Origin of the sequence: Streptococcus sp. HMSC066F10 (assembly GCF_001813805.1) — a bacterium.
Taxonomy (GTDB): Bacteria; Bacillota; Bacilli; order Lactobacillales; family Streptococcaceae; genus Streptococcus; species Streptococcus vaginalis.
This window is the reverse complement of the sequence record NZ_KV813991.1, coordinates 70,138-127,808: the sequence shown is the minus strand read 5'-3', so window position 1 is coordinate 127,808 and position 57,671 is coordinate 70,138. Positions and strand designations below refer to the sequence as shown.

The 57,671-nt window shown below is 38.9% G+C and carries 56 protein-coding genes, 3 pseudogenes and 1 other annotated feature (1 of these 60 running past the window's edge); of the genes and pseudogenes, 17 read left to right on the top strand and 42 right to left on the bottom strand.

The genetic code is table 11. The features are described 5' to 3' along the window. The 4 genes from HMPREF2933_RS07780 to HMPREF2933_RS07765 form a co-directional block, all read right to left on the bottom strand. On the bottom strand, positions 1-336 hold part of the coding region annotated (locus tag HMPREF2933_RS07780; protein ID WP_070672750.1) for a Cna B-type domain-containing protein (this coding region is incomplete at its 3' end). 1,991 nt of the annotated region lie to the left of the window's left edge; 336 of 2,327 annotated nt are visible. Positions 337-479: 143 nt separating this feature from the next. Further along, positions 480-686, bottom strand: coding sequence for a type 2 periplasmic-binding domain-containing protein (locus HMPREF2933_RS10415; RefSeq protein ID WP_024053117.1), 207 nt, complete (start codon positions 684-686; stop codon positions 480-482). After that, complete coding sequence (locus HMPREF2933_RS10410; RefSeq protein ID WP_003042193.1) at positions 680-802, bottom strand: helix-turn-helix domain-containing protein; 123 nt, start codon at positions 800-802, stop codon at positions 680-682. The genes HMPREF2933_RS10415 and HMPREF2933_RS10410 overlap by 7 nt, the downstream gene beginning before the upstream one ends. A 186-nt stretch (positions 803-988) precedes the next feature. Further along, positions 989-2,227: an MFS transporter gene (locus tag HMPREF2933_RS07765; RefSeq protein ID WP_070241702.1), complete on the bottom strand. Its 1,239-nt coding sequence runs from the start codon at positions 2,225-2,227 to the stop codon at positions 989-991. Between the two features lie 422 nt (positions 2,228-2,649). On the opposite strand from HMPREF2933_RS07765, the gene HMPREF2933_RS09795 reads away from it, so the two are divergent. Beyond that, the gene (locus HMPREF2933_RS09795) at positions 2,650-3,441 is read left to right on the top strand and encodes a LysR family transcriptional regulator (protein ID WP_024053115.1); all 792 of its coding nucleotides are present in this window, start codon (positions 2,650-2,652) and stop codon (positions 3,439-3,441) included. Between the two features lie 509 nt (positions 3,442-3,950). Here HMPREF2933_RS09795 and HMPREF2933_RS07750 read toward each other — a convergent pair. From HMPREF2933_RS07750 to HMPREF2933_RS07730, 5 genes and pseudogenes are all read right to left on the bottom strand, one after another. Further along, positions 3,951-4,739, bottom strand: a complete 789-nt coding sequence (locus HMPREF2933_RS07750) for an aldo/keto reductase (protein WP_224784576.1) — start codon at positions 4,737-4,739, stop codon at positions 3,951-3,953. Between the two features lie 263 nt (positions 4,740-5,002). Next, positions 5,003-5,845, bottom strand: a complete 843-nt coding sequence (locus tag HMPREF2933_RS07745; protein WP_024053112.1) for an alpha/beta hydrolase — start codon at positions 5,843-5,845, stop codon at positions 5,003-5,005. Continuing rightward, positions 5,838-7,107 (bottom strand): annotated as a pseudogene (locus tag HMPREF2933_RS07740) (PTS sugar transporter subunit IIC). The gene HMPREF2933_RS07745 and the pseudogene HMPREF2933_RS07740 overlap by 8 nt, the downstream one beginning before the upstream one ends. A gap of 316 nt (positions 7,108-7,423) precedes the next feature. Beyond that, positions 7,424-8,290, bottom strand: coding sequence for a homoserine kinase (gene thrB, locus HMPREF2933_RS07735; RefSeq protein ID WP_024053109.1), 867 nt, complete (start codon positions 8,288-8,290; stop codon positions 7,424-7,426). Between the two features lies 1 nt (position 8,291). Continuing rightward, positions 8,292-9,578 carry a homoserine dehydrogenase gene (locus tag HMPREF2933_RS07730; protein ID WP_024053108.1) on the bottom strand — a complete coding sequence of 429 codons (1,287 nt, stop codon included), beginning with the start codon at positions 9,576-9,578 and terminating at the stop codon, positions 8,292-8,294. A 178-nt stretch (positions 9,579-9,756) separates the two neighbouring features. Between HMPREF2933_RS07730 and HMPREF2933_RS07725 the strand changes: the two genes are divergently transcribed. Then, the gene (locus HMPREF2933_RS07725) at positions 9,757-10,707 is read left to right on the top strand and encodes a polysaccharide deacetylase family protein (protein WP_024053107.1); all 951 of its coding nucleotides are present in this window, start codon (positions 9,757-9,759) and stop codon (positions 10,705-10,707) included. Between the two features lie 32 nt (positions 10,708-10,739). Here HMPREF2933_RS07725 and HMPREF2933_RS10010 read toward each other — a convergent pair whose 3' ends face one another. The 10 genes and pseudogenes from HMPREF2933_RS10010 to HMPREF2933_RS07680 form a co-directional block, all read right to left on the bottom strand. Then, on the bottom strand, positions 10,740-10,901 hold the full coding sequence (locus tag HMPREF2933_RS10010) for a hypothetical protein (protein WP_003033070.1): 162 nt from the start codon (positions 10,899-10,901) through the stop codon (positions 10,740-10,742). A gap of 14 nt (positions 10,902-10,915) precedes the next feature. Further along, positions 10,916-12,226 (bottom strand): GTPase ObgE, encoded by a 1,311-nt coding sequence (gene obgE / locus HMPREF2933_RS07720; protein WP_024053106.1) that lies wholly within the window; start codon positions 12,224-12,226, stop codon positions 10,916-10,918. Between the two features lie 57 nt (positions 12,227-12,283). Beyond that, positions 12,284-12,418 carry a DUF4044 domain-containing protein gene (locus HMPREF2933_RS07715; protein WP_003024272.1) on the bottom strand — a complete coding sequence of 45 codons (135 nt, stop codon included), beginning with the start codon at positions 12,416-12,418 and terminating at the stop codon, positions 12,284-12,286. A 230-nt stretch (positions 12,419-12,648) separates the two neighbouring features. Next, complete coding sequence (gene galT, locus HMPREF2933_RS07710; RefSeq protein ID WP_024053105.1) at positions 12,649-14,130, bottom strand: UDP-glucose--hexose-1-phosphate uridylyltransferase; 1,482 nt, start codon at positions 14,128-14,130, stop codon at positions 12,649-12,651. 72 nt (positions 14,131-14,202) lie between these two features. Further along, a complete protein-coding gene (locus HMPREF2933_RS07705; protein ID WP_024053104.1) occupies positions 14,203-15,381 on the bottom strand; it encodes a galactokinase in 1,179 nt (392 codons plus the stop codon). A gap of 273 nt (positions 15,382-15,654) precedes the next feature. Beyond that, the gene (gene gtfA / locus HMPREF2933_RS07700; RefSeq protein ID WP_024053103.1) at positions 15,655-17,100 is read right to left on the bottom strand and encodes a sucrose phosphorylase; all 1,446 of its coding nucleotides are present in this window, start codon (positions 17,098-17,100) and stop codon (positions 15,655-15,657) included. Positions 17,101-17,311: 211 nt separating this feature from the next. Further along, complete coding sequence (locus HMPREF2933_RS07695; RefSeq protein ID WP_024053102.1) at positions 17,312-18,145, bottom strand: carbohydrate ABC transporter permease; 834 nt, start codon at positions 18,143-18,145, stop codon at positions 17,312-17,314. Positions 18,146-18,158: 13 nt separating this feature from the next. Next, positions 18,159-19,025 (bottom strand): carbohydrate ABC transporter permease, encoded by an 867-nt coding sequence (locus HMPREF2933_RS07690; RefSeq protein WP_004224901.1) that lies wholly within the window; start codon positions 19,023-19,025, stop codon positions 18,159-18,161. Positions 19,026-19,038: 13 nt separating this feature from the next. Then, a pseudogene (locus HMPREF2933_RS07685) lies at positions 19,039-20,297 on the bottom strand (extracellular solute-binding protein). 12 nt (positions 20,298-20,309) lie between these two features. Next, positions 20,310-22,475, bottom strand: coding sequence for an alpha-galactosidase (locus HMPREF2933_RS07680; protein ID WP_070672744.1), 2,166 nt, complete (start codon positions 22,473-22,475; stop codon positions 20,310-20,312). A 139-nt stretch (positions 22,476-22,614) separates the two neighbouring features. Here HMPREF2933_RS07680 and HMPREF2933_RS07675 point away from each other — a divergent pair, with 139 nt between their 5' ends. The 3 genes from HMPREF2933_RS07675 (at position 22,615) to birA (ending at position 25,470) form a co-directional block, all read left to right on the top strand. Beyond that, positions 22,615-23,448 carry an AraC family transcriptional regulator gene (locus HMPREF2933_RS07675; RefSeq protein ID WP_003031194.1) on the top strand — a complete coding sequence of 278 codons (834 nt, stop codon included), beginning with the start codon at positions 22,615-22,617 and terminating at the stop codon, positions 23,446-23,448. Positions 23,449-23,530: 82 nt separating this feature from the next. Next, positions 23,531-24,532: a LacI family DNA-binding transcriptional regulator gene (locus HMPREF2933_RS07670; RefSeq protein ID WP_003031199.1), complete on the top strand. Its 1,002-nt coding sequence runs from the start codon at positions 23,531-23,533 to the stop codon at positions 24,530-24,532. Between the two features lie 2 nt (positions 24,533-24,534). Then, positions 24,535-25,470, top strand: a complete 936-nt coding sequence (birA, locus tag HMPREF2933_RS07665; protein WP_024053100.1) for a bifunctional biotin--[acetyl-CoA-carboxylase] ligase/biotin operon repressor BirA — start codon at positions 24,535-24,537, stop codon at positions 25,468-25,470. 61 nt (positions 25,471-25,531) lie between these two features. On the opposite strand, the gene HMPREF2933_RS07660 is transcribed toward birA, so the two are convergent. The 14 genes from HMPREF2933_RS07660 to HMPREF2933_RS07595 form a co-directional block, all read right to left on the bottom strand. Then, the gene (locus tag HMPREF2933_RS07660; protein WP_024053099.1) at positions 25,532-25,948 is read right to left on the bottom strand and encodes a YjdF family protein; all 417 of its coding nucleotides are present in this window, start codon (positions 25,946-25,948) and stop codon (positions 25,532-25,534) included. Positions 25,949-26,179: 231 nt separating this feature from the next. Continuing rightward, positions 26,180-26,374, bottom strand: coding sequence for a DUF3272 family protein (locus HMPREF2933_RS07655; RefSeq protein ID WP_003024260.1), 195 nt, complete (start codon positions 26,372-26,374; stop codon positions 26,180-26,182). Positions 26,375-26,412: 38 nt separating this feature from the next. After that, on the bottom strand, positions 26,413-28,077 hold the full coding sequence (gene dnaX / locus HMPREF2933_RS07650; RefSeq protein WP_024053098.1) for a DNA polymerase III subunit gamma/tau: 1,665 nt from the start codon (positions 28,075-28,077) through the stop codon (positions 26,413-26,415). Then, positions 28,077-28,574, bottom strand: coding sequence for a GAF domain-containing protein (locus tag HMPREF2933_RS07645; protein WP_042754202.1), 498 nt, complete (start codon positions 28,572-28,574; stop codon positions 28,077-28,079). Before HMPREF2933_RS07645 ends, dnaX begins: the two co-directional genes overlap by 1 nt. 65 nt (positions 28,575-28,639) lie before the next feature. Further along, the gene (locus HMPREF2933_RS07640; RefSeq protein WP_024053096.1) at positions 28,640-29,263 is read right to left on the bottom strand and encodes an SAP domain-containing protein; all 624 of its coding nucleotides are present in this window, start codon (positions 29,261-29,263) and stop codon (positions 28,640-28,642) included. Between the two features lie 430 nt (positions 29,264-29,693). Continuing rightward, complete coding sequence (locus tag HMPREF2933_RS07635) at positions 29,694-32,255, bottom strand: pneumococcal-type histidine triad protein (RefSeq protein WP_024053095.1); 2,562 nt, start codon at positions 32,253-32,255, stop codon at positions 29,694-29,696. Between the two features lie 8 nt (positions 32,256-32,263). Beyond that, positions 32,264-33,187: a metal ABC transporter solute-binding protein, Zn/Mn family gene (locus HMPREF2933_RS07630; protein ID WP_024053094.1), complete on the bottom strand. Its 924-nt coding sequence runs from the start codon at positions 33,185-33,187 to the stop codon at positions 32,264-32,266. A 131-nt stretch (positions 33,188-33,318) separates the two neighbouring features. Next, on the bottom strand, positions 33,319-34,053 hold the full coding sequence (trmD, locus tag HMPREF2933_RS07625; protein ID WP_024053093.1) for a tRNA (guanosine(37)-N1)-methyltransferase TrmD: 735 nt from the start codon (positions 34,051-34,053) through the stop codon (positions 33,319-33,321). Then, positions 34,043-34,561 carry a ribosome maturation factor RimM gene (rimM, locus tag HMPREF2933_RS07620; RefSeq protein WP_024053092.1) on the bottom strand — a complete coding sequence of 173 codons (519 nt, stop codon included), beginning with the start codon at positions 34,559-34,561 and terminating at the stop codon, positions 34,043-34,045. Before rimM ends, trmD begins: the two co-directional genes overlap by 11 nt. A gap of 195 nt (positions 34,562-34,756) precedes the next feature. Then, positions 34,757-35,125: a 50S ribosomal protein L7/L12 gene (rplL, locus tag HMPREF2933_RS07615; protein ID WP_003024225.1), complete on the bottom strand. Its 369-nt coding sequence runs from the start codon at positions 35,123-35,125 to the stop codon at positions 34,757-34,759. A gap of 70 nt (positions 35,126-35,195) precedes the next feature. Beyond that, positions 35,196-35,696: a 50S ribosomal protein L10 gene (gene rplJ, locus HMPREF2933_RS07610; protein ID WP_003029380.1), complete on the bottom strand. Its 501-nt coding sequence runs from the start codon at positions 35,694-35,696 to the stop codon at positions 35,196-35,198. 38 nt (positions 35,697-35,734) lie between these two features. Continuing rightward, positions 35,735-35,869: a sequence feature (ribosomal protein L10 leader region), on the bottom strand. Positions 35,870-36,095: 226 nt separating this feature from the next. After that, on the bottom strand, positions 36,096-36,545 hold the full coding sequence (locus tag HMPREF2933_RS07605) for a hypothetical protein (RefSeq protein ID WP_024053090.1): 450 nt from the start codon (positions 36,543-36,545) through the stop codon (positions 36,096-36,098). Positions 36,546-36,747: 202 nt separating this feature from the next. Then, the gene (dapA, locus tag HMPREF2933_RS07600) at positions 36,748-37,629 is read right to left on the bottom strand and encodes a 4-hydroxy-tetrahydrodipicolinate synthase (protein WP_024053089.1); all 882 of its coding nucleotides are present in this window, start codon (positions 37,627-37,629) and stop codon (positions 36,748-36,750) included. Positions 37,630-37,683: 54 nt separating this feature from the next. Further along, positions 37,684-38,760, bottom strand: coding sequence for an aspartate-semialdehyde dehydrogenase (locus HMPREF2933_RS07595; protein WP_024053088.1), 1,077 nt, complete (start codon positions 38,758-38,760; stop codon positions 37,684-37,686). Positions 38,761-39,106: 346 nt separating this feature from the next. Between HMPREF2933_RS07595 and HMPREF2933_RS07590 the strand changes: the two genes are divergently transcribed. After that, entirely contained in the window at positions 39,107-39,799 is a 693-nt protein-coding gene (locus tag HMPREF2933_RS07590) for a YoaK family protein (protein ID WP_070672741.1), read from the top strand. Between the two features lie 163 nt (positions 39,800-39,962). Here HMPREF2933_RS07590 and HMPREF2933_RS07585 read toward each other — a convergent pair whose 3' ends face one another. From HMPREF2933_RS07585 to HMPREF2933_RS07575, 3 genes and pseudogenes are all read right to left on the bottom strand, one after another. After that, positions 39,963-40,616 carry a DNA alkylation repair protein gene (locus tag HMPREF2933_RS07585; RefSeq protein ID WP_042754200.1) on the bottom strand — a complete coding sequence of 218 codons (654 nt, stop codon included), beginning with the start codon at positions 40,614-40,616 and terminating at the stop codon, positions 39,963-39,965. A gap of 1 nt (position 40,617) precedes the next feature. Further along, positions 40,618-41,161: pseudogene (locus tag HMPREF2933_RS07580) on the bottom strand (GNAT family N-acetyltransferase). Between the two features lie 103 nt (positions 41,162-41,264). After that, complete coding sequence (locus tag HMPREF2933_RS07575) at positions 41,265-42,935, bottom strand: formate--tetrahydrofolate ligase (protein WP_024053084.1); 1,671 nt, start codon at positions 42,933-42,935, stop codon at positions 41,265-41,267. 137 nt (positions 42,936-43,072) lie between these two features. On the opposite strand from HMPREF2933_RS07575, the gene HMPREF2933_RS07570 reads away from it, so the two are divergent. The 5 genes from HMPREF2933_RS07570 (at position 43,073) to HMPREF2933_RS07550 (ending at position 47,498) form a co-directional block, all read left to right on the top strand. Further along, the gene (locus HMPREF2933_RS07570) at positions 43,073-43,765 is read left to right on the top strand and encodes a phosphopantothenate--cysteine ligase (protein ID WP_024053083.1); all 693 of its coding nucleotides are present in this window, start codon (positions 43,073-43,075) and stop codon (positions 43,763-43,765) included. Beyond that, on the top strand, positions 43,762-44,313 hold the full coding sequence (coaC, locus tag HMPREF2933_RS07565) for a phosphopantothenoylcysteine decarboxylase (protein ID WP_024053082.1): 552 nt from the start codon (positions 43,762-43,764) through the stop codon (positions 44,311-44,313). The genes HMPREF2933_RS07570 and coaC overlap by 4 nt, the downstream gene beginning before the upstream one ends. Beyond that, the gene (locus HMPREF2933_RS07560) at positions 44,297-44,860 is read left to right on the top strand and encodes an ECF transporter S component (RefSeq protein ID WP_024053081.1); all 564 of its coding nucleotides are present in this window, start codon (positions 44,297-44,299) and stop codon (positions 44,858-44,860) included. Before coaC ends, HMPREF2933_RS07560 begins: the two co-directional genes overlap by 17 nt. A 178-nt stretch (positions 44,861-45,038) precedes the next feature. Beyond that, positions 45,039-46,757: a phospho-sugar mutase gene (locus tag HMPREF2933_RS07555; protein WP_024053080.1), complete on the top strand. Its 1,719-nt coding sequence runs from the start codon at positions 45,039-45,041 to the stop codon at positions 46,755-46,757. A gap of 393 nt (positions 46,758-47,150) precedes the next feature. Beyond that, the gene (locus HMPREF2933_RS07550; RefSeq protein ID WP_070672730.1) at positions 47,151-47,498 is read left to right on the top strand and encodes a DUF6568 family protein; all 348 of its coding nucleotides are present in this window, start codon (positions 47,151-47,153) and stop codon (positions 47,496-47,498) included. 113 nt (positions 47,499-47,611) lie between these two features. Here the strand turns inward: HMPREF2933_RS07550 and mutY are convergent, their stop codons facing one another. The 5 genes from mutY to HMPREF2933_RS07525 all read right to left on the bottom strand — a co-directional run bounded on the left by mutY (position 47,612) and on the right by HMPREF2933_RS07525 (position 52,196). Further along, positions 47,612-48,781, bottom strand: a complete 1,170-nt coding sequence (mutY, locus tag HMPREF2933_RS07545) for an A/G-specific adenine glycosylase (RefSeq protein WP_024053078.1) — start codon at positions 48,779-48,781, stop codon at positions 47,612-47,614. A 66-nt stretch (positions 48,782-48,847) separates the two neighbouring features. Continuing rightward, entirely contained in the window at positions 48,848-49,825 is a 978-nt protein-coding gene (gene pta / locus HMPREF2933_RS07540; protein ID WP_024053077.1) for a phosphate acetyltransferase, read from the bottom strand. A gap of 10 nt (positions 49,826-49,835) precedes the next feature. Then, on the bottom strand, positions 49,836-50,726 hold the full coding sequence (locus tag HMPREF2933_RS07535; RefSeq protein ID WP_024053076.1) for an RluA family pseudouridine synthase: 891 nt from the start codon (positions 50,724-50,726) through the stop codon (positions 49,836-49,838). Then, positions 50,723-51,541, bottom strand: coding sequence for an NAD kinase (locus HMPREF2933_RS07530; protein WP_070672726.1), 819 nt, complete (start codon positions 51,539-51,541; stop codon positions 50,723-50,725). The genes HMPREF2933_RS07535 and HMPREF2933_RS07530 overlap by 4 nt, the downstream gene beginning before the upstream one ends. Beyond that, positions 51,525-52,196 carry a GTP diphosphokinase gene (locus tag HMPREF2933_RS07525; protein WP_024053074.1) on the bottom strand — a complete coding sequence of 224 codons (672 nt, stop codon included), beginning with the start codon at positions 52,194-52,196 and terminating at the stop codon, positions 51,525-51,527. The genes HMPREF2933_RS07530 and HMPREF2933_RS07525 overlap by 17 nt, the downstream gene beginning before the upstream one ends. Before the next feature lie 95 nt (positions 52,197-52,291). Here HMPREF2933_RS07525 and HMPREF2933_RS07520 point away from each other — a divergent pair, with 95 nt between their 5' ends. From HMPREF2933_RS07520 to HMPREF2933_RS07495, 6 genes are all read left to right on the top strand, one after another. Next, positions 52,292-52,852, top strand: coding sequence for a CYTH domain-containing protein (locus HMPREF2933_RS07520; RefSeq protein WP_070672722.1), 561 nt, complete (start codon positions 52,292-52,294; stop codon positions 52,850-52,852). A gap of 83 nt (positions 52,853-52,935) precedes the next feature. After that, the gene (locus tag HMPREF2933_RS07515) at positions 52,936-53,895 is read left to right on the top strand and encodes a ribose-phosphate diphosphokinase (RefSeq protein ID WP_101749702.1); all 960 of its coding nucleotides are present in this window, start codon (positions 52,936-52,938) and stop codon (positions 53,893-53,895) included. Between the two features lie 9 nt (positions 53,896-53,904). Next, entirely contained in the window at positions 53,905-55,020 is a 1,116-nt protein-coding gene (locus HMPREF2933_RS07510) for a cysteine desulfurase family protein (RefSeq protein WP_024053071.1), read from the top strand. 4 nt (positions 55,021-55,024) lie between these two features. Next, positions 55,025-55,372: a DUF1831 domain-containing protein gene (locus HMPREF2933_RS07505; RefSeq protein ID WP_003024175.1), complete on the top strand. Its 348-nt coding sequence runs from the start codon at positions 55,025-55,027 to the stop codon at positions 55,370-55,372. Positions 55,373-55,535: 163 nt separating this feature from the next. Then, positions 55,536-56,180 carry a redox-sensing transcriptional repressor Rex gene (locus tag HMPREF2933_RS07500; protein ID WP_024053069.1) on the top strand — a complete coding sequence of 215 codons (645 nt, stop codon included), beginning with the start codon at positions 55,536-55,538 and terminating at the stop codon, positions 56,178-56,180. A gap of 27 nt (positions 56,181-56,207) precedes the next feature. After that, positions 56,208-56,900 carry a gamma-glutamyl-gamma-aminobutyrate hydrolase family protein gene (locus HMPREF2933_RS07495; RefSeq protein ID WP_003042762.1) on the top strand — a complete coding sequence of 231 codons (693 nt, stop codon included), beginning with the start codon at positions 56,208-56,210 and terminating at the stop codon, positions 56,898-56,900. On the opposite strand, the gene radC is transcribed toward HMPREF2933_RS07495, so the two are convergent. Continuing rightward, entirely contained in the window at positions 56,897-57,577 is a 681-nt protein-coding gene (radC, locus tag HMPREF2933_RS07490; protein ID WP_003024167.1) for a RadC family protein, read from the bottom strand. The two genes, HMPREF2933_RS07495 and radC, sit on opposite strands and share 4 nt — an antisense overlap. Positions 57,578-57,671: the final 94 nt, after the last annotated feature.

Genomic DNA, 57,671 nt, shown 5'->3' with positions numbered 1-57,671 from the left:
CGTATATGTCATATTTTTTACAACTGTATTTGCTTCTCCCTCTATATGAAGCTCATGCTCAACAAGAAAATCTTTTAATGCCCATTCATCTCGGTCAAAAACCTTTTGTTCAGGGTCATTCAACCAATAATTTGTGTATGTTGCAAATATGCTATCAAAATCGGAAAAATCAGGACGAAACAATCTGAGATTAAGACTGTATTCATTATCCTCAGAATTGTTTTCGCCTTGATTATCCGCAAATGTTGTATATCCTGAAACCAGATGCCCTAAAAATAGCAGTGACACCAACATGATAGATAAAAGGAATTCCATTTTTCTGTTTCTTTTAACCATAATTGCCTCTTTTCCATTACATATCAACTTATTTAATGTAATTATACGAATATATTATATGACATAAATCACTTTATTACAAGCCCCATATGTCATTAATACAATACAAACTTTTTAATATTTCGCAAAATAATCTAATAGACTTAAACATCCATCTCCGTGCCAATCTCTTCATGACTTCCTACCATGATCTCCAACTGAACACTTGGAAAACGCTCTTTGAATTCAGCTAAAATCTGGGGCAGTACGCTTTCTGTCATTCCCCACAATAGACCTATCCGCATGGAAACTGGCTGTGTTCCTGTCAAAACTTGTGTATCAGCTACCAAGCCATTATAATCTTCTAGCAACCGTTGACTTTTTTGATAAAAAATTTCTCAGCTCTCGTTAAATGAAATCCGCGATTTTTGCGTTCAAAAAGGATCACCCCAAGCTCCTCTTCCAGCGACTTCATCTGTTGGGACATGACCGATTGCGAAATAAAATTTTCTTCTGCTGCTTCTGTAAAACTCCTGTACGAACAATATCCTGAAAATACGACAGCTGTTTAAAATTCATCCCATTTCCTCCTATACTTGCCTGATTTCATTATATCATGAAATGCAAAAAGCCTGTCATTCAAATGAACAGACTTTCATTAAAACTTGGTATATTACGCTTCTTTTACGACTAATTCTTCTCCTAATTGTGTGTAACGTTCTGCTTTTAAGTTCCTAATCGTCCACAAGGCAGCAAAGCTAATCAAATAAAGACTTGCTAGGAAAATCATAACCATTGAGACACTTGAAACATCTAAAATTTTCCCAATAATCACAGATGAAAAGCCTCCAATTGCTCGTCCGACATTTAAGATGACATTATTAGCCGTGGAGCGAATATGAGCTGGATACAATCTCGTAATCATCGCGCCATAGCCCGCAAACATTCCATTTACAAAGAAACCGACAATCGCACCGCCGATAATCATGGCCGGCATTGAATTGGCAAATTGGAAGAGGTAAACACACATAGAAGAAGCTAAAAGAAAGATTGAATAAACAAATCTTGGTCCCCATTTATCAAGGATTTGACCGAAAGTGAGCATTCCCAGACACATTCCCAAAATCGTTGAGACCATCCAAAGTGAGGAATCTTTTACAGAAATATGCAGGCTTGTTTGGATAATGGTCGGAAGCCAGTTCATCATCCCAAAATACCCAGCAATTTGTACCGTCGTCATGACCATCAGTGCTACCGTCTGAGCTGTTAGAGCTGGTGTTTTAAACAATTCACTCATTTTAACAGACTGGCGGCCTTCTGCTTTTAATTTCACATTCCCATTATCTCGGATATGATCATCGTCAATCGCTAGCATCATCCACAAAACCAAAGCAATAGGCGCAAGTCCAAAGAGGAAAAGGCCTTTCCAGCCAAGTGCCGGCGCTAACCAACCTGCTAAAAGTGCTGAAGTGATAGAACCAATCTGACCTGCAATTCCATTCAGAGATGAAATGCGTCCCATTTTTCCAACAGGAACAATTCCTGCCATGATCGCAATGGCAACTCCATACTCTCCGCCAACACCTATCCCAGCAATGAAACGCATGAGATAGAGATAATAAATATTTTGTGTAAAGTAAATCAGTCCTGTCGCCAATGAAAAAATAACAATCGTCCATTTAAAGACTTTGAACTTGTGATAACGGTCAGCCAGTATGCCAAAGAGCAAACCACCAACCAACATTCCTAGATTGGTAATCGTTGCAATCCAGCCCCCTTGGGCTCCTGTAACGCCCAATTCTGAAATGATAGACGACATCGAAAAAGCTAAGAACATGACATTTAAGTCGTCTGTTCCTGATGCAACAATTGCAGCAACTAATGCTCGCTTATTATTTTTGTCTAAAGACATGCACATTCTCCTTAATCGTAGCTCACAGACTACATTTATTAATTGAATACAGCCTTAAAAATCAAAAAGCTCAGGAAATCCTGAGCCAAAAGTTTACAGCAAAATAGTAGATTAGCGCACTAATCCATTTTAACGATTACTTTTATGCCTCACAGGACATGATTAAAGTTGTATTTAATTGTATTAAGTATAAGATAGATAAATAGATTTGTCAAGAGCTTTTAAAAAATAGTTTTGAACGACTTGTACTGCTCTCTACTCTCATTTTACAAGATAAATAAAAAATTGTACAATAACGATAGATGATACTAGTATTCATTTTACCTATAGTCAAAGCTGTCCAACTCATTGTTCAAAAAGGAGACATCATGCTGAATTTACAACACTTGGAGCAACTCATTGTTTTATCATAGGAGGGAACCTTGTCTAAAGCAGCCGACGTCCTACTCATCTCTCAGCCATCCTTAACTCGAAATATGCAAATGCTTGAAGATGAATTGGGAGTTATTCTTTTTGAGCGAAGAAAAAATAAATTAAGTTTCACGGAAACCGGTCATCAAACAGTTAAACTAACCCAAAAATTCCTGAAACAAAAACAAAAATTTCTCGATGATGTACAACATTTTGCATTAAAAGAAAGTATTATTTTTGGTGGTGTTAATGCACCGGGAGCCATCTTTGAACTGGAAAGTCGTATAAAAGAAAAGAGCTTGGAGCAACACATTCAAATTGAGCAAAAGACGAATGACGAATTGGAGAAAGCTCTGGACGATGAAAACGTTCACTTCATTGTAACAGACTATCCTATCAAAAAAGAGCATATTCTTTCCATGGATCTTTTCATGGAGCAACTTTACTTATCCGTTCCCTTGACTCACCCGTATGCCACACGAAAAGAGATAAAGCTTGCAGAATTGGCTAATTTGACTATGCTGCTGCGCTCGGATCTAGGCATTTGGCAGCCATTAGTCAATCAACTGACGCAAACAAAGTTTATTGTTCAAAAAGATCGGGCAGCCTTTGTTGATTTAGTAAATGCTTCTGCATTACCAACTTTTTCTACCAATATTACTCAACAAAACACTGAAGAATCCACTGTAAATAGCCAACGTATCCAGATTCCTATCTCGGACAAAGAAGCTACCAAGACTTTCTACATTTCCGTTTTGAAGAAGAACAAAGCTATTTTACAGGAGTTGGTGAAAACTAAATAGTCCATGCTCATGAAAAAAACAAGATATATTCACTATAAAATAAGATTATTAATCAACTCAATATCGTTCTAATATTAAAACTGAATAAGATGAAAAAGCCCAACTCAATCAAAATAAAAAGTTAGGCTTTTTCTTGGTACTATTGTTACTATTGTATTGTAAAATAAGATGATTAGTTAAAATACTTGCCCTTTATATACAGACCTATCACCAAAATATTTTCTAATAGAAATATCACAAATACGATTAATTTAACATATTTGTTTGGAAATAACAATGCAATAATTGGTAAGATAAAATAGCTAGCAAGAACAAATAGAATAAATTTTGGAGTTAACATTAGATAACCTTTCAAAAATTATAATAAAGCATTCTTTACATCCGATTACTTACATATATAATAATCTTTTTCAAACGAAAATCAAGTAATTATACCCAATTGTTATTAAAATATTATCTGAATAAAAAGTAACATAGTTATTTTCTGAAATCAAACGAAAATCCTGTTCTCATTTTCTCCCCAGAAATCCTAAAAAGAGATCTACTGTGCTGGCTTCTTGATGATTAAAGAAAAGGCTGGTTTGGGTGTCCATACTTGCAATCTTTGTCATATCTTCTGCACTGAGTTCAAAATCAAAAACATCAATATTTTCCTTCATTCGCTCAAAACGTGAAGACTTAGTCAAGCAAACAATTCCCCGTTGAACTTGCCAGCGAACCATGATGACTTGTGCAGTGGATTTACCATGTTTATCAGCAATACTTTTGAGAATTGGATTGTTGAAAATGTCACCACGACCTTCTGAAAAAGTAGCCCAAGATTCAATTTGCACCTTATTTTTTATCATATTTTCTTGTGCGAATATCTGTTGATTTAGTGGGTGAGTTTCCACTTGATTGACTTGTGGTGTAATCTCATTGAAAGCTACAATGTCGCTGAGACAATCTGGATAAAAGTTAGACACACCAATCGCTCGAAGTTTTCCTTCTTTGTAAAGTTTTTCCAAAGCACGGTAGGCACCATAATAGTCACCAAAAGGTTGGTGGAGCAACATAAGATCCAGATAATCTAACTCCATTCTGTCAAGAGATTCTAAAACCGAGGCATAAGCCTTGTCGCAGCTATAGTTGGATAGCCAGACTTTACTAGTGATGAAAAACTCTTTGCGGTCAATCCCAGACTCTCGAATCGCCTCGCCTACTTCCTTTTCATTGGCATAGGCTTGAGCAATATCAAAATGACGATAACCTGCCTTGATAGCATTTAGCACAGCACTCTTGGTATCTTTGGGAGCAATTTAGTACACTCCAAAACCTAAAATTGGAATTTCTACACCGTTGTTTAAGGTTATATTTTGCATGTAATTTCCTCTTTTCACAATTTTTATTATAAGTATAACGCTCTTTTCAGAAAAAGTACAATAGCAAAATTGCAGAGCAGTATGCAAAAAATGAATAGCAAATCATCACTTAATTCAAAATTTATAACAATACAAAAAAGGAGACTAAGATAGACGAACAAGATTGTGTCAACACCCCTAGTCGTCTGTCCTACTCCTTCTCAATTTCTTTGATTTCGCTGGTTTTGTCTATCTACAAGGCGCTCTTGGACTAAGGAGACAACCTCATCATTTGTTGGCAAGTCAGAGTGTTGTGCATCTTCTCCTGTGACAGTAGTTTCTGTATAGTGAGCTGCTTGTCCTTGATAAATATATTTCCCTGCACTCACGCTCGTATCTGGTACCAATTCGTCTGAATCATAAGTAATGGTTCCTGCAACAGAATACATAGCTAAAGTGGTCGGAATATTTTCACGATTTTTAATGAAATCAGCTAACATCTCAGTTTTATTGTTGATATTGGTTTCAGTAAAGTTATAAGGCGTTCCGATTGTCATCAACTTCTTCAATTCCACATCATAGCTGTCGAGGTAATTTTCAATAAAAGCTGTGTAAATTAAACCACCATTCGAGTGACCCAAGCCCTTAAAATTATTGAAATTGTATTTTCCTTGGAGATTTTCAAAGGCAACGTCAACCATTTTGGCTTGTTTTTTGATGTTACTATAGCCATCTTTATTATTTTCAAAACCAATTACAATAATTGGCTCGTTATCATTCGCTGCGATAGATCCGCTATATGTAATTCGTCCGTCATTCCAGACCTTAACTTTGAGCAAGCTATGCTTCACGCCGCGACGTCTTTGATTGAGCTTTTGGACCAAGCCGTCAAAGCGGTTCTCCGTAGCAGAACTACCTGGTATCATAATGATTGGCGACATCCGAGCATTATAAAATTTAGCAATTTGATCAATGTTTTTTCTCGTCCAACTATAAGAGGGAACTGCTAGTCCTATCAAAAAAATTAGAACAATTAGTAACACTATTTTTACCTTTTTAGTCATGTTCGCCTCCTTTCTGATCCATTTGTCTGAGTTCCTCATGAATCCGGTCATTAAATCTCACAAAAGGGATATAAGTGAGAATATCGATAATAAAAATGAAAATTCCTACTGCTAATGCTCGCAAACTTCCACCTGTTCCAATAAAAGCATAAAGTACACTTGGCGCTCCGCTAGGAACTGGATAGACAGCCGGAGGCATTATTCTAAAGTATAGAAAAATACTAGCTGCAAAGACATTCAGCATTGGTACGAGGATAAAAGGGATTAAAAATAGAAAGTTGAAAAATATAGGAATCCCAACCATAAAGGCTACACCATGGTTAAAAAGGGAAGGGAAAATACTTTTCAAACTCACATCTCGGTCTTTGTCGCTCCGAGATTTCCAGAGAATAGCTACGAGAAGGGCTAAAACTCCGCCCAGTCCCGCAAATGTTCCATAGGCATCATACAGATTGGTCGTTGAAAAGAGATAAGGTACCCCTGTTGTAGTATGATGTTTCAAAGCATAATTAAGATTATCCAAGGCAAAGGAGTCATTGATAAATGGCAGGTCATTAAATGGATTACTATTTCCAATCCAAGCGCTAAAAGTCCGTAAGGCGGTATTCATTTCAATGACAAAGATATTATTTCGATTGACAATTAAGCCTGACAAAAAAGTTATAATTGTTGAAAAAACATTGTATCGATTGCCTAGATTAATGAGAAAACTAACCAAGACAGCCAGAGCAAACGAGCAAAAGATAGGACACAACGTTTTAGGGTAATAAATAAAATGCTCATCTACAATGTGATCATCATTCGGACTTGAAAATTGAAAAATTTGTCCCACCACATAACCAATCAATATCGCAACAATTAGATTGATATTGACAGGAAGATTGATTTTCGTCAAAGCGCCGTCATTTAAAACCACCGAAAATAATTCGCGCGAATTAACTAATAAGCTAAAAATAAAGGCTGTAATCCCAGCTGTCCCCGTACTACGACCATAATAACCAGCTGTGTATTTTGCGCTAAAATAAGTCGCTAAAGGGCCTGCCAATCCCCTATCAGATAGGTGTAATTTTTCGTAACTAAGCTAATAGTTGAAAAATGAGGAAACCAATGCCGAATCGCAAAAAGATTGTTGATATAGCCATTTATACCAAAAATGGATTCAGAAAAAACCATCGTTATCGTCGTCAGCAAAAAAACGGAAAGAGCGATACCAATGTTTCTTGTGTAATTTTAATGAAACTCATTTGCCGAAAGGCAATCATTTTTTTATTAAGTATTGATCTATACGACTTTTTCTGGTTAATTTATTGAACATCATATAGCATACATTTGAATAAATAGACAAGAGGGAATTTTTCGTAAGAATATTAAAAGAGGTTAGGACAAAAATTCCCAACCTAAAAGCATACTATGTAATAAATCAACAACGCAGCGACTGATTGTTCAAAGTACTGCCTTGAGGTGGCAGATAGAGCTTTCCAAGCAATTAACACCTTTCAAGCTCGGAAGAGCCACAAGGTAGGATTACGAACTAAATTTTCGTTTCATTAGTTCTGTTCCACCCTCTTCACTCTCTTCTCATTTTTCTACTCGAACGCCTCGGCAATCAACCTGAAGGTCAAAAACTTGTCCTTTAAATTGTTGCTCTTCTATTTTCTCTTTTATCATATTCGACTGGTCTTTTGGTGCTAGAACCATCACAGTAGGTCCTGCTCCTGATAGATAAGTCGCATACGCACCGTTTTTCTTTGCCAACATCTTGATTTTTGGAAATTCCTTAATCAAACCTTGGCGAAAATGCTCATGAAAACGGTCGGACTCAATAGCACGCCCCGCTGTTACCATATCGCCCTTCATTAAAGCGGCAATAGCCACATTCGCTACAGAGCTTGCAGTGACAGCTTCACAATAAGATAAACCTTTTGGAAGAACCCCACGGCTGTCTTTAGTACGCAATTCATAATTTGGAACATAGGCAATAAAGCTTACTTCTGGAAACTCCGTCACCACAGTTGAAACTTTCTCGTTTAAATAACTAGAAATCGTCAAATTACCATAAATAGCAGGTGCCACATTATCTGGATGTCCCTCAATTTTCGTCGCAAAATTCAATTTTTCAGCATTTGACAACTGCAAATTTGCCAATTGATTTGCAAGTTCAATTCCTGCAACAATAACGGAACTAGAAGAACCCAGACCACGCGCTAAAGGAATATCACTTGTCATTTTTAAATGATGAGGTTGAATAGCTGGAGCAATTCTGCGCGCCACTTTAATCAATAAATTCCGTTCATTTGAAGGAATACGCCGCTCCAAATCATGCTCAATTAGCCAACGGTCGCTTTCTCCCAAAACTTCAATGGTTAGATATTTACTGACAGCTACACCAACCGAGTCAAATCCCGGACCAATATTTGCGCTCGTTGCAGGTACAATAATTTTCATGTTAGTCTCCTAATACTTTGAAGGTGTTCAATAATTTAAAATCAGAAGTTGCCTGCAATTTTCGAGTGACATTTTCTAGCTGCGTTTTGTTGACAGCATGGGTAATAATCACAACACGTGCAGTATTTCCGTCTGTTCCTTGTTGCAGAATTTGCTTAAAGGAGACATTTTCAGCATTAAAAATTTCTGCTAAGCGTAAAACTTGTTCTTTCGCATCAGGTGCTAATATCGAAAAGTAATACGGGCTCTTACGATCTTCTGGTTTAGCCAGAACTAATTCACGCTGAAACTCATTAAAGGCTTTTCCAACAGTTCCTTCATTAATCCGTCGAACAATCCGAATAATATCTGCAACAACACTTGTTGCAGTGGGTTTTTGTCCCGCACCTGGACCGTAATACATCGACTCACCAATACCGATAGAGTCTACAAAGATTGCATTCATCACGCCATTTACACTAGCAATAGGATGAGATTTTGGTAAAAAGGTCGGTGTGACTTCTGCAGCGAGGCCCGATTCCGTTTCTTCAATGAAACCAACTAATTTGACAACATAGCCTAATTGCTGCGCAACTGCTACATCTTCTGGTGTAATATTGCGAATGCCTTGGTGGGTGACATCTTCAAATTTAACCGTCATTCCAAAGGCAAATTGACTCAAAATAACCATTTTATATGCAGCATCAATCCCATCCACATCATTGGTTGGGTCACTTTCTGCAAATCCAAGTCGTTGTGCTTCAGCAAGTGCCGCCTCATAAGACCAGCCCTCTTCTACCATTTTGGTCATCATGAAGTTGGATGTCCCATTGACCACACCAAGAATACGTGTAATTTTATCAGAAGCTAGGGAATTAACAAGCGTGCGTAAAATCGGAATTCCTCCCGCTACTGCCGCTTCATAGTAAAGAGCTACCTTATGTTTTGCAGCAATCTCAAGCAACTCAGCGCCATGAACTGCCAGCAAGTCTTTATTTGCAGTGATAACATGCTTACCTGCTTCTAACGCTTGAGTGATGAAAGTTTTTGCAGGTTCAATACGCCCCATCAATTCAACGACAATCGTTACTTCATTATCATTTACAATTTCATCAATCGTCGTGACAAAATTAAAATGATTTCCTGCTGCTAACAAGCGTTCTTTTTCAGCATCATCTTTTACCAATACTTTCGCAATTTCAATTTCTGAATGAGCTGCTTGCACAATCTTTTCACTATTTTCTTTCAATAAAAATGGAACACCACTAGCAACTGTCCCAAAACCAAGTAAAGCAATTTTAATAGACATGACTACTCCTTGAGATTTTATGCTTTTTATTATAGCAAATAAACTTGTTTTTTTCTAGTAAGCAGACTTCAGGATTTTTATAAAAATAATAGAAATCTATTTTAAAAAATTGTGAACGGTTAGTCAGAAATATGGTAAAATATACATAGTGATTTAAAAGTAAAAGGAGTTCCACATAATGGGAAAACATTCTGGTAATCGTTCTGTACGAAATCGTATTCGTAAGAGGAGACAACGGCGTGCTATTATAAGCTTCATCTTATTGGTTGTTCTGGTTATTGCAGGAACATTTATGTGGAAATGCTCTGGAACAAATCTGGCTAATAACCATACCAGAACTGCCACTTCAAAAGTGAGCAAATCTTCTACTTCTCAAGCAACTACTGAAGAAACATCTGGATCTAGTGAAAAAGTAAGCAAAGTGAAATGGATAAAGCAAGATCAGCCTGTTAAATTCCCTATTTTGATGTACCATGCGATTCACAATATGGATCCTTCTGAAGCAGCAAATGCTGGTTTGATTGTCTCTCCTGAAACGTTTGAAAGTCATTTGAAAGCTCTAAAAGACGCTGGCTATTATACTCTCACGCCAAAGGAAGCCTATAAAGTTTTGACTGAAAATGTCCTTCCGAAAAATAAAAAAGTCGTTTGGTTGACCTTTGATGATAGTTTGAGAGATTTTTACACCAATGCTTTCCCACTTCTTCAAAAATACCAAATGCGGGCAACCAATAATGTCATTACTGGTTTTGTCGAAAATGGGCGCGAGGATATGCTGACGCTTGAGCAAATCAAGGAAATGAAGCAAAAGGGAATGTCTTTTGAAGATCATACCGTTAATCATCCGGATTTATCCCTTTCAAGTGCAGAAACACAAACGACAGAATTGCAAGCTTCTAAGCAATATCTAGACAGCAACCTGTCACAAAACACAACGACGGTTGCTTATCCTTCTGGACGTTATAGTGAAACAACGACACAGATTGCTGAAAGCCTCGGCTATAAAATGGGGTTAACAACCAACAATGGACTAGCTTTTCTTAATGACGGACTTCTAACCCTCAACCGTGTCCGTGTCAATCCAACAACGACTGCACAAGACTTATTAAATGAAATTGCTACAAATTAAAGAATAGGACTTGGCTCAAAAATGAGCAAGTCCTATTCTTTTTTCTTTTGTGCTAATTTCTCACGTTCCAAGCGAAATTTTCGGTTCGGATTGAGTTTGTTAAAAAGTTTTTCGAGTTTTTCTTCATTCCAAACGTCAGCTGCAGAAACGAAATTGCCATTTTTATCACGAAAGGATATTGGTTTATCACCCATAAAATCGCTCCTTTTTAGTCTACAAATTCAAATTCAAATTTGCCGATACGAACCAAGTCACCATCTTTAGCACCACGCGACCGTAATGCTTCGTCTACCCCCATACCACGTAGTTGCCGTGCAAATTTCATGACAGCCTCCTCACGGTCAAAGTTCGTCATGGTAAAGAGTTTTTCCAACTTATCACCAGATAAAACCCAGACAGCGTCATCATCGCGTGAGATTTCAAATGCTGGAGTATCTTCATCAAAGCCATAGTAGGCTTCTTCTTCCATTTCGGACTCATCATAAAGCAGAAATTCAGGTGTTTTATCAAGCAATTCTGCAGTTGCATCCAAAAGCGTTGACAAGCCTTGTTTCGTCAAACTTGAAATTGGAAAAATCTGTGGCAGTTCATCAAATTCATCATAATTTGCTACTAATTTTTCTTTAAAGACTTTTAGATTCTCTGTACTCTCAGACATGTCCATTTTATTAGCAACAATAATCTGTGGACGTTCCATTAAGCGAAGATTGTAGGATTCCAATTCCTTATTGATAGCAAGATAATCTTCGTAAGGATCACGTCCTTCACTAGCTGACATATCAATGACATGCAAGATGACACGAGTTCGCTCAATATGGCGAAGGAATTGTGTTCCAAGTCCTACACCTTGGCTGGCTCCTTCAATCAAGCCAGGCAGGTCTGCCACAGCAAAGGATTCACCGGACTGCGTCCGAACCATTCCAAGATTAGGTACAATAGTTGTGAAATGATAAGCGCCAATTTTCGGCTTAGCAGAAGTAATCACACTCAAAAGAGTTGATTTCCCAACAGACGGAAATCCGACTAAACCGACATCTGCCAAAATTTTCAATTCCAACTGGAGTTCACGTTCTTGACCTGGTTCACCGTTTTCAGAAATTTCTGGTGCTGGATTTTTAGGCGTCGCAAAGCGAATATTGCCACGACCGCCACGACCGCCACGAGCTACGACGAACTTTTGCTCATTTTCAATCAAGTCTGTCAGGATTTTCCCTGTTTCAGCATCACGAACGGTTGTCCCTTGTGGTACATGAACAATCAAATCTTCTGCACCACGACCGTGCATTCCCTTGGTCATTCCCTTTTCACCAGACTGAGCCTTAAAATGACGATTGTAGCGAAAATCCATCAAAGTGCGAAGCCCTTCATCTACGACAAAAACAACATTGCCGCCACGACCACCGTCACCGCCCCAAGGTCCACCATTTGGGACATACTTTTCACGGCGGAAAGCTACCATGCCATCACCGCCATTGCCAGCCTTGACTTTTATCTTAGCTGTATCCAAAAACATACTCATATTTTTCTCTTCTCTCGTTTTTCACTCTAAAAAAACGCTCTTTCAAGCGTTTGAGGATTAGAAATTGCTCAAAGCACCAAGTGCACTTGCAAAGATTGCTCCAACCGTTACCAATAACATGATAACAACTACAATCAAAGTCAATTTTTCAAATCCTGTTTTTTTCCGTTGTCCATTATCACCAAAAGCCACGATATTACCTCTATGTATTTAATTTACTCTTCTAATTGTAACATGAAGAAGATAGTTTTTCAAATGATAGCTGAAATAAAAAGATTACAACTGAAAATCCCTACAAAGTAAAAATCCAACAAGCTTCCTGCTGGATTTCAATGTCAATCAGCGTAACCGTTTGGATGTGTCGAATGCCATTTCCAAGCTGTCTCGATAGTCATCTCCGAAAATAGCAATTTTTTAATAGGTTATTTCACTAGACCAATCGATTCAATAAAACGCATAAAGGCGATTTGACCTTCTTTTGTGTACTTGTAAACACCTGCATCTTCCAAGACACGTTTGAAAATCTGACCGACCGAAGCACGCACAATTGATTGAGCTGATTCTGCCGTTATATTTGAATGGCTAGCTTTTAACTGTTCAGCCCACACTTGATGATAAGGAGCCACTTCTTTTATTTGCCCCAAAAGAAATTCTTCAACTTCTTTTAACTCATTTTTCAAACGAGATGGGAGAATTGCCAAGCCCATGACCTCAATCAAGCCGATATTTTCTTTCTTGATGTGTTGAACATCTTTATGCGGATGATAAATACCATCTGGATATTCTTTTGACGTTTGATTGTCCCGAAGAACCAAATCTAACTCAAACTTACCATTTTTTTGACGTGCTATTGGAGTAATCGTATGATGTAGTTCACCATTTGACTCAGCTAAAATCTGAACAGTCGGATCGGAGTAACTGCGCCATTTCTGTAAAATTTTATCCGCCAAATCTACCAATGCGGATTTATCAGTTGATTGCAACCTTAAAACCGACATGGGCCAGTTGACAATACCAGCTTCTACATTTTCAAAACCTGCAAAGATGAAAGTTTTGTCCAGCTCTGCCTTTTCCATAGGAAAAGTATGTCGTCCACCTTGATAATGGTCGTGAGTGAGAATGGAGCCTCCTACGATAGGAAGATCCGCATTGGAGCCTGCAAAATAACCTGGAAAAGTCTCTACAATGTCCAAAAGACGCGCAAAAGTACCACGGCTGATAGCCATAGGAGTATGTTTGCTATCTAAAAAGATACAATGCTCATTAAAATAAGCATAGGGAGAATACTGAAAGCCCCATTCTCGTCCGGCTAAGTCAAAGCGGATAATTCGATGATTCGCTCGCGCTGGATGATCTAGTCGCCCTTGATACCCTTCATTTTCAAAACAAAGCTGGCAAGCTGGATAGTGGCTCGTCTTGGCTTTCTTAGCTGCTGCAATTTCCTTGGGATCTTTTTCTGGTTTAGAAAGGTTGATCGTAATCTCCAAATCACTATATTCAGTCGGTGTTTGATAGGCAATATTCTTAGCAATGGCTTTGACCTTGATATAATCATTGCGCTTACTAAGCTCATAAAAATCAGCAATAGCTCGTTCAGGATCTTGTTCATAAGTTTGCCAAAATTGCTGATTGAGCTGACTAGGTGCTGGCGTGACTAAATTCATCAACTCTGCCCCAAGAATATCCTGTTCTGCAAGAGTTGAGCCGATTTTTCCAACTGCTAAAGCAACTTCTAGTAAATCATCTTTGAGATCAATTAAGCTGGTTGCTGCTGTCTCTTGCTTTGCAGCTTCTTCTCCAACCAGACTCATGACGCGATTTGTCAAATAAATTCGGTCGATTTCTGTAAAAGAGCTATTTGCTATGACCTCTGTTACAAAGGCATTCAGTAAATTTCGTGCCATTGATTTTCCTTTCTTTTATAGAAAGGGCTGAAATCCTCGTCAGCCCTTATTACTATTATGTAAAACGCTCGCTTAATCCAACACACGGCTGCCACCAGCGATTTCAGCAATATAGAAGCTCGGTGCATAACCTACGACTTCTTCATATTTTTGCCCAACATTTTTTTGAAAAGCTTCCACTGCATCTTTGCGAACCAAAGCAATGGCACAACCGCCAAATCCTGCTCCTGTCATGCGAGCGCCCAGCACTCCTTCTTGCTCCCATGCAGTATGAGCCAAGGTATCTAACTCTAATCCTGTGACTTCATAATCATGTTCAAGTGAGACATGAGACGCATTCATTAAGCGACCGAATTTTTCCAGATTGCCAGCTTGCAAAGCAGCTTGAGCTTGAAGTGTCCGTTGATTTTCCAATACAGCGTGACGAGCACGTTTGAGTCGATTTTCATCTTGAATTAAGTAGCTGTATTCATCAAAATCCAACTCATTTAATTCACCCAAGGTTGCAATAGAGAGTTTTTGCTTTAATTCCTCGACTGCTTTTTCACACTCTGCACGGCGTTCATTGTACTTGGAGTCTGCTAGTTCACGACGCTTGTTTGTATTCATGATGACAACCACAGTGTCTTTGAGATCAAGCGGTACCAACTCGTATTCGAGCGTGTTAGTATCTAAGTAAATTGCCCGTTGATATGCTCCCATGCCAATGGCAAACTGATCCATGATTCCAGAATTAACACCGATAAATTCATTTTCTGTTTGTTTACCAATTTTTACTAAATCTAAACGCTCTAATTTTAAATCAAATAGTCTCTCTGCAATTATTCCTGTTAGTAGCTCTAAAGAAGCCGATGAAGAGAGACCTGAACCATTTGGGATATTTCCAAAAACATAGACATCCATCCCTTTATCAATGACATGTCCTGCTTTTTGCAAGAAATGAAGCACCCCTTTCGGATAATTCGTCCAATTATGCTCTTTTTCAAAACGAAGATCTTCTAGCGGCACCTCAATAATCCCTTTGTCTTCAAAATTTGCTGAGTAAAAACGAAGTAAATTATCGTCACGCTTGCGCGCCACTCCGTAAGTTCCTAGCGAAATAGCTGCAGGAAAAACGTGACCACCATTGTAGTCTGTATGCTCACCAATTAGGTTAATGCGACCCGGTGAAAAGAATGTATGATCTGCTTCTGTTCCAAAAACTGTTGCAAAATCTGAACGTAATTGTTGAATAGAAAGACTCGTTGACATAAAAGTCTCCTTTTGTAATCGTTTTATTTACTTCTATTATATCCCTTTAAGGAATGAAAATCAATAACTTTACTAAAATTTTACTCACCATTTTACTTTTTGTAAAAAATATATCCGAGAGTCAAAATCTTGCCTCATTTCTCTATACTCATCATATAAAGCTTGTCCACATGATGCATCTGTCAAACTAAATCCAACTATATCAAAGAAAACCTTACAGCTGAATTAGTTTATAAGATACAGTTTTAGAAGTTCGAAAGTTTATTTTTATATCTATTCAAAGGTGACGGCCCGGCCGTTTTCTGTCGCACTGTAGGTCAGGTCCTTGAGATTGATGACCACTTGGGCTGTCACAGACTGGTCTGCATTGCTACGGACAATCCGGAGACTATTTTCATCCAGTAGATTCACTTCAATAGTGCCATCTAGGTCAAAGGCAGCAGACTGATTGCGGTAACTGAAAAGTTTGAGCAAGGCTTGCACAACTGGACGCTTGACTTCTTCAGCAATCTCCTCATTACTGTAATAATGACGGTTGATATTGCGGCCTTCCTTAGTGTTTTCTAGCAGCTCAAGGTCATTTTTCCCAGCTAAGAAACCAACATAATAGACCTGTGGAATTCCTGGAGCAAAAGCCTGAATCAGACGACTAATGAAGTACTTCTTGTCGTCATCGCCCAAGGCTGAGTAGTAAGTCGAGTTAATCTGGTAAATGTCCAGATTGTTGTACTCAGCTGAGGAATACTTACGCTTGACATTAGCCCCAACCTTATATAGTTCATTGGTTGCAAAGTCAATTTCTTTATCAGTCAGAATATCCTTAACATCAACAACCCCAATACCATCATGAGTATCCAGTGTTGTGAATTGCTTCATAGGACTCATCTCAAGCCACTTGACTAGACGCTCAGCTTTACCACTGTATAGAGAATAAAGAGTTACCATCGGCAGCGCAAAATCATAGACAAAGTAGCCATGCTCTGCAATCTTGAACTGGATAGAATAATGCTCATGAATTTCTGGTAAAATATCCGTCCCAAACTCAGCAGCTTGCTGCTGGACTTTTTCTAAGAGATCCCAGATTTCTGGCTCAACAAAGAAATCATTGGTATCTAACTTTTTGACTGCATAGGCAAATGCATCTAAACGAATCAGATCACAGCCATGCTCTGATAGTTGACGCAATGTTTTCTTGATGAAATCATTAGTTACCTGACTGCGAACATCTAGATCAATCTGCTCTTCACCAAAGGTGTTCCACAGATACTCGGTGCTTCCATCTGCAAAGACGATTTCCTGCTTAGGCGCCCGATCCTTACGTTTATAAATCAAATCAACATCAGCTTGCGTCGGACGATTTTCTGGCCAAAACTTATCCCAGCTGAGAAAGAGGTCACGATACTCACTCTGATCCTTCTTTTCCTGAAAATCCTTATAATACTTGGACTGGCGTGAAATGTGGTTAATCATAAAGTCAAACATGAGATAATATTTCTCGCCCAGCTTTTCTACATCCTCCCAGTCACCAAAGGCTGAATCAACCTCTTCATAGTCTACTGGGGCGAATCCCCGGTCACCAGTTGATGGGAAGAAAGGAAGCAAATGCACTCCTCCAACCGCATCCCCAAAATGCTTTTCTAAATTGTCATATAAATCTTTTAAATTCTCCCCCAAGCTGTCTGAGTAAGTAATCAGCATGGTCTTATTTTGAATAGCCATAGTCTTCTCCTCTAAAATCTTGTCTTATATACTCTTTCCCGTGCGCTGAATAGAACACGCCCTAAGCTCTGTGCGAAAGATGAATCTTCCAAGATGCTGAAGCTTCTTTTTCAGATTCCCTATTTTCCACAGCCGTTACTAATTCTGTAGTTTACGGATGTGGTTGCCTTTGTATACATTGTGAGCTTTTTACAGTCTTTGTATCTTGAACTTACTTCACTGCTCCGTTGCTCATTCCAGCAATAATGTTGCGCTGGAAGATGAGATAGACGATAGTTATGGTGATAATCCCAACAACATAAGAAGCAAAGCTTGGTCCATAATCATTAAAGTATTGACCTGTGTAGTTATATTGGAAGAGTGGCAGAGTCCACATCTTGGAGTCTTTATTGAGTACCAAGAGAGGAAGCATGAAGTCATTCCAGAACCAGAGGGCATTGATAATCATGGTTGTCGCATGCATGGGTTTCATCATAGGAAAAATAATCTTAAAATAAGTTGTAAACTTTCCAGCACCGTCAATTTCTGCTGCCTCATCCAGACTGTCCGGAATGGAAATCTTAATGTAACCTACATAGAGAAAGAGAGTCTGTGGAACAGCGTAAGCCAGATAGAGGATAATTAATCCCCAAGTGTTAGCTAGACCTAGCTTACTCATCATAACTGTAATAGGAATCATGATAACTTGAAAAGGAACGAAAATCCCTAAAATCAAGAGCGTATACATAATACCAAAAGCTTTTCTCTTAGACATATTACGTGCTATAGAGTAAGCAGCCATGGGAATAAAAATCATGACAACAGCCAAAGATACAACCGTGATTACAATTGAATTCCAATAGTAGCCTCCGATACCATCAGCCAAAAGGCGTTGAAAATTCTCTAAGGTCGGTTGAGTCGGAAATCCGAAAAAATTATTAACGATGTCTTTGGTAGACTTAAAGGAACTAAATATTGTTGCTAAGAGTGGAATTAAAATGATAATAGATCCCAGTGTTAGCAAGATATATTTACTGAAATTAGCTTTTCTTTCTGCATTTTTCATCAGGTTTCTCCTCTTAGATTTCAAATTTCTTAGATACTCTCAACTGGATAATAGAAATAACCGCAATCAAGAGGAACAAGATAACTGCAATGGCATTGGCATAACCAAATTGATTGCTCTTAAAGGCATAGTTGTATACCAGAAGTCCTAGAGAGGTGGTCGCATTATTCGGACCGCCGCCTGTCATGGCAAAGACCTGGTCAAATGCTGTCAAACCACCTTTTAGAGCCAAGATAAATACCATGGAAACGCTTGGTAGGAGATAAGGAAGTTCCACCTTCCAAAAGATTTGTTTGCTACTAGCTCCATCAATTCGAGCTGCTTCTGTTATTTCAGCAGGAATTGACTGTAGACCAGCTAGAAAGATGATAATAGGCATAGCTACCCCTTGCCAAAGCAAGACGAAGATTGCTGCAAAGATTGCGCCACCATTTGTTCCTAGTAGGCTGGTTTTAAGAAATTCAATTCCTAAGGCATTCCCTATAGCTGGCAACCCGTAGTTAAAAAGTTGCTTAAAGATAAGAGCCACAGTCAATCCAGATAGGACAGCGGGGAAGAAAAACCAAGCTCGGAAGAAAGTTTTTCCCTTTATCTTCGAGTTGAGAGCTCGCGCTATCCAGATTCCCAGCATAATCTCACCAACCACCATACAAATAGTAATGATCAATGTAAATCCTATCGCGTTCATAAACTTAGGATCGCTCATGAGGAGCATAAAGTTATTGAGTCCGACAAACTTATAATTATAGGTCAAACCAGTCCAGTTTGTCAGGCTGTAGAAGGCACCCTGAAACATGGGCACATAAAAGAATACAGCCTGTAGTACAAGGGGAACTATGACAAAGAGCCAGCCCCAATATTTCTCAATCAATTTTTTCATAGTAGATCTACTCCTACTCTACGTCTGCTTTCATCGGATTGAAGAAGGCATTTAGTGCTTTCGCCATATCCTCTTTGTTTCCAGTTGTAATATAGTTCCCGGTCAAGGTATAAAAATCACTTTCACTGGTCCAGTCTTGAGCTAGCCAAACGAGGTGTCGGTCTGTAAATGCTAATTCAGCAAGACCAGCTAGCGGTGCATCTGAACCTGCTTCCTTGACACCTTCAATAGCTGTTGGTGAGCCGTCCACATCATAATATTTCTGCATAACTTCTGGACGTGACATATATTCAACAAAAGCATTGGCTTCTTTCTTGTGCTTACTACTTGACGAGATAGACCAAGCTAGGTCTCCCGCTCCAATGGTCAAGCTTTGTCCTTTTTGCTTTCCAGGGAAAGGGAAAGTTCCAACATTAAACTTAGGATCTTGCGCATTGATTGCTGTGATAGCCCAAGAACCATTTGGAGTCATCAGGGCATCGCCTCTAGCAAAGGCACCGACAACATCAGTATAGCCTGCTCCCTGCCAGTTGGTCTGCATGGCCCCTTTTTTGCGGAATAAATCTAACAGCCTGAAATCATCTTTAAGCACTGAATCTGAAGACTTGATGGCATTTGGCTTGGAAAAACGTAGGTAATCATTCGCTTCCTTACCACCTCCTGTAGAAGTGGCAAGAGCTAACTGATGATAACCATTCAAGGTCCAAGTATCTGCTCCTGCAATGGCAAAAGGTGTTTCCCCTTTTGCTATAATCTTATCAACTAATTCCTCAAATTCCTCCCAAGTCTCTGGAACTTTCAATCCCAGTTCTTTAAATTTATCTTTGTTGTAATAGATACCGTATGCATTAGCAGTATAAGGAATATTGTAAATCTTTCCATCTATCGCATATTTATCTGCGTAATGATTCTTAACTCGCTTAATATAGTCTTTGTCAGATAAATCTTCAAAGTACCCAGCCTTAGCCCATTCTTGCAATTCGATAGACTGGGGATAGATATTGACAACATCTGGGATATCTCCAGCCAGAACGCGCGTTTTGAGTACTTCCCCAGCATTAGGGACGTTTACCACTTTCACATGCACATTCGGATTTTCTTTTTCAAAGTCTTTAGCAATCTCACGAAGGGTATCAACCATTTCACCCTTTTGATTGAAGTACTCAATCGTTACCTTACCATCTGTCGACTCCCCTTGGTTGCCGCAAGCTGATAGACCCAGAAGGGTTAGTCCTGCTGTTACTAAGAGACCAATTTTTTATACCATTTCATTATTCCTTCTCCTTATTGCTTTTTAACAAAAACATACTGTTTACTGAGGAAATCTCCTTGAGGGAGAACAACGGTCAAACCAGCATACATCAACTCTGCACCTGAATATAGTTGATTGGTACCTTCCAGTGAATAGAGCGCATCCTCTTCTAATCCTTTGAGTTTTAGTGTGGTTTCTATCTCTTCGACAGTTGCTAAAACCCTTACATAAGTTACAACCGAGTGTTCTTTGTAGTTGAACTGCACCGCTGATTCGTTGGAACCTTGACTCGGATTAATTAATCGAAATTGCTGACCGAATTGAATAATTCTGCGAATAGATTTATAATGAGCAACTTGAGCTGCGATTTCATTCAACTCTTCTTGAGGAAGACTGGTCAGATCCAATTCATAACCCAGATTTCCCATCATAGCAACGTTACCTCGTGTTTCAAGAGGTGTAATCCGTCCCACCTGATGATTAGGTACAGCTGACACATGGGCACCCATTGAAATAGTCGGATAAAGATAAGAAGACCTATATTGGATTGACAAGCGAGCTATGGCATCGGTATTGTCACTAGCCCAGACTTGAGGGAAATACCGCATCATACCAAGGTCATTTCGGCCACCGCCACCTGAGCAGGACTCAAAGAGAATATTCTCATATTTCTCTGTCAAATATTTTACAATTTCATAAAGCCCCAAGATATACTTATGCGACTGCATTTTGGTCGCCAGATAGTTAGTGCCATTCCCAAGATTGGTAATATTACGATTCATATCCCATTTTATGTAGTCAATATCGTGCTGACTCAACAGCTGATCCAGTGTTCCTTTGATATAGGCTACCACATCTGGATTAGCATAATCCAATACGAGTTGATTGCGAGAGTAGGTATGATCCCGATCAGGCACTTGAATAGCCCAGTCTGGATGTGCCCGATAAAGCTGACTGTCTACGGAAATCATTTCTGGCTCAACCCATAAACCAAATTGCAATCCTCTGCTATGAACTTCTGCTATGAGCTCCGTCAAACTGCCACCTATCTTATCTTCATTGACAAACCAGTCGCCCAAAGCCCGATTGTCATCAAAACGGTTGCCAAACCAGCCATCATCGAGAACAAAGAGCTCAATACCAACTTTCTGTGCCTCATCTGCTAACTCTAGCAACTTCTCTTTTTTGAAATCAAAGTAAGTTGCTTCCCAGTTATTGATTAGAATTAGCCGCTCTCGCTTCGCAAAAGCTTTAGGAATGATATGCTCTTGAACAAAAGCTTGGCTCTCATGACTAAGACCAGTCAAACCCTGAGCCGAATAATTCAACAGAGCAACAGGACTATAGAAAGTCTGCCCCGCTTCCAGTTTCCAAGCAAAGTTATCTTCATTGATACCGATACCTAGCCGAACTTCACTCAACTGATTTTGCTGAATCCAAGCTTCAAAGTTTCCGCTATAAAGGAGCTGAATTGCCCAAACTTGACCGGCCTCTTCCGTCGTTTCACTATCACAAAGGATAAGGCTTGGAGTCTGCGCGTGACCAGAAGCTCCTCGGTTGGAAGCTATTTTGAAAATCCCCTGTTCTAGCTTGTGACGACGAACTGTTTTTTCCCTAGCATAAGCTCCCTGTAAACTAATCACATCATAAGCACCTGCCGGCAAATCTGTCATTAAGCTCAAGTTCTTATGTATGACTACTGTCTCTCTACCGATATTTTCCAGCTTAGTAAAGGTTGCAATGGTATTGCTATCCTCAAAAGCTGTGTAATAGAGAGTGAGGCGTAAGTGAGCTACTGTATCCTCTAAAATAAAGGCCAGTGTTTCTGCATCTTCTGTACTGTGAGGGCTAGGCAGTCCTGGAACTTCCAAACCTCCCTTAATCAGCTGACTTTCAACAAACCGAAAATCTGTTACTTCATTATTAGCATGTTGGACTTGCAGAGAAGGTTGCCGGAAGTCTCCTAAACCATGCTGCCCCAAAACCTGCCGCTGGGTATCTAAGCTAAAACTCCGCTCATTCGACTTCGGATTACCAGAAAAAGCATGATCTCGCTCAAATACTGTATTGGAAAAATGATAGGATTCGATTTTTCTGCCTAAGTGTTTAAGCAAAAGGTAGCCATCCCTTTCCTCGATGATAAGACTGGAATCTTTTGTATTGATGTAGAATAGATGCTTGTCTATTTTGATAGCCATTTCTGAACCTCCATATTTACTAATATTTTACCTTTTGAAATCGCTTCCTAAAATAGAATTATGTTAGGGAAATATGGTAAAATGTTAGGTGACAATAAAAAATACAATACTATTTCTAATGTACGGAGATGTAAAAAGTATGCTTATATTTTCTGAATACCAGACGGGAACAATTGATTTATTATTAGACTTTTACGGCTATGAGGATTGCCAGCCGAACTATTCTTTCGGGCCTGCTATTCGTGACGGTTTCGTCCTTCATTTTATTACAAAAGGCAAAGGTGTCTTTCACTATAAAGGAGAACAAATTTTCCTGAAAGCTGGTGATTTATTTCTACTAAAACCAAACGAACTAACTTACTATAAAGCAGATTTTGAAGATCCTTGGTCCTATTATTGGCTCGGAATTAGTGGAACAAAGGTTTCGGATTATTTTAACTTATCAGAAATTGGCAAAACAGGATTTCTAAGAAATTCAAGTACTAGTCCTACTGATAGTTTGGGAAAGTTTATTATAGATATTATTCAAGAAGCTGAACATTCCCAATCTACTATGTTAAGTCATTTACAACTTCTCGCCATGCTCTATGAACTACTATTTAAACTAGGGAAACTCGCACCAAACCAACAGCTCCTGAAACAACAAAATTCCACTTATCAGTTGTATATAGATACCAAACGTATTCTAGAAACTCGCTATCCGCTTGAACAACTGAGCATTCAAGGTATTGCTAATGAACTAAATGTCAATCGCAGCTATTTGACAACCATTTTTAAAGAATACAATGGACTCTCTCCCAAAGAGTATCTGCATTATATACGCATGCATCGAGCTAAACAACTCCTCGAAAGCACCCGTGAGCCTATCCAATTTATCGCCTATTCTGTCGGTTTCTCAGATCCCCTTTACTTTTCAAAGGCTTTTAAAAAATATTTTGGCTTTTCACCCAGCTCATTTCGAGAACAAAGTTAAGTTTTACTAAACTTAACTTTGATATTTACTATTTTTTGAGTTATAATTTATGTAGACAGTAAATTAAAAAGGACCAAATCAAATGGCTACGATTAAGGATATTGCTCAGGCTGCTGGTGTCTCTCCGGCTACGGTCTCTCGCGTACTCAACTACGACCCTGCCATGTCAGTCAGTGATCGCACCCGAAAAAAGATTTTTGATATTGCAGAAGAATTAGAATATAAAAAGACAAAGCGAAGAGACAAACGATATTCCCAAAACCGCAGAATTGCGATCGTAGAATGGTACACAGAAGAGGAGGAACTAGACGACCTCTACTACTATGCCATTCGTCTTGGGGTAGAGAAAAAAGCCCAAGAGTTGGATTATGATGTTATGCGCTTTTTCAATAATGAAACATTAAATCATCTTGAGCAAATTGACGGCATCATCGCGATTGGAAAATTCAGCCCTCAAAAGATAAAGGAGCTGGAACTCCACACAGAGCAGCTTGTTTTTATTGATAGCAATACACTTACCTATGGACATAGCTGCGTTACGACAGACTTTGAAAATTCCGTTACAACTGTTTTGAACCACTTCTTAGAAAAGGGACACCGACAAATTGGGCTGTTAGTGGGGCAAGAACAAACTTCTGACAAAACCACTACCTTATCTGATCCACGCTTGGTAACCTTTAAAAATTATCTAACCGAAAAACAACTTTATCAGGAAAAATACGTTAAAATAGGAAACTTTTCATCTGAATCAGGTTATTCTATGATGAAAGAATTGATTGAAAATTTAGGTGACCAATTTCCAACTGCATTTTTCATGGCAAGTGACGCCTTAGCTGTTGGCGCCCTTCGAGCACTTCAAGAAGCGGACATCCCTGTACCAGATCGTGTTAGTTTGATTGCTTTTAACGATACATCTATTGCAAAGTACGTCTATCCACCACTCAGCACGGTTACTGTCTTTACAGAAGAAATGGGCAGACAAGGCTTGCAACTGCTGCACGAGGAATTTCAACATCCTGGCTCGACCATTCCACGCATGGTAACACTTGCTACCACCCTAACCCTTAGAAAGAGCAGTTTATAGAAATGAAAACATACGAAATTTTATTTGACATTTTAAGTCGAGAATCTGACTATATCAGTGGTGAAAAATTAGCACAGGAGTTAGGAATTTCACGCACTTCTATCTGGAAAGCCATTCAACATTTGGAAAAAGAAGGCATTCATATTGAATCGATAAAAAATAAAGGCTATAAGCTCCTTTCAGGTGATTTATTGATTGCTGAGAAAATCGAAAAAACTGCTCCCATTCAAGTTTCCTTCAATCCAAACTGCAAATCCACTCAACTTGATGCCAAAGAAGGAATTGAAGCTGGTAAGCCTGCCAATACGCTCTATCTTGCTTCTTCTCAGACAGCTGGTCGTGGACGCTTTGGCAGAAGTTATTTTGCTCCAGAACAAGGAGGAATTTATATGACGCTTCACTTGAAGCCCAATCTGCCTTTCCCACAAATTCCCGCCTATACTATCCTGACTGCTGGGGCCATTTATAAGGCTATTAAAGATCTCACTTTAATGGAAATGGACATTAAATGGGTCAATGACATTTACTACAAGGACAAGAAAATAGCAGGCATTTTAACCGAAGCTATTACTTCTGTCGAGACGGGCTTAGTCACTGATGTGATTATTGGAGTGGGCATCAATTTCGCAATCTCTGATTTTCCGAAAGAGTTAAAAAATAGGGCTGCCTCTCTCTTCCACGAAAAGCAACCTATCACACGCAATGAACTCATTGCTGAAATTTGGAAAGATTTTTATGAATGTGATCCAGACGAGCTGGTTTACCTTTACAAACAACACTCCCTTGTCTTAGGTCGGACGGTCACTTTTTGCCAAAATGACAAAGACTACAAAGGAGTTGCCAAGGAAATATCAGATACCGGGCAGCTATTGATCCAATTAGATACCGGACAAGAAATGTGGCTAAACAGCGGTGAAGTTTCTTTAACAAGTTGGTAAATAAAAGAAGGAGATAAATTGAATAAACATCAACTTGTCTCCTTCTTTTTTCGGCACAAAATCAATGACCTTTGTGCTTTTCTTTGCGTTTTTGCTGTTTTAATTGGAATTTTCTATTTTGCATATATTCTTTTTGATCTTTCAATCTGGAACGTTTAGCTTGTTTATCTAACTCTTGTTGCAGTTTTAGTGCATCTTGTGATTTCGTTGAGCGTTTTTCACGCTTCATTTCTTTTTTTGCTAATCGCTGCAAGCGTTTGGGATTTGCACAATGTCTTTTTTTCTTTAGTGCAACAGCCGGGCTAAATTGTAGTTGTGAAAACTTCTGATTAACAAATTCCAAAACCTCGTTCATTTGGGGCTCAACTCCAAATGTCACCCGACAAACGGACAAACCTTGAGCATTTTCTTGCTCAAATAGGCCATAATAAAAGCCATTTTCAAAGTATATGGTCAATTCTAATGAAACATGTTCCATACAGCATCCTCCTTAAATACATTACAAAGAAGGGACAACCAAGGAGGAGGGTTACTGATAGTCGTGACCTACTTCAATTGTCATTAGAAAAACAAATCTAGCCTGTCACGAATATGTTCGGACTACCAACCGAAACTGTGTTTTTATCTTTGCACTTTTATTTTACAGCAAGCAGAATATTTTTTCAAATTGAAAAGAAAAGGTTGAGGATTTTCACCCCAACCTTTCTTGTTATTTTTTACGTTTGATATGTTTGTCAATTTCGTCCACTATTTTACCCATGACATAGCTCACCTGTAAATTGCGAATCACTAGAAGCGCCCAGAAAACGGCAAATAAATAGTGTCCTGACATCATTGCTTCGTTAAAAAAATACGTTTCAATTGCTGTGAAAAAAGCTGTTGTAAGAAATTGTTGTCTTGTCATGATTCTATTATAGCACGAAACAGCAGAAAAATCTAAATTCAGTCCTCTTGAACGGTAATTTTTTCCGCTAAGAAATCAAATCCTTCTGGAATGACCGTATTCTCTTTTTCTTCAGCTTGTGGTGCATTTTCTCCACGCGCTTTAGCCGAAAATTCAGCCCGAATCTCTGTCCAATCTGTCATAGAAACCGCCAAGATGTCTGGTGAAAATCCAGCAGCATTGCTTAATAAATTCCCAAACATGGTGTTGAGATTTTCCCGTTTCATGGTCTGTTCTGCATTAAAGCTTGACTCAAATGCAAGAATAGCGTGGTTTTCGTTAGCTGCGACGGGTTGTGAGCCGACTAAAAGTGCCTTATCTGCTCCGGCTAAACTTTCAATAATTTCTCCCCAAGCATTCTGCAACTTGGTTAAATTACTGCGAGCCAGGCTAGGATTTTCAACTGCTTCTTGCAGAATGGCATTCACTTTATGGCGGTCTACTCGATAACCCTTGCTTGTTTTGGCTGAGCGTGTTTCCTGTACTGGCTTACTAGGTGCGGAACTTGACTGCAAACTTGCCAATTGATTTTTAAGCTGGCTGATTTCTTCTTTGAGCGTTTCTATCTCGCCTGCTATATTGGAGGGTAATTCTGCTTTATCTTGCCCTTCTGCCAGTCGAATGGTCATCATTTCTGTATAAATCTTGGGTTGCAAGCTGTTCTTGATTTCCGCAAGGCTCTTCGTTGCAATCTCAATCAACTCAAACAATCTTTCCTGCGGAGTCTTGAGGTTTTCTAAAAAGCTTTCACTCGTATGCGTATTTTCTCCACCCGTTTTAACGATGAGCAAATCTCTGAAATATTGCAGCAGGTCTGTGACAAAGCGAGCCATATTTTTGCCGCTGTCGAATATGACATCAAGATTTTTTAATGCCACTGACGTATCATGCGCTAATACAGCTGCTACATAAGCGTCTAGCGCCCCTAGACTAATAGAACCCGTGATTTCTTCAGAAATAGCCGTTGTCAGCTGATTGTCTTGGGTTAGGCTGAGAGCTTGATCTAAGATAGATAGAGCGTCTCGCATACCGCCTTCTGCTCGTCTTGCAATAATCTGCACCGCTTCATTTTCAAAGTCAATATTTTCTTGCTGCAAAATCCACTCAATGTGCTCTACAATATCTTTGGTTTTAATCGACTTGAACTCAAAGCGCTGAACACGCGAAAGGATGGTTGCTGGTATTTTATGCAGTTCTGTCGTTGCTAAAATAAAGACAACATTCTCTGTCGGCTCTTCCAAAGTCTTAAGAAGCGCATTAAAAGCGCCTGTTGAGAGCATGTGAACCTCATCAATGATATAAACCTTGTGCTTCGCTAGACTGGGAGCATAAGTAGATTTGTCACGAATATCTCGGATTTCATCCACACCATTATTAGAAGCCGCGTCAATCTCAATGACATCTTCTAGGCTTCCTTCGGTAATGGCTTGGCAAATATAACAGTCATTGCAAGGCTCTCCATCCTTTTGGTTGGGGCAATTCATTGCCTTAGCAAAAATCTTGGCTACGCTGGTCTTTCCTGTCCCTCTGGGACCTGAAAAGAGATAGGCATGACTGATTTTATCCTGTTCAACTGCCTGCCGCAAGGTTGTCGCCACAACCTCCTGCCCAACTAGCTGACCGAAGGTTTGGCTTCTGTATTTTCGATATAAAGCTTGATACATTAGGCTTTGTCTCCAAACATTTCAAAATTCCAACTTGTTTTCTCTAGCAGGAGAGCCACAAAATTTTCCAGATATTCTCGGTCAATCTCATCATAATCTGCTACCAGATGAGAATCCAAATCCAGCACTCCTACTAAGCGGTCGTTTTTGACCATTGGTACTACAATCTCGCTGCGAGCTCTGCTATCACAGGAAATGTAGTTACCATACTGAGTAACATCTTCGACGATCACCGTCTGCCGTTTGGCGGCGGCTTCTCCGCAGACTCCTTTTCCCAGCCCAATATGTACACAGGAGACACCACCTTGAAAAGGTCCTAACACCAACTCGTTTCCGTCATAAAGATAAAAGCCAGTAAAAACGGAATGTGGCAAGGCTTGGTTTAGCAGAGCAGAGCTGTTTGAGAGATTCGCCAACGCATTGCTTTCGCCCTCTAGTAATGCTTCAAGCTGCGCTAAAAGTAATTGATAATTTGAAATTTTTTCTGATTGATTCATACTTTCTATTATATCAAAAAAACAGCCTCGTGACTGTTTTTTCGCAAGTGGACAAATCATTCTTCTTATTTCCTGTTCCAATACATAGAAATATCATCCCAAAAGTTCTTTACTAGCTGCTGGTGATAGACTTTAGGAGCGGTTGAATGTTTCACTTTCTGCCAAAGAATAGCAGCAACTTTTAGTTTTGGCTGAAAAGCAGCATTATTCTCATCAGCACAAAAGTCTTTGAGAAATTGATTCCATTGGCAACTAGCATTATCGTATTTTGCGTAAGTTGATTGTCCCTGATAAATGGCTAACATGTCTCGCAGAGTAAATCGGTCATTCCCCTCAGCTTTTACCTTTCGCCAAGCTGCCGCCATGTCCGCTGTAAACTTGAATGAACTGCTACCCGTCTGCTGAGCGAAAAACTCCCGAAATCGGGTATTAAATGCAAAACCACAAGTAAGTAAGGGCGTGTCTAAAGTAAGCTCTACATCTTTCTCTTTCTTAGTCTTTAAACGGACTTTCTTTTGAGCAACATTCCCTGCAAAATATTGTTTGATTTGTGCTTCTAGCTCTTTTTTGACCCCTGAATGCTCCTTCCCCAATCGTTTGCAAATGTCTGCCAATTCTGCACGATACCAATAATATTGAGAAAACTCTTGATAAGTTTTTATCGTTGTAAAATCCGGTCTATCCCGCATGATGTGTTTCCCTTCCCTCTTTTTCATAACCTATTATACCACCAATAAAGTCATTCCTCAAAAATGATAGATTTGTTAGTTTATAAAAAGTCGTTCGAGGGTCGGACGAAGTGAATCAATTTTGGTTGAGACAAGCCGACCCTCGGACAGGATAAATTAGTTTTGGTTTGTTCTATTCGCTCGGCGGACAGAATGAATTCCTTTTGGTTTTGCTTGTCCGCTCGGCGGACGGAGTGAATCTCTTTTAGTTTATCTTATCCGCCCGGCGGACAAAGTGAAATCATTTTGGTTTGTTCTATCCGCTCGGCGGACGGTGTGAATCTCTTTTAGTTTATCTTATCCGCCCGGCGGACAAGATAAACTTCCCTTTATAAACATAGAACAACAAAAAAGCTGGAAAATAAATTTCCAACTCTTAAGGGGTGTGTTGTTAAGAAACCATTTCTCCTGTGAGTACATTGATAGACTTGACAGCACCTGTTGTATCAGTATAGCTGACCGTCTTGTTTTCAGGATGATAGGTAAACTTTTCTAAGCTCAAACCATATTTAAAAGCAATTTTAATCATTTTTGCTCGGAAATCTTGCAGAGACAATCCATAGCTTGCTGCGCGTGCCTTTTCAGCTTCTTCTTCAGCATTAACTGTTGGTTTTTCAGTCCCTTCTGAATTTTCCTTTTCATCATCTACCTCTTTACTTGCAGAGTCGTCTTTCTTATCTTCTGGCTCTTCATTTGGTGCATAATTCTTGCCATCATCTGATTGGTTTTGCTTACCATGGTCGCTGTCATTACCAAAGCCATCATCAGAGTGAGGACGATCGTTTGGATTTTGCACATAATATTTCACCGTAGCAAGGAAATCTTCCATGCTATAACCCTCTGGCGCGTTGTAAAGACCTTCGTCAAACCAAGAGAGAGAAATATTGTGATAATGATCATGGTGCGGAATAATCAATTGCCCATTCTTGTAATCCACAACATAAGCCGTATGATATGGCATTGCCTCAACCGGAACTTTTTTAGCTGGTGTCACACGCTCATAGATTGCTTGTGCAGTCTCTTTTTGAGGTTGTTTTGGATCCGTACTTGGCTTCTCCTCTTTCTTTTCCGGAGTTTTCGTTTTCAGATACTCTTCCGTCGCTTTACGCTCAGATTCTGACAAATCATTCTTAGGAATATAGTGGCTGTGTGTCATGTGTGGAGCAGTATAGCCATCTCCTTCATCTTTAATCACATCATGTGGATCAAAGATATAACCGTCCGATGTTGCATAACGACCTACAGCTTTAGCTAATGCTACTTCATCAGCCGTATAAGCAATTTGCGAATTTGCTTTGCCTGCACGATCAGGGTGCACTTCGGCGGAGAGTTTCAAGACTTGGTCTAGCAAAGCCAATTTATCCGCATTCTTGTCTGCCACTTTTTGGAGCAAATCATTCACTTGAGCCAGTTTATCACTTGCATTTCCCTTTTCTTCCAGTGCTTTTCGGATAGACATCAACACAACTTTCGCTTTCTTTGCAAATTCTGTGTTTTGACCAGCAGAATCATTATCTGAACCAGTTGCTTTCACCATTTCAGCTAACAAAGCTTTTGCTTTCGCAAGCAGGCTCTCTTTCTCTTCTATGCCTAATAACAGATTTGAGTTGAGACCATTTATTTGCTCTTCAAAGTTTGCTTTTTGACGTGCATCTGAAACCTTCTCTAACAAAGCTTCTGCTTTAGCAAGGAAAGTTTTGATTTGCTCATCGCTAATTTCCGTTTCAGCAGATTCTTCTTTCTTCTCGTTTTTATCAGAAGTTTTGCCAGTATCTTGCTGATTTTTATCTGGTGTTGCTTGATGATCTTGTTGCGCTTGATCCGACTGCTTAGCTTCAGAATAATCCGCACCCGGCGTTATCATCTGCGCAATCTTTCGTTCCAAGTCAGACATTTTATTGTAATAGATAAAATGATAATGATTGCCGTGCGGAACAGCCACTCCATTAGAAGTCCGCTTTGTAATCTGTGCTGGGTCAAATACCAGACCGTCTGATTCTACATGCCGATAACTCAAAGGAGTCGCATACAATTGCCGCAGTAATTTAATGATTTCAGCTTTATTTCCGCGCTTCGTTTCAGTTTGTTTTGGAGCTGGTTGAGAAGGCTGAGTTTGCTGATTTCCTATATGATTAGACGTTCCCAGATTAGCAGGACGATAGTCCAACGATGGATGGTTCATTCCTCTGTTTGACCGAGGAATTTGACCTGAATTGGACGGATATTGTGGACGACTTTTGCCTGTTTTATTGTCCCAATAGTTTTGAGCAGCAGCTAACTCACTAGGAGACAAATCGCTCTTTGGAATGTAGTGGAAATGATTGCCATGCGGCACGATAAAAGCATCACCTGTATCCTCAATGACATCAGTTGGATTGAAGACATAGCCATCGTCTGTCGTATAACGACCTTGCGCACGAGCTTCTTTGACAGCTGTTGTTACAGTTCCTTTTGAGCCCTTATGCCCTTTCCTACTGTATTCTTCCCTTTGACGAGCAATTTCTTCTTTTGTCCGAACATTGCTGGTATGATTTGGATCTTTCAGATAAAGATAATACTTGCCATTCACCTTGATAATGTAACCGTCTTTTACTTCGTTGACAATATCAGACTGCTGCAAAGTGTAGTTTGGATCGCGCATGATCAGTTCTTCACTGATAATGGCATCGTAAGGAACTTTCCCATTGTAATAGTGATAATGATCCCCGTGAGAAGTTACATAGCCTTGGTCTGTAATCTTAACGACAATCTGCTCTGCATTGATTCCTTCTTTGGCACTTATTTCATCTGGAGTTAAATTCTCAGCCTTTTTCCCTTTTTCTTTGGACTTACTATCAACATAAGCCACACGATTGTCTGCTTTGCTAGAAACACTCTGATAACGCCCCAGCTCATACGCACAAATACTCAATGCAAGAACTGCAATAGAACCAATGATATATTTTTTCTTCATATTTCTCCTCATTTTTTTAATTCTTTTGCCAATACCGCTAGATTGGCGTCTAGATTTTCAAGATAAGTTTTATTATTTTGTGGGTCAGCCTCCAAAGGATTCAATTCTTTTAATTTCACTCCTGTAGATTTGACCAAGGTTTTAGCAACTTTTGAAGAAGCATTGCTTTCCACAAAAATTGTCTTGACCTTGTATTGTTTCACAAACTCTTCAATTTCCGTCAGCTGACGTGGACTAGGCTCTTGCTCTGGTGAAATCCCAGCAATTCCCAACTGAGTTAAACCAAATCGTTTCGCTAAGTAAGAAAAGGCCGTATGCTGCGTCACAAATGTTTTTTGTTTCGCCGCTTTAAAAATCGGTTGATATTTTTTAGTCAACTCTTTTGCCTTAGCTACCAGCTCTTTCACATTTTTTTGATAGGTTTCTTTATTTTTACTATCAATCTTCGAAAGTTTATCCGCGATAATTTGCGCTTCTTCTGCCACTTTTTCTGGATCTAACCAAGTATGCGGATCGTATAGAGTTTTTTCATCCACTCCCTCACCAGCAGCAACATCTTCTAATCCCGGCACACGCTCCAGCTTCATACCTTCTGACGCTTCAAGAACTTTTACTTTGGATTTTTTCAAGTTTGGATCTAGTTTTCCTGCCCACGACTCCAAGGTATGAGAATGATAAACAAAGACATCTGCATCATAGATAGCTGCTACATCGTTGGCTGATGGTTCAAAAGAATGAATACCGCTACTTGACTGAATCATCCGAACATCATTTAAATCGCCTGATACTTCTTTGACCATAGCATAAATCGGATAAAAACTTGTTACAATTTTCAGACCTTTACTCTGTTTTTTTGTACTTGTTCCACACGCTGTCAACAACAAAGTCAACCCTACCACAAAAATAGAAAATATATATTTCTTTAATTTCATATATCACTCCTCAACTAGTGTTTAACCAGTTTATTAACTGGTTAATATGATACCACGATAGAAATTAACTGTCAAGAATTTTTTATCTATTTTTTTAACAATAAGAAAAAGTCCTCTAAATTAGAAAACTTTTAATCTTTTATATCATTGCTCTTTTCTCTACGAATCTCTTCTAGCATTCCTGCTTCTTCGGCTGTTAATTCATATTTTTCTAATAAATCTGGACGACGTTCATAAGTCTTTTTCAAACTCTCATACAGACGCCATTTTCGAATATTTTCATGATGACCGCTCATCAAAATATCTGGCACAACCATTCCACGAAAATCATAAGGACGAGTATATTGAGGATATTCTAAAAGACCTGATGAAAAACTGTCATCAGTATGACTAACTTCCTTACCAAGAACTTCAGGAATCAGTCGTACTGTTGCATCGATCATCGTCATAGCAGGCAACTCTCCACCGGTCAAAACATAATCTCCAAGAGAAACCTCGTCTGTCACCAAACTTTTAATCCGCTCATCATAACCTTCATAATGCCCGCAGATAAAGATTAATTCTTCTTCTTGAGAAAGTTCTTCCGCATAGGCTTGATTAAACGTTCGACCAGCGGGATCTAACAAAATAACCCGTGGCTGTTTTTTTTCAATCGCATCATAAGCATCAAAAATTGGTTGCGCTCTGAGCAACATTCCTTGACCGCCTCCATAAGGCTCATCATCAACATGTCGTGATTTCTCTGCATTTTCCCGAAAGTTATGATAGTGAATCTCTAACAATCCTTTTTCACGCGCCTTGCCAACTATTGAATGCTCCAGCGGAGCAAACATCTCCGGAAATAATGTTAAAATATCAATCTTCATCATCCAGTCCTTCCGGAATTTCCACATCTACTCGACTATTTTCAAGATCAATATTCAACACAACAGGCGGAATATAAGGTAACAGTAAATCACGCTTGCCTTTTCGCTTTACCACCCAAACATCGTTGGCACCCGGTTGCAAAATTTCTTTAATAGCTCCAATCAAAACATCCTGTTCATAAACATTCATGCCGATGATTTCATGATAATAAAATTCGCCCTCATCTAAATCCGATAAGTCTTTCTCAGCCACTTTCAAGGTAAAATCACGATATTTTTCAATGTCATTGATATGATACATTCCTTTGAATTTGACAATATCAAAATTTTTCATCTTGCGATGACTGGCAATTTCCACATTCATGACAAAATTATCCTTCTTGTCAAAAAGAGCTAAAACACTTCCTTTTTTGAAACGCTCCTCTGCAAAATCCGTCACAGACATAACACGCATTTCACCCTGCAAACCTTGCGTATTCACAATTTTTCCAACATTATAATAGTTCATTTTCTCTCCAAATACTAGCATTATTCTATCTATTCTATCATGAATAAAGGGAATTCTCAAGAAAACAAAAACCCCACCAAGATAAATCCTTAGTGGGGTAATTGGGGAATGACATCATTCCTCTGATTTTAAATCGCCTTAAGCAACTCTAAAACCTTGATTTATTAGGCTTCCGCAATTTCTTGCGATACTCTATTATTTAAGAGTAACTGAAGCTCCAGCTTCTTCCAATTTAGTTTTGATTTCTTCAGCTTCTGCAGTTGCAACACCTTCTTTAACAACAGTTGGTGCTCCGTCAACAAGTTCTTTAGCTTCTTTAAGACCAAGACCCGTGATTTCACGAACAGCTTTGATAACGCCGACTTTCTTGTCGCCTGCTGCAGTCAATTCAACGTCAAATGAATCTTTTGCAGCGGCAGCTTCACCAGCACCAGCAGCAGCTACAGCTACAGGAGCAGCTGCAGTTACACCAAATTCTTCTTCGATAGCTTTTACAAGGTCGTTCAATTCAAGGATTGAAGCTTCTTTAATTTCAGCAATAATATTTTCAATGTTCAATGCCATTGTCATTTCCTCCAAATATGTTTTCGTTATTTATTATTAGTTTGTAGCATAGGCTACGCGCAACTTAAAATTAAGCTGCTTCTTCTTTGTTGTCTGCAACCGCTTTGACTGCAAGAGCAACATTGCGAACTGGTGCTTGAAGCACAGATAGTAGCATAGATAGAAGTCCTTCGCGATTTGGAAGAGTTGCAAGAGCAACGATTTCTTCTTTAGATGCAACAGCACCTTCAATAGCTCCACCCTTAATTTCAAGTGCATCAGCTTCTTTAGTAAAATCATTGATGATTTTTGCTGGTGCTACAACATCTTCATTTGAAAATGCAACAGCAGATGGTCCAACAAATGCATCAGCAAGACCTTCAAGTCCAGCTTTTTCAGCTGCACGACGTAAAATTGAGTTTTTAATAACTTTATACTCAACTTCGCTTCCACGAAGATTACGACGAAGAACTGTGTCTTGTTCAACTGTAAGACCACGAGCATCCACAACAACGATACTTGCAGCTGCTTTCATTTTTTCAGCAACTACATCAACTAGTTCCGCTTTTTTAGCAATACTTGCTTCACTCATTTAGTGTTTCACCTCCGTAATTATTTTGCTTGGGAAATTTTTCCAAAAGAAAAACGCGCCCAAACCTAGACACGAAAGTACAATACGTTTCTTTTACATGATCCGTTTTGTCCTCGGTAGGATCTTTATGAGTCGAGCTCCCCTACTGTCTTAGGCAGTTTTTTCAAACCAATGATTATTGTAACATAAGAAAAAAAAGATTGCAAGAGTTTTTAATAATTTTTATAATTAGAACGAAAATCTATTCTTTTTAGTTAGCAGATTTATTAAATTGTTGGAAAAAAGAGAAAATGGTAAAGGCTAATACGAAAAGACGATAGAATGTTTCATTTCTACCGTCTGTCTGATGTGTTTTTATTCCTTGTTCAGTTCGACACTGGTTTTTTAATCTTCCCAAAATCAACGATAATCTATTAAAGTCTTTTCTTTTAGAATGACAGGTATGCTAAAAGCTATGATTTCCGCTAATACAGTAGCAAGCACATCGTATACGTCAAATACTGCACTAGTATTAATCAATGGTAATAGCTCATTAATAAAAGACATCAGTACAAACACTATACATATATACATAAGTGCCTTTTTAGAAAATTCAATAGTTGAGACTTTATTTGTACTGAATGTTGGACTAAAAGGTTGTTTTAGCATAGCTGTTGCAATCCATGCTCCTCCAAAACTAGGTGTGACATAAAACATAGGAACAACTGAATTAATTGAATAATATTTTCTTAAAAATATTGTGAGTAGCCAAATTAATAATCCTAAAATCGCCATAATTTCAATGGAACTGATTCTCAATTTTCTTTTCTTCATATGTTCCAACTTCTCATCAACTTTCAATTTATCCATTTCTATTATACTAAATATCCCACCCTTATCTCATCATAACAAAAAATATGACAATCTTGTAATATCAGTGTTTCCATTCAGCCTAGTTTTGTCTTTTCAAACATTTCTTCTTGCAGATTTAAATGCTAAAGTCCTCCGTAATAAAAAATTCACTAGTTCATCGTAAATGCTCCCAACATTTTACAAGCCTAAAATGCTTCCTTCAATCTTCAAAAAATGGAAGGATATAGGCTTTTTCTTCCTCTGTACAGGCAACAAGCGGGAGGCGGAGTGGTCCGACTTCAAACCCTTGAGAATTTAGCACAGCTTTAAGTGGTGCTGGGCTTGTCACAGAAAAGAGAGCTTCTATTTTTGGTAACAGCTGACGTTGAATCTGAGCAGCTTTTTTCAGCTTACCCTCATCTAAAGCAGCAAACATTTCATAAAAGTCATCTCCATTGGTATGAGCCGCAACAGATATAACCCCCTGTGCTCCGATTGCCTTTGCATGAAAAGCTTGTCCGTCTTCCCCAGTATAAATTAGAAAGTCCTGTGGAGCGTTTTCAACCAAATGAGTAAGAGCATCTATGCCTGTACAATCCTTGATTGCAATAATATTTGGCAATTGTGCTAAGCGCAAGGAAGTTTCTACTGTCAAACCAGCAACCGTTCGGCTAGGAACATTATAAACGATGACTGGCAGATTTGAAGCTTCCGCAATCGCTTTATAATGCTGATATAGACCTTCTTGAGTCGGTTTGTTGTAATAAGGTGTTACTGCAAGTCCGGCAGCAAAACCACCAAATTTGTCAACTTCACGCACGAATTCAACTGAATCTCGAGTATCATTTGTACCAATTCCGGCTATCAGCGGAACTCGCCCTTTTACAATCTTTTGAACTGCTGCAAATAATTCCAGCTCCTCTTCATGCGTCAGAGTTGGGCTTTCGCCTGTCGTTCCTGCGATAATCAATCCTTCTGTATGATGCGCTAAAAGATGTTCAATCAGCTTAGAAAGAGCCTCAAAGTTAATGCTACCGTCCTCTTTAAACGGTGTTACAAGTGCTGTTATGATTCTTGCTTTTTTTAAATCTTCTATAGACATAACTATCGTCCTCCTAGCCTGCAAAATACAACTATACGAATATTATCTCACATTTTACTTCAATTTGAAAATGACCTCTGCTGTTGGATGCACCAAGCCACGTTCATGCAAGGTCTCAGCGATTTGAACAGAATTCCAAGCAGCACCTTTAAACAGATTGTCTGAAACCACCCACATATGGATGCCTTTTTCAGCGTCCAAATCCTTGCGGATACGACCAACAAATGTTTCTTTTTTGCCGACAGCATTAACAGCCTGAGGGTAGATTTGATGAGCAACATCATCCTCTAATACTGCTCCTGGAAAGTTCGCAATAGCTGCTTTGACTTCTGCGATGGGTGCTACTTCTTTTGTCTCGATGTAGACAGACTCTGAGTGCGCTGAAAGAACAGGGATACGAACACAAGTAGCAGAAACCGCAATCGTGTCATCTTCCATGATCTTCTTGGTTTCATTGGTCATCTTCATCTCTTCGTAGGTGTAGTCATTGTCCGTAAAGACATCAATTTGAGGAAGAGCATTAAAAGCAATCGGATAATGTTTCTTGTCACCGCCGGAAGGCAAAATCTCAGCCTTAACATCACGCGGATTGACACCGTCATTTAAGACCTCACGCAGTTCACGCTGAGTTTCAAGAATAGCTCCCATACCAGCTCCAGACACGGCCTGATAGGTCGATACGATGATGCGCTCTAAGCCCCATCTCTGACGAATCGGCTCCAAAGCTACCATCATCTGGATAGTGGAGCAATTTGGGCAGGCAATAATTCCGTTATGAGCATCAAGTGCATGTGCATTGACCTCTGGTACAACCAAAGGAACATCAGGATTCTGACGGAAATGAGAGGTATTGTCAACGACAACCGCTCCTGCCTTGACAGCGTATGGAGCATACTTGGCAGACGTTGAGGCGCCTGCTGAAAAGAGAGCGATATCTACACCTTCAAAGGCAGTCTCCGTTGTTTCTTCAATTGTGATGTCTTGGTCTTTAAATTTCAAAACTTTCCCCGCTGAACGAGCTGAAGCCAAGTAGCGTACTTTCTCAATCGGAAGAGTTGATTCTTCCAGCATTTTAATCATTTGAGCTCCAACGGCACCTGTAGCACCTACCACAGCAACTGTGTATCCCATAACATACCTCTCTGAATTTTCAAAAAATTTGTGTATTGCTGGTATTATACTACTTTTCTAAAGAATTGAAAAGACTTAGAAGAAAAAAATCCCCACTAAAAAGTAGGGATTGAGGGCACTTACGTGTGATGAGCAGGTTCACACAACTCATCAAGGTCCGCTCCTGCGTATATGACCTCCCATGCTCAATATGTGGCTTGCGCCACCTATCGACTCATCGCATATCTAGCATTCTACTATAGAGAATCCTAAAAGTCAAACTATTTTTTATGAGAGATTTTCTAGCTTATCCATATTTGAAATTGGTGCCTTAAAAGAGTAAAATAGTTTTTAGGAGGATAAAGTTATGGATACTACGAAACAGCCTGTCCCCATGCCTCAAGATAGGCGAACAATAGCTATATTGCTAGGAGCTGTGGGTGGTTGCCTAGACGTTTTTTCGCATATACAATTTAGTACACTAATCGCCACTCAGACAGGGAATATTATTTTAATCGTAGCCGATTGGGATGGACCAACCGTAAAGACCGCTTACCGTATCCTTTCGCTTGTCTTCTTTACCTGTGGCTTTATCCTTGGTATTCTACTTAAGGAACGGGCGCAAAGCTCACATTGGCGTACTTGGGGAGTCTTACCATTGACTCTCACGACTTTCCTCTTTCCTTTTTTTCATTCTCATTATTTTATCTGGGTGATATTACTTGCAACCTCTACAGGCATGGTCATGCTAACTTATACAGGCTCAAAAATCGAGTCTTATCCCTACATGATTATGATGACTTCAGGAAACTATCGGAGAATGGTCACTGCTTGGTATGAATATATTCGTTTTAAAGATCGTAGACATATTATTAGAAGGCAAGCGGCTAATTACTCTATGATTGTCGCTAGTTTCATCGGCGGTGCTATTTTTACTGGATTTCTCACACGTTTCATTCATCAATACGCTATCTGGACAGTCACTACTATTTTGACGACTATTATCATTCATTATACCAGATACAATCATATACATCACTTAGAGCAAAAAAATATCTAACACTCAATGAAAATCGAAAAGCAAACTAGGAACTAAGTAAGACAAAAAACCGAACCAATCCTCTTGGGTAATGCTCACAAAGAGAATTGGTTCGGTTTTTGCTAGTTCATCAATACTTGCCTGCGATATTTCATTTATCGATCCTCTTCCTCATCTATCAATCTCACAAATACTTGCTTCCTTCTTTAATGCTGAGTTTGCTCAGCCTGTCTTTGTATTTTTCGATAAATTCCCGCACCCAGTCGGGATTGGTCTTGGAGTAGTCCCGAAGTGCCCAGCCAATGGCCTTATTGATGAAAAACTCGGTCTTATTAAGATTATTAATCAGGATTTGCTCTAGCAGCTGGACATCCGTTTGCTCTTTTTGAAGTAATTGGTGTTCGATAGCCAATCGGCGCAACCAAATGTCCTCATCCGTACTCCAATCCAATACTATTTTCTTTGTCTCAGGATAGTGTAAACAAATATAACCTACCGAGCGACACAAAAAGTCAATCGTGTCCCACCAAGGCTTTGTTTGTGCCAATTTCTTTACCTTTGTTAAATCGTTTGAGGCTAAAGATGTTTGTTTTAGTTGTAAATAATCCAGCACCACATATTGCATTTCACGATAGGGATTTTCCCAAGCCTGATTGATAAATTTCCAATCTATCGTAGACTTGTGACTTTTCTTAAAAAATATTTTAGAAATTTGCCGCCTAATAGGTGTTTTGACCACTAAAAACTCGAACTGATCTTTCATGTATGCTTTCATGTGAATAGCATCTTCAGGGTTTGCTACTTCTTTTAATCCTTGGAAAACATCTTCTACTTTCATATTACCATTCACTTTCAACATTCATATCTTTGAATAATTTAATTGGTCTTGCTGGTTTATCTAAACTCTTCTGCAACCAAACTGTAGCATGTCAGCAGCCAAATTTATAGCCGATTTTTGGGAAATGCGCTACTTGCTGATAACCAAGTTTTTTTATGGAAAGAAATACTGGCGTCATTCGGCAGAGCAATACAAGCTAGAAAATGAACAAACCCTTGCTGTTCAAGAATTTCTTCCAATTTGTCATAAAGCTGCTTCCCAATCCCTCTGCCGCAATTCTCATCAGCTACATAGACCGACAGCTCAATAGCCCAGTTGTATGCCTCTCGACCATAATAAGTCGAAGCATAAGCATAACCCAGAATGACTCCCTCTTCCTCCGCCAACAGATAAGGATACCTTTCCAAGGTCTTCTCAATCCGACCAGAAAATTCCTCCACCGACGGAACATCATACTCAAAAGTAATGGCTGTTTTCTCAACATAGGGTGCGTAAATAGCAATGAGAGCAGCAGCGTCGTTTTTATTTTCTAATCTGATGTTCATCCAAACGTTCCTTTCTTCTTATTACTTTCATAAAAATGAAGTATATCACCATGTATATTTTACCAAATTCAAAAAGAAAAGGCTCTCTCGAACCTTTTTCGTTTTAAAATAGTCCAATAGCAGTTCCGTCTGCTGCTACGTCCATATTGAGGGCTGCTGGGCGTTTTGGCAGACCGGGCATCGTCATAACATCACCAGTTAGGGCGACAATAAAACCTGCACCCAATTTTGGAACTACTTCGCGGATAGTGATTTCAAAGTTTTCTGGCGCTCCTAGAAGATTTGGATTATCTGAAAAACTGTACTGGGTCTTGGCCATACAAATTGGCAGCTTATCCCAGCCGTTCTTGACAATTTGAGAAATTTGAGTTTTTGCTTTCTTTTCAAAATTGACTTTTGTTCCACGATAGATTTCCTTGACAATTTTCTCGATTTTTTCTTCGATAGACAGATTGTTGTCATAGAGTCGAGTGTATTTGGCAGGTCTCGTTTCAATCGTTTTGACCACAACTTCCGCAAGAGCCAATCCACCGTCAGCACCATCTGCCCAGACACTAGCCAATTCCACCGGGACATCAATCTCTGCACAAAGTTCCTTGAGAACGGCAATTTCAGCTTGGGTGTCCGTCACAAATTCATTGATAGTCACCACGACCGGAATACCAAATTTACGGATATTTCCCACATGGCGTTTGAGGTTGGCAAAACCTGCTTTAACCGCTTCAACATTCTCAGTTGTCAGATCTTCTTTAGCGACACCACCGTTCATTTTCAATGCTCTAAGAGTTGCAACAATAACCACTACATCTGGAGCAGTCGGAAGATTGGGCGTTTTGATGTCTAGGAATTTTTCAGCCCCTAGATCCGCACCGAAGCCAGCTTCAGTCACCGTGTAGTCCGCCAAATGCAAAGCTGTTGTCGTTGCCAAAACGGAATTACAGCCGTGAGCGATATTTGCAAACGGTCCACCGTGAACAAAGGCAGGGGTTCCATAAATAGTCTGTACTAGATTGGGCTTTATAGCGTCTTTCAAGATGAGAGCAAGAGCCCCTTCTACTTCCAAATCTCGAACATAAACAGGCGTCCGATCATAACGATAACCAATAACGATATTAGCTAGACGTTCTTTCAAGTCTTCAATACTTGTCGCTAAACAGAGAATAGCCATGATTTCAGATGCAACCGTAATATCAAAACCATCTTCCCGCGGAATTCCATTAACCGGACTGCCCAGACCGACGGTCACATGCCGCAAAGCACGGTCATTCAGATCTACCACGCGCTTCCAGATAATGCGACGTTGGTCAATTCCTAGAGCATTTCCTTGATGTAAATGATTATCAATCAAAGCAGAAAGGGCATTGTTGGCAGTGGTAATCGCATGCATATCTCCTGTGAAATGCAAATTGATGTCTTCCATTGGTAGAACCTGTGCATAACCACCTCCAGCGGCTCCGCCTTTGATTCCCATAACTGGTCCAAGAGACGGTTCACGAATCGCAATCATGGTTTTCTTTCCAATTTTGCTGAGAGCATCTGCCAAGCCAATAGTAATAGTTGATTTTCCTTCGCCGGCCGGTGTTGGGTTGATGGCTGTTACCAAAATCAGCTTACCAACTGGCTTCTTTTGCAATTCCTGAATCTTGTCAAAAGATAATTTCGCCTTGTATTTACCGTAAAGCTCCAAATTATCGTAATCAATTCCAACTTTCTTCACTACATCAGCAATCGGATGCAAGTCAACACTCTGAGCAATTTCTATATCCGTTTTCATTTGGAATCCTCCAGTTTTGATAGGATTATTATACCAAAAAATAAAGAAAACAAACACTTTCAAAGCTAAAATTCTCAAAAACGTTCGGAAAGGTCTTTTCTATTTACGAATTAACTTTTTTTGTGTAAAATTTAGTTATGAAACTATTGATTACTTCTGGCGGAACGAGCGAAAAAATCGATCAAGTTCGTTCTATTACGAATCACTCAACAGGAAAGCTTGGTGCTCTTATTGCGGAGAGTTTTTTAGCACAAGGCGATCAAGTTACATTAGTCACTACACAGAGTGCTGTCAAGCCTGCTGCTCATCCGAATTTAACCATTCAAATCATTGAAAATGTACAAGATTTGCTGGAAACGATGCAGCCTTTAGTCAAAACTCATGGTGTTTTAATTCATTCAATGGCCGTTTCTGACTACATGCCTATTTACATGACAGGTTTTGAACAAATCACTGCTTCACAGGATTTAACAGAGTTTTTAAACAAGACCAATGATCAAGGCAAGATTTCATCAAAAGATGAATACCAAGTGCTCTTTCTCAAACAAACACCGAAAATTATCAGTCAAGTCAAAAAATGGAATCCCAATATCCGTCTAATTGGCTTTAAACTCTTAGTTGGTGTTTCTAAGGAAGAATTACTGACAGTTGCTCGTGCTAGTCTCATAAAAAACAAAGCAGAAATAATTGTAGCAAATGACTTGTATGATATTTCCAATAATCAACATCATGCTTTCTTGGTCAAACAAGATTCCGTAATAGAAGCCACTACTAAAGAAGAAATTGCCCAATTATTGCTGACACATATTCACACAAAGGACAATCTATGAAACATATTACACTAGCTGTCACAGGAAGCATTGCCGCCTATAAAGCTGCCGACTTGGTCAGTCAATTGACAAAAGACAATCAAAAGGTGACTGTTCTGATGTCTCAAGCAGCTACAAATTTCATTACACCGCTGACTTTGCAAGTATTGTCGAAAAATTTAGTGCATACAGATGTCATGGAGGAGCCTGCGCCAAACAAGGTCAATCATATTGAAATTGCCAAGCAAACGGATCTTTTCTTAGTTGCACCTGCTTCCGCCAATACGATCGCTAAATTAGCTAATGGCTTTGCAGACAATATGATAACCAGTACCGCACTTGCTCTGCCATCAACAGCCAAAAAGGTATTAGCCCCAGCTATGAATACCAAAATGTATGAAAATCCAATCACTCAAGAAAATCTATCTAAACTAGAAAAATACGGCTGGCAAATTATTCAGCCTAGAGAAACCGTCCTAGCCTGTGGTGACCACGGAATTGGCGCCCTTGCTTCTGTAGAAACAATTATAAAAAAAGTAAAGGAAATGATTTATGAAGAAACAATCTAATATTGCTCAAATTGCTATCTTTTTTGCGATTATGCTCGTCATTCATCTATTGAGTTCAGTAATATTTAACCTTTTTCCCGTCCCAATCAAACCAACGATTGTCCACATTCCCGTTATTATTGCAAGTATTTTATATGGACCAAAGGTAGGCGCTATTTTAGGGGCGCTAATGGGTATCATTAGTCTGGTTACGAACACACTTGTTCTCTTGCCAACCAGTTACTTGTTTAGCCCGTTTGTACCTAATGGGAATATTTATTCGCTCATCATTGCCCTTGTTCCGCGAATCTTAATCGGAGTCACCCCTTATTTTGTTTATAAATATCTTAAAAATAAGATCGGACTTATCTTAGCTGGAACAGTCGGTTCGTTGACAAATACAATTTTTGTTTTAGGAGGGATTTTCTTATTATTCTCCAAAGTATATAATGGGAATATTCAGCTCTTACTCGCATCTGTCATTTCAACCAATTCCATTGCTGAAATGATTATTTCTGCGATTCTGACAGTTACCATTATTCCAGCCCTTGAAAAAGTTAGAAAATAATCACGTGAAATCGTGATTTTTTTATGAAAAAATGCTATAATGAAAACGATTAAACAATGCAGAAAGCTGAAAAATTGAGAAAACTGGATGTGCTCGCTCCTTTATTAAACAGGTAATGACATTTCCTGTTTTCACTAATTTTTCATAAGCTTTCCTATTTTAAAAAGGAGATTTCGTAATGACTTACCAAGAAAATTTCAAAAAATGGCTTGATTTTGCAGAACTTCCAGACTACCTTCGTAAAGAATTGGATTCGATGGACGAAAAGACAAAAGAAGATGCTTTTTATACCAATCTTGAATTTGGTACTGCTGGTATGCGTGGTCTGATAGGCGCTGGTACGAATCGTATCAATATTTATGTTGTTCGTCAGGCAACTGAAGGTTTAGCACGTTTGATTGATGAAAAAGATGAAGATTTCAAAAAACGCGGTGTCGCTATCGCTTATGACTCTCGTCACTTCTCTCCAGAATTCGCCTTTGAATCTGCTGCTGTTTTAGCAAAACATGGCATTAAATCTTATGTATTTGAAAGTCTCCGTCCAACACCAGAACTGTCATTTGCAGTTCGTCACTTAAAAGCTTTTGCCGGGATTATGATTACAGCCAGCCACAACCCTGCTCCATTTAATGGCTATAAAGTTTATGGCGAAGATGGTGGTCAAATGCCGCCTCATGATGCTGATGCTCTAACAGCTTATATTCGTGCCATTGAAAATCCATTTACTATTGAAGTAGCTGATGTTGAAGCCGAAAAAGCTTCTGGTTTGATTGAAGTTATTGGTGAAACTATTGATGCCGAATATCTCAAGGAAGTTAAAGACGTCAACATCAACCAACAATTGATTGATGAATATGGAAAAGACATGAAAATCGTCTACACTCCGCTTCACGGTACAGGTGAAATGTTAGCACGTCGAGCATTTGCCCAAGCTGGTTTTGATTCTGTTCAGGTTGTTGAAGCTCAATGCGTGCCAGATCCAGACTTCTCCACTGTCAAATCACCAAATCCAGAAAACCAAGCTGCTTTCGCTCTTGCTGAAGAATTGGGACGTAAAGTTGGTGCGGATGTTCTTGTCGCAACGGACCCAGATGCTGACCGTGTGGGTGTTGAAGTTCTCCAAAAAGACGGTAGCTACCGCAATCTTTCAGGAAATCAAATCGGTGCGATTATGGCTAAGTATATCCTTGAAGCGCACAAGACTGCTGGAACACTTCCTGCCAATGCAGCACTTTGCAAATCCATTGTGTCTACCGATCTTGTGACCAAGATTGCTGAAAGCTACGGCGCTACCATGTTTAACGTCTTAACTGGTTTCAAATTTATCGCTGAAAAGATTCAAGAATTTGAAGAAAAACACAATCACACTTACATGATGGGCTTTGAAGAAAGCTTTGGCTACTTGATTAAACCATTTGTGCGTGACAAAGATGCTATCCAAGCTGTATTGGTTGTTGCAGAATTAGCTGCCTACTACCGTTCTCGCGGCTTAACTCTTGCAGACGGAATTGAAGAAATCTACAAAGAATATGGTTATTATGCTGAAAAGACGATTTCAGTTACTTTGTCTGGTGTTGATGGCGCTGAACAAATCAAAGCTATTATGAGCAAGTTCCGTGACAATGCACCGAAAGAATTCAACGCTACTGCTATTACAGTCACAGAAGATTTCAAAGCACAAACCGCTACCGATTCTGACGGCAATGTAAGGAAATTAACAACTCCAGCAAGTGACGTATTAAAATACACACTTGCTGATAGTTCATGGATTGCTGTACGTCCTTCAGGAACTGAACCAAAAATCAAATTCTACATTGCTGTTGTCGGAAATTCTAGCCAAGACGCTCAAGCAAAAATTGCAAAAATTGAAGCAGAAATCAATGATTTTGTAAAATAAGCAAAAAGTAAGAAGGCTTTGATTTCTCATTCTAACTTCCACAATATTCAAACTTCGAGTCTGGGACAAGAATATCTCAGACTCGAAGTTGTCTTGTAACAAATAACAGATAATTGCTCAGATGCTGCTTTTTAAGATAGCAGACAGATCTTTCGAAGCAGGTCTCAAGGTCTTTTCGCTTTTTAACATTTGCTCAACATTATAGGGGAGACTATACAAAATAGCTAGGAAACATTTTATATCGGAGTCTTGAAACAAGAGCACGACAATTAAAATTTTCAATTTCTAGTCCTGTTTCACCTCTCTTTCAATGTTTTACATTTCATTTCAAATCTCTGCATTATTTTCCTATTTGTGGCATACTAGAATGAACAAAAGAAATGAGGTTATTTTATGGATAAATTTACACAAGATATCAATGATTTAGAAGTCACGACTGTTGAACGTGCCCGACAAGCCATTGCAAATAAAGAAAATGCAACTTTTTTCATTGGGCGTAAAACGTGCCCTTACTGTCGTAAATTCGCCACTACGCTAGCTAGTGTTGTCGCTGAAACCCAAGCACATATTTTCTTTATCAATAGTGAGGAACTTAGTGAACTGGAAGAGCTCCAAGCTTTCCGTTCCGAATATGGAATCCCAACTGTACCAGGATTTTTACATACAGAAAATGGTCATGTGACTGTCCGTTGTGACTCCTCTATGACGGCTGACGAAATCAAGTCATTCGCTAACTTATAAAAATGAAGCTGAGATAAATCACCAACTTCACAGCATATTATAAACTAACTAGGCAATAGCTTTTTACAATCACAAAGCGAGGCAGGGAACATATTATCCCTGCCTCTTAACATTTAATTTCCTTTTAATTTACCTTCTTGAAAGGCTTGCCATATCTTCTGCTGAGGTTTCGCAAACGGATAGTTGGTAAAGTCATCAGGATGCAGCCACAGAACTTGTTCCTCTTTTTGATTTTTTATCATATTTGCTACTCGACCGTAAAGCAAACGAATCTGCCACTTGCGATGACTGAACACATGTTGAATTGTCGGAAAAGCTTGCTCCTGCCAATTCACTACCACATCATAATCCTGCTCAAAGCTTTCTTGCGGAGATAATTCAAATGCAACTTGATTTTCTGCCACTTCAAAAAAGGATAACTGTTCACCGTCCGGAAATTCTTCTACTTCAATCAAAGGAAAGTGCCAAAATCCTGATAAAAGACTGCTTGTTTCATTTTTCTCTAAAAGAAATTCTCCTTGATTATTCTGGATAATTAAACCATACAAATAAACTGGAACTGGTTTTTTCTTAGGAGCTTTGATAGGGTATCTATCCATTGTTCCATGTAAGTAAGCAGCGCTAAATTCCCTTACTGGACTGTCATCAGGTCTAGGGTTGATAGGTGCTTCAATATCTGATCCTAAATCCATCAAAGCTTGGTTGAAATCTCCCGGTCTTTGGGGGTCAATCAGAATTTCCATCATCGCTTGAAAAACCTTTCGGTTAGCAGGGACACCAATATCCAAATTCACTTCAAATAAACGGCTCAGGACCCGCATAACATTCCCATCAACCGCTGGCTCAGGCAAACCAAAAGCAATACTTGCAATAGCTCCTGCTGTATAAGGACCAATTCCTTTCAGACTAGAAATCTCCTCGTAAGTGTGAGGAAACTCGCCACTAAAATCTGTCATAATCTGCTGAGCAGCCTGTTGCATATTGCGTACTCGCGAGTAGTAACCTAGCCCCTCCCAAGCTTTAAGCAAACGTTCTTCTGAAGCCATTGCTAAATCTTTGATTGTCGGAAACCAAGCTAAAAAGCGCTCATAGTAAGGAATAACCGTATCTACCCGTGTTTGCTGAAGCATAATTTCTGAAATCCAGATATGATAAGGATTACTGCTTCTCCGCCAAGGCAAATCACGTTTATTCTCATCATACCAAGCTAATAATTTTTGACGAAAGGAGGCAATTTTTTCATCCTCCCACATCTCAATTTCATATTTTTTCAAATCTAACATAACTTTAGTATAACATAAAATAAAAAGAGAACCCAGAACTTGAATTCTGGATTCTGTCTTGGCTTTCTAATAATTACCAACTGCTTGGCTGGCAGTAATCAATGTTAATTTATAAACATCATCAGCGTTGCATCCACGTGAAAGGTCGTTTACTGGATGATTCAATCCTTGCAAAATAGGACCGACTGCTGAAAAGCCACCGAGACGCTCTGCCATTTTATAGCTGATATTTCCAGCTTCAATACCAGGAAATACAAAGACAGTTGCTTGACCAGCTACATTGCTGCCAGGAGCTTTTAACTCTGCTGTTTTAGGTACAAATGCCGCATCAAACTGTAATTCTCCATCAATAGCAAGATCTGGTCGCATTTCTTGCGCAAGTTTCGTTGCTTCGATGACTTTATCAACCTTTTCACCAAATCCAGAACCTTTAGTTGAATAACTCAGCATAGCTACTTTAGGGTCAATGTCAAAGATTTGCGCGGTCAAGGCAGAGTTAATAGCAATTTCTGCTAATGTTTTAGCATCTGGATCAATATTGATTGCACAATCACTGAAAACATAGCGTTCCTCACCGCGAACCATGAGAAAGGCACCAGATGTGCGAGAAACCCAAGGAAGTGTTTTGATAATTTGAAGAGCTGGGCGAACCGTGCTTGCTGTAGAATGAATCGCACCAGAAACCATACCTTGTACTTTACCAAGATAAACAAGCATGACACCAAAATAATTGACGTCCTCTTTCAATAATTTACGCGCTTCGTCTTCTGTGATTTTTCCTTTACGACGTTCTACAAAAGCTGCCACCATTTCTTCAAAGCATGAACAATTTTGAGGGTCAATGACTTCATAACCTTCTGTCACACCTTCAATTTCAAGGTAAATACGAATTTTTTCAGGATTTCCCAATAAAACAGGTGTGATACTTGTTTCTTTTACCAAACGTTTAGTAGCTTGAATAATACGTGGTTCTTCACCTTCTGGTAAGACAATCTTCACTTCTTTGTCTTGCAATGTTTCACGAATTGTTTCAAAAATTTTCATGTTTTACTCCTTACTTATTGCTTAATTTTTGAATGACTGTTTGAAAATCTTTCGGAAAAGGACTTGATTTATTCACAACTTCCTTATGGAATGGATTGTAAAAACGCAATGAATGACAATGAAGCGCTTGCCGCGTTATTCCGTCAGTCATACTTCCACCATATAAGTCATCTCCCAAGAGAGGAAAACCAATATAAGAAAAATGAACCCTAATCTGGTGTGTTCGTCCTGTATGAAGATGAATATCCACGAGATAAATGTCATCATACTGCGCTAAAACTTTATAACTCGTATGAGCATATTTTCCATTTTTTGCCACACAGCGAGTAATGATACTACTATCTTCACGCGCTATGGGAGCAATAATATCTCCTTCTGGCTTTAACGGTGCCGAACCCTTGACCAAAGCATAATAATGCTTCTCAATGACTTTCTTTTGCAATTGTTTATCTAATCTTGCATGAGCATAACCGTGCTTTGCAAATAACATCAGACCACTCGTATCACGGTCTAAACGAGTCACAATATGAATCTGCTGATTTTCATAATGATTTGCAATGTAATAAGCCTTCACAAAATTGGCCATTGTATTGGAATGATTCACACTAGGAATGCTAGCTACGCCTGCTGGCTTGTTCAAAATCAGAAAATGTTCATCTTCGTATACAATATCCAATTCTTTTTCTACTGCACATAGACTGCTAAATCCTTCTTCCGCCGGAATATCAACGGCAACTTTGTCACCAATATCTAACAAATAAATGGCATTTTGCTTCTTTCCGTTTACCCGAATATCCCCACCAGAAAACTTAATTTTTGCAAGTAAACTTTTGGAAATTTCCTGTTTTTTTAGAAAGGTTTTGACTTTCACATGCTCATCTGCGATAAATTCAAACCTCATTCCTCCACCTCGCCGATAAAGGCATCTTTGACACGATTCCAAAAACTAGTATGACTCGGTGTAGCAAGAAAGTTAATCTTATGTTGATCAATTTGAAATTCAATTTTAGAAATATCATTTATCATAAAATTTTGATTGTCAATCGAAATCGCATGTCGATCATTCCAAGTCGGCACAATTTCAATTTTATCATTCTTAGGAACGATAATTGAGGAGCCCAAAGTCCGAAACACACGATTGTTCAAGCTTGCAACTTCTGCAATCTGAAGAGCTTCGATGGTTGGGTGGAGAACAGCTCCGCCCAACGATTTATTGTAAGCTGTACTTCCTGTCGGCGTTGATACTGAAACGCCATCACCACGAAAGCGCTCAAAATGCACTTGATTGATAATAACATCGGCGACCATTGTTCGTCCAGAACGCTTGATTGTCGCTTCGTTTAATGCACGCTTTATACAAATTTCATTATTTCCATGGAAAATTTTAACATTCAAAATCGGATAAGACACCTTTGCGCCTGTATCTAATTTTAAATTATCAATTAGTTTGTCCAACTCAAAATCTCGATAATCTGTATAAAAGCCCAAATGTCCTGTGTGAACACCAACAAAGCGAACTTTGTCTAGCTGATCTTCATATTTGTGAAAGGCTGACAAAAGCATCCCGTCGCCACCGATTGAAATGACAATATCAGGATTATTATCATTCAAAATAAAATGATGTTGCTTTAATTTTTGTTTTAATTGGCGACAAAGTTCTTGACTTTGCCGTCTACGATTACTGATAATCCCTATTCTTTTACCTGTATTCTTCATCTGTATCGTCACTATTTCCTACGCCATCATTTAATTTACGACTAATTGGGTCAAATAAAGCTTGCGCTTCTTGAATATCATCACGAATTTTCCCCATTTCTTCGTCCAATTGATAGGCGATTTTTGCGGTAATCTCTAGACGTTTCTTAATTTCATCTGGAAATTCACCCTTATATTTATAATTCAACGAATGTTCAATTGTTGCCCAAAAGTTCATGGACAAAGTGCGGATTTGAATCTCTGCCAAAACTGTTTTGTTGCCATCAATGGTATCAACTGGGTATTCAACAATGACATGATAACTTCGATATCCACTAGCCTTACGGTTTTTAATATAGTCTCGCTCCTGGATAATCCGCATGTCGTGGCGCTTTCGTAAAACATCCAAAACTTCTTCTACGTCATCCACAAATTGAACCATTACGCGCAAACCAGCTATATCTTGCATATCTTGCGCTAGATTTTCCTCTTTAATCCCACGCAAAGCCATTTTTTCTTTGATACTTTCTATCGGTTTTACACGACCTGTTACAAATTCAATCGGAGAATGTTTTTTTTGTTTTCGATACTGTTTACGAATCCCACGCAGTTTGATCTTTAATTCACCAACCGCTTGAATATAAGGATCCAGAAACTCTTCCCACTCTAATTGCATACACTCACCTTGTCATTTTACTTAATTTTTTATAAAATAAACACAATACTTATTATAACATAAATCGCTTTCAAACAAAAGAAAAGGATTGGAAAATGGATCATTTGGAAATTGAATACAAAACGCTTCTGACAAAAAATGAGTACCAACAGCTGTTACCACTGTTTTCAAAGATAAAAGCTACCAAGCAGATAAACTACTATATTGACACAGCCGACTTTTCAATTCGAGATGCAAAAATGGCACTTCGGATTCGTACTTTTGAAACTAGTGCCGAATTAACTTTAAAAATTCCGCAGCAGGTCGGTAATATGGAATACAATCAATTTCTCACTTTAGAAGAGTCTCACACTCTCATCAATACATGTGTGCTACCTGAAGGAGAAATACACACTCTGCTGACTCAGGCTGCTATCAACCTCGAGAAATTAAAGATTCTAGGGAGCTTAACAACTATTCGCTATGAAAAAGAAACCACTATTGGCTTAATGGCACTTGATGAAAATCATTATTTTGACAAAACAGACTACGAATTAGAGCTGGAAGTGACAGATGCAAAAACTGGAAAAGAACAATTCGAGTGCTTTTTACAAGCTCATCATATCCATTATAAATATGCAAAGCCTAAAGTTGCAAGATTTGCTCAAAACTTATGAATAAAAAGCTGAAATTTTACTTATTTTTTGATAAAATGGAGTGTAGAAATCAAAAGGAGTCTTAATAAGTTATGATGAATATACTGACGGATAAAGCACAGATGAAGTTGTTTGCACTAAATTCCAATCACGATATTGCCGAGAAAATCGCTAAAGCTGCTGATGTGCCTCTTGGAAAACTTTCATCACGTCAATTTTCAGACGGAGAAATCCTAGTAAACATCGAGGAAAGCGTGCGTGGCTTTGATGTATTTATCATTCAATCAACAAGTTTTCCTGTCAATAATCATTTGATGGAACTTCTCATCATGGTGGATGCTTGCAATCGCGCCAGCGCTAATTCTGTCAATGTTGTGATGCCATATTTTGGCTATGCTCGTCAAGACCGAACAGCCGCTCCTCGCGAACCAATTACAGCCAAGCTCGTAGCGAATATGCTGGTTAAGGCAGGAGTTGATCGTGTTCTAACCCTAGATTTGCATGCTGTCCAAGTCCAAGGCTTCTTTGATATCCCTGTTGATAACCTTTACACCGTTCCTCTTTTTGCCAAACATTACTGTGAAAAGGGCTTGTCTGGTGAAGATGTTGTTGTGGTCAGTCCAAAAAATTCTGGTGTTAAACGTGCTAGAAGCTTAGCAGAGCATTTAGATGCTCCGATTGCGATTATCGACTACGCTCAAGACGATACCCACCGTAACGAAGGCTATATTATCGGAGATGTAGCTGGGAAAAAAGCTATCCTTATTGATGATATTTTAAATACTGGTCGTACATTTGCTGAAGCCTCAAAAATTGTTGAACGCGAAGGTGCAACAGAGATTTATGCAGTTTCTAGTCATGGTTTATTTGTTGAGGGAGCCGCTGAAAAGTTAGATAACTCTCCTATCAAAGAAATCCTGGTTACTGACTCAGTTGCAACGAAAGAAAAAACTCCGAAAAATGTTCAATACATTACTGCAAGTGGGCTAATCGGAGATGCAATCGTTCGTATCCATAAAAGAAAACCAGTCAGTCCACTGTTTGCTTACAATAAAAAGAAATAAGGAGAAATCTTGATTTATTTCGATAATGCAGCAACAACTCCTATGTCAACAGCTGCTATTACTGCTATGACACAGGTTATGGAAAATACCTTTGGCAATCCATCTAGCATTCATAGCCACGGAAGAGCTGCTAGTAAAATTCTTCGCAAAGCCCGACAAGAGCTTGCTGAACTGCTTCATACTAATAGTCAACATGTCATCTATACATCTGGTGGGACAGAAAGTAACAATACAGCCATAAAAGGATATGCCTTAGCCCATCAAGATCAAGGGAAACACATTATTACAACTGCTATTGAGCATCATTCGGTTCTTGAAACGATTGAATATCTGGTGGATAAATTTGACTTTGAAGCTACTTATATCCAACCTAAAAATGGAGAGATTACGGCTCAACAGATAAAAGAAGCCCTTCGAGAAGATACAATACTTGTCTCAACCATGTATGCCAATAATGAAACAGGCTATATGCTTCCAGTCAAAGAAATTGCTGACGTTGTGAAACATCATCCCGCTGCTTATCATGTGGATGCTGTGCAAGTTATAGGCAAATTACCTGTCTATCCTGACGAGCTAGGAATTGACTTTATGAGTGCATCAGCTCATAAATTTCATGGTCCAAAAGGCATCGGCTTCTTGTACTTCAATCATGTAAAATTTGACAAATTTTTACATGGTGGAGATCAAGAGGATAAAAGACGTGCAGGAACTGAGAATTTAGCGGCTATTGCCGGTATGGTTGCGGCTCTAAAAGAGAGCCTCAATTGCTACCAAGAAAACATGGAACATGTTGAAAGTTTGAAACAGCAACTTCTCTCTGAACTTGACGGAATCCATTACTATATAAATAATGATTCACACACACTTCCCTATGTCGTAAATCTTGGCTTTCCAAAGCAGGCTAACGATTTATTGCTCATGCGTTTAGACTTATCTGGAATTTCTATCTCAACTGGCTCTGCTTGTACAGCAGGAGCTATCGAACCCAGTCATGTGCTTAAAGCTTTTTATGGTAGCGACTCAAAGCGATTAAGAGAATCTATTCGCATTAGCTTTTCAGAACAAAATACTTCAGAAGAAGTTCGACAATTTACTACAACATTAAAAGAAATTTTAGGAGGATAAATAGATGGCTTTTCAGACCACTATTCACTTAAAAGACTGCTCTTTCAGCTATTCTCTTGGAGAAAATGTAAAAAAATTTACTTTGCGCGATAACACATTTGTCGAAACCAAAGTTGGAAATTACGAATTGACACGCTTATTAGAAAATGTTCCCAATAGTGGAGACGGCTTTTTGTTGAAAATCATTATCAACAAAAACCTTTCAGGTGTAAAAATCAACATCACAGATAAATCTGGCCTTCGGTTAGTGAATATTTTTAAATCAGAAGACAATCACATCATTCAAGAAAAGTTTTATTTCTTAATGGATAGCTTGGTAGAACGTGGTATTTTCACTAAACAAGAACAATAAACAAATAGCTTAAAAACTCATTTTTAAATCATTAGTAAAACAATAAAGAGTAGGAAACAAGCCAAAAATCTTTGATTTTGTCCTACTCCTTTTCTATTTTTATCAAATAAGTTGATTTTTTCACAAACTTTCTATAAAATAGTCTTTGAAAGGATGTGATTTTGTGAAATCTGAAAAAAATACAACCATTCCACGCGCAACTGCTAAAAGGCTCTCTCTGTATTATCGGATTTTCAAACGATTTAATTCCGAAAAAATCGAAAAAGCCAATTCAAAACAAATCGCAGATGCGATCGGGATTGATTCTGCAACTGTCCGTCGAGATTTTTCTTACTTTGGCGAATTAGGTCGTCGTGGATATGGTTATGATGTAAAAAAACTCATGAATTTTTTTGCTGACTTACTTCATGACAATTCCATTACCAATGTGATGTTAGTTGGTATCGGTAACATGGGACATGCTTTGCTCCACTACCGTTTCCACGAACGGAACAAAATGAAGATTGTTATGGCATTTGATACAGATAATCATCCTGAAGTTGGGACTACTACAAATGACGGGATTCCTATTTATGGCATTTCACAAATCAATAACAAATTAAAAGATGTGAATGTCAAAACAGCTATTTTAACAGTTCCTAGTGCAAAAGCGCAAGAGGTTGCAACTGTTCTTGTGGAAGCTGGTGTAAAAGGTATTCTCAGTTTTTCTCCTGTTCACTTAACCGTTCCAAAAGATGTTGTCGTTCAATATGTTGATTTGACAAGTGAACTACAAACACTCCTTTATTTTATGAAAAAAGAGCATTAAGCAATTAGAAAGAGCAGACATCTATTTATGAAGAAACCTATTATCGGCATTACTGGAAACGAAAGACCAAACCCTGAAGATGAATTTGCCATCATGAGTTATGCTGCTAAGGGATTTGTAGAGGGCGTAAAAGAAGTTGGTGGAACTCCTATCATATTGCCGATTGGAGATGCAGATATGGCACAGCGCTACATCCAGATGATTGATAAACTTATCCTAACGGGTGGGCAAAATGTATCACCACAATTCTATGGCGAAGAAAAAACAATTGACAGTGATGATTACCATTTGGAGCGTGATTTGTTTGAATTAGCCTTAATCCATGAAGCTATCCAGCAACAAAAACCAATTTTTACCGTTTGCCGCGGTACGCAATTGTTTAATGTTGCAATGGGTGGAACACTTTATCAAGATATTGAGCACCATTGGCAAGACAGTTCTGCTGAATATACTACTCAAAAACTAGTCACTAAATCCGGCTCTGTTTTGGAAAAGATTTACGGCGAAGTATCTCATATCAACTCTTTCCATCATCAGAGTATCAAAGATTTAGCAGAAAATGTCGAAGTCATTGCCCGTGATCCGAAAGACAACACCATTGAAGCCATTACAACAACTGATGAAATCGCTTATCTGGGAGTCCAGTGGCATCCAGAATTCTTATTTGAAACACGCCCTAAAGATCGAATGTTATTTGACTATGTTGTCAATAGACTTTAAATCAAGTCTGTTTCTTCGCGATAACTATAATAATCTTTCTCTGCGACGATGAGATGATCCAGTAAGATGAAGCCCATTAATTCACACGCTTCTTTTACATGTTTGGTCACTTCATCGTCATTTTTGCTTGGCAGTACAGCTCCTGACGGATGATTGTGCACCAAAATAATGGATGTCGCCATGTGTTTCACAGCATAATGCAGGATTTCTCGTGGCTCTGCAATACTGCGTGATACACTACCGATAAAAATCGTCTGCTGATGAATGATTTTGTTTTGAGTATTCAGATATAAAGCCACAAGGTGTTCCTGCTTCTTATGCCCCAATTCTTGTTGCATTTTTTTCGCCAGCTTTTGACTACCTAAAATTTGCTCTTGCGTAATCAATTCTGCTTTACTGACTCGCTGGCCTAATTCAATCATAGCTTGTAATTCAATAGCCTTGATACGACCAATTCCAGAGATTGATTGCAATTCTTGTAGCGTCATATTGCGCAAATCATTCAAACTAGAAATAGTTGATAAAATCCGTTGAGAAACTTGAAAAACAGTTTCTTTTTTATTACCTGTGCGGATAAGAATGGATAACAATTCTTGATTGCTCAATTGTTCTGCACCTTCTGCAACTAAACGTTCCCTTGGCAACAAAGAATCTTCCTGAAATGAAATACTATACATAAAAAACCTCCTCATATCCTTATTCGGAAAAAGAAGAGGAAAATAAAAAATCTGAGAAATAATTGGCACTAGCCCCATAAAATGAGACACAAGA

Excerpts from the sequence above, each read along its gene's own strand:
- HMPREF2933_RS10410 (WP_003042193.1), bottom strand. The coding sequence starts at position 802 with ATGTCCCAACAGATGAAGTCGCTGGAAGAGGAGCTTGGGGTGATCCTT.
- HMPREF2933_RS07765 (WP_070241702.1), bottom strand. The coding sequence starts at position 2,227 with ATGTCTTTAGACAAAAATAATAAGCGAGCATTAGTTGCTGCAATTGTT.
- HMPREF2933_RS07745 (WP_024053112.1), bottom strand. The coding sequence starts at position 5,845 with ATGACTAAAAAGGTAAAAATAGTGTTACTAATTGTTCTAATTTTTTTG.
- thrB (WP_024053109.1), bottom strand. The coding sequence starts at position 8,290 with ATGAAAATTATTGTACCTGCAACGAGCGCAAATATTGGTCCGGGATTT.
- HMPREF2933_RS07730 (WP_024053108.1), bottom strand. The coding sequence starts at position 9,578 with ATGTCTATTAAAATTGCTTTACTTGGTTTTGGGACAGTTGCTAGTGGT.
- HMPREF2933_RS07725 (WP_024053107.1), top strand. The coding sequence starts at position 9,757 with ATGGGAAAACATTCTGGTAATCGTTCTGTACGAAATCGTATTCGTAAG.
- HMPREF2933_RS10010 (WP_003033070.1), bottom strand. The coding sequence starts at position 10,901 with ATGGGTGATAAACCAATATCCTTTCGTGATAAAAATGGCAATTTCGTT.
- obgE (WP_024053106.1), bottom strand. The coding sequence starts at position 12,226 with ATGAGTATGTTTTTGGATACAGCTAAGATAAAAGTCAAGGCTGGCAAT.
- galT (WP_024053105.1), bottom strand. The coding sequence starts at position 14,130 with ATGGCACGAAATTTACTGAATGCCTTTGTAACAGAGGTCATAGCAAAT.
- HMPREF2933_RS07705 (WP_024053104.1), bottom strand. The coding sequence starts at position 15,381 with ATGTCAACGAGTCTTTCTATTCAACAATTACGTTCAGATTTTGCAACA.
- gtfA (WP_024053103.1), bottom strand. The coding sequence starts at position 17,100 with ATGGCTATTCAAAATAAGACCATGCTGATTACTTACTCAGACAGCTTG.
- HMPREF2933_RS07695 (WP_024053102.1), bottom strand. The coding sequence starts at position 18,145 with ATGAAAAATGCAGAAAGAAAAGCTAATTTCAGTAAATATATCTTGCTA.
- HMPREF2933_RS07690 (WP_004224901.1), bottom strand. The coding sequence starts at position 19,025 with ATGAAAAAATTGATTGAGAAATATTGGGGCTGGCTCTTTGTCATAGTT.
- HMPREF2933_RS07680 (WP_070672744.1), bottom strand. The coding sequence starts at position 22,475 with ATGGCTATCAAAATAGACAAGCATCTATTCTACATCAATACAAAAGAT.
- HMPREF2933_RS07675 (WP_003031194.1), top strand. The coding sequence starts at position 22,615 with ATGCTTATATTTTCTGAATACCAGACGGGAACAATTGATTTATTATTA.
- HMPREF2933_RS07670 (WP_003031199.1), top strand. The coding sequence starts at position 23,531 with ATGGCTACGATTAAGGATATTGCTCAGGCTGCTGGTGTCTCTCCGGCT.
- birA (WP_024053100.1), top strand. The coding sequence starts at position 24,535 with ATGAAAACATACGAAATTTTATTTGACATTTTAAGTCGAGAATCTGAC.
- HMPREF2933_RS07660 (WP_024053099.1), bottom strand. The coding sequence starts at position 25,948 with ATGGAACATGTTTCATTAGAATTGACCATATACTTTGAAAATGGCTTT.
- HMPREF2933_RS07655 (WP_003024260.1), bottom strand. The coding sequence starts at position 26,374 with ATGACAAGACAACAATTTCTTACAACAGCTTTTTTCACAGCAATTGAA.
- dnaX (WP_024053098.1), bottom strand. The coding sequence starts at position 28,077 with ATGTATCAAGCTTTATATCGAAAATACAGAAGCCAAACCTTCGGTCAG.
- HMPREF2933_RS07645 (WP_042754202.1), bottom strand. The coding sequence starts at position 28,574 with ATGAATCAATCAGAAAAAATTTCAAATTATCAATTACTTTTAGCGCAG.
- HMPREF2933_RS07640 (WP_024053096.1), bottom strand. The coding sequence starts at position 29,263 with ATGCGGGATAGACCGGATTTTACAACGATAAAAACTTATCAAGAGTTT.
- HMPREF2933_RS07635 (WP_024053095.1), bottom strand. The coding sequence starts at position 32,255 with ATGAAGAAAAAATATATCATTGGTTCTATTGCAGTTCTTGCATTGAGT.
- HMPREF2933_RS07630 (WP_024053094.1), bottom strand. The coding sequence starts at position 33,187 with ATGAAATTAAAGAAATATATATTTTCTATTTTTGTGGTAGGGTTGACT.
- trmD (WP_024053093.1), bottom strand. The coding sequence starts at position 34,053 with ATGAAGATTGATATTTTAACATTATTTCCGGAGATGTTTGCTCCGCTG.
- rimM (WP_024053092.1), bottom strand. The coding sequence starts at position 34,561 with ATGAACTATTATAATGTTGGAAAAATTGTGAATACGCAAGGTTTGCAG.
- rplL (WP_003024225.1), bottom strand. The coding sequence starts at position 35,125 with ATGGCATTGAACATTGAAAATATTATTGCTGAAATTAAAGAAGCTTCA.
- rplJ (WP_003029380.1), bottom strand. The coding sequence starts at position 35,696 with ATGAGTGAAGCAAGTATTGCTAAAAAAGCGGAACTAGTTGATGTAGTT.
- HMPREF2933_RS07605 (WP_024053090.1), bottom strand. The coding sequence starts at position 36,545 with ATGGATAAATTGAAAGTTGATGAGAAGTTGGAACATATGAAGAAAAGA.
- dapA (WP_024053089.1), bottom strand. The coding sequence starts at position 37,629 with ATGTCTATAGAAGATTTAAAAAAAGCAAGAATCATAACAGCACTTGTA.
- HMPREF2933_RS07595 (WP_024053088.1), bottom strand. The coding sequence starts at position 38,760 with ATGGGATACACAGTTGCTGTGGTAGGTGCTACAGGTGCCGTTGGAGCT.
- HMPREF2933_RS07590 (WP_070672741.1), top strand. The coding sequence starts at position 39,107 with ATGGATACTACGAAACAGCCTGTCCCCATGCCTCAAGATAGGCGAACA.
- HMPREF2933_RS07585 (WP_042754200.1), bottom strand. The coding sequence starts at position 40,616 with ATGAAAGTAGAAGATGTTTTCCAAGGATTAAAAGAAGTAGCAAACCCT.
- HMPREF2933_RS07575 (WP_024053084.1), bottom strand. The coding sequence starts at position 42,935 with ATGAAAACGGATATAGAAATTGCTCAGAGTGTTGACTTGCATCCGATT.
- HMPREF2933_RS07570 (WP_024053083.1), top strand. The coding sequence starts at position 43,073 with ATGAAACTATTGATTACTTCTGGCGGAACGAGCGAAAAAATCGATCAA.
- coaC (WP_024053082.1), top strand. The coding sequence starts at position 43,762 with ATGAAACATATTACACTAGCTGTCACAGGAAGCATTGCCGCCTATAAA.
- HMPREF2933_RS07560 (WP_024053081.1), top strand. The coding sequence starts at position 44,297 with ATGAAGAAACAATCTAATATTGCTCAAATTGCTATCTTTTTTGCGATT.
- HMPREF2933_RS07555 (WP_024053080.1), top strand. The coding sequence starts at position 45,039 with ATGACTTACCAAGAAAATTTCAAAAAATGGCTTGATTTTGCAGAACTT.
- HMPREF2933_RS07550 (WP_070672730.1), top strand. The coding sequence starts at position 47,151 with ATGGATAAATTTACACAAGATATCAATGATTTAGAAGTCACGACTGTT.
- mutY (WP_024053078.1), bottom strand. The coding sequence starts at position 48,781 with ATGTTAGATTTGAAAAAATATGAAATTGAGATGTGGGAGGATGAAAAA.
- pta (WP_024053077.1), bottom strand. The coding sequence starts at position 49,825 with ATGAAAATTTTTGAAACAATTCGTGAAACATTGCAAGACAAAGAAGTG.
- HMPREF2933_RS07535 (WP_024053076.1), bottom strand. The coding sequence starts at position 50,726 with ATGAGGTTTGAATTTATCGCAGATGAGCATGTGAAAGTCAAAACCTTT.
- HMPREF2933_RS07530 (WP_070672726.1), bottom strand. The coding sequence starts at position 51,541 with ATGAAGAATACAGGTAAAAGAATAGGGATTATCAGTAATCGTAGACGG.
- HMPREF2933_RS07525 (WP_024053074.1), bottom strand. The coding sequence starts at position 52,196 with ATGCAATTAGAGTGGGAAGAGTTTCTGGATCCTTATATTCAAGCGGTT.
- HMPREF2933_RS07520 (WP_070672722.1), top strand. The coding sequence starts at position 52,292 with ATGGATCATTTGGAAATTGAATACAAAACGCTTCTGACAAAAAATGAG.
- HMPREF2933_RS07505 (WP_003024175.1), top strand. The coding sequence starts at position 55,025 with ATGGCTTTTCAGACCACTATTCACTTAAAAGACTGCTCTTTCAGCTAT.
- HMPREF2933_RS07495 (WP_003042762.1), top strand. The coding sequence starts at position 56,208 with ATGAAGAAACCTATTATCGGCATTACTGGAAACGAAAGACCAAACCCT.
- radC (WP_003024167.1), bottom strand. The coding sequence starts at position 57,577 with ATGTATAGTATTTCATTTCAGGAAGATTCTTTGTTGCCAAGGGAACGT.